The 57,671-nt window shown below is 51.9% G+C and carries 46 protein-coding genes and 1 tRNA gene (1 of these 47 running past the window's edge); 34 read left to right on the top strand and 13 right to left on the bottom strand.

The genetic code is table 11. The annotated features are described in order from the left end of the window. Positions 1 to 12 precede the first annotated feature (12 nt). From RYZ59_RS12245 to rlmC, 7 genes are all read left to right on the top strand, one after another. A complete protein-coding gene (locus RYZ59_RS12245; RefSeq protein WP_202039038.1) occupies positions 13 to 489 on the top strand; it encodes a YbjN domain-containing protein in 477 nt (158 codons plus the stop codon). Positions 490 to 919: 430 nt separating this feature from the next. Next, positions 920 to 2,032 carry a spermidine/putrescine ABC transporter substrate-binding protein PotF gene (gene potF / locus RYZ59_RS12240; protein WP_137384281.1) on the top strand — a complete coding sequence of 371 codons (1,113 nt, stop codon included), beginning with the start codon at positions 920 to 922 and terminating at the stop codon, positions 2,030 to 2,032. A 139-nt stretch (positions 2,033 to 2,171) separates the two neighbouring features. After that, positions 2,172 to 3,305 carry a putrescine ABC transporter ATP-binding subunit PotG gene (gene potG, locus RYZ59_RS12235; protein WP_318047952.1) on the top strand — a complete coding sequence of 378 codons (1,134 nt, stop codon included), beginning with the start codon at positions 2,172 to 2,174 and terminating at the stop codon, positions 3,303 to 3,305. A 9-nt stretch (positions 3,306 to 3,314) separates the two neighbouring features. After that, positions 3,315 to 4,268 (top strand): putrescine ABC transporter permease PotH, encoded by a 954-nt coding sequence (potH, locus tag RYZ59_RS12230; protein WP_318047953.1) that lies wholly within the window; start codon positions 3,315 to 3,317, stop codon positions 4,266 to 4,268. Continuing rightward, complete coding sequence (gene potI, locus RYZ59_RS12225; protein ID WP_048212155.1) at positions 4,265 to 5,110, top strand: putrescine ABC transporter permease PotI; 846 nt, start codon at positions 4,265 to 4,267, stop codon at positions 5,108 to 5,110. The genes potH and potI overlap by 4 nt, the downstream gene beginning before the upstream one ends. 59 nt (positions 5,111 to 5,169) lie before the next feature. After that, positions 5,170 to 5,658: a YbjO family protein gene (locus tag RYZ59_RS12220; RefSeq protein WP_271440633.1), complete on the top strand. Its 489-nt coding sequence runs from the start codon at positions 5,170 to 5,172 to the stop codon at positions 5,656 to 5,658. Positions 5,659 to 5,824: 166 nt separating this feature from the next. Beyond that, a complete protein-coding gene (gene rlmC, locus RYZ59_RS12215) occupies positions 5,825 to 6,952 on the top strand; it encodes a 23S rRNA (uracil(747)-C(5))-methyltransferase RlmC (RefSeq protein ID WP_318047954.1) in 1,128 nt (375 codons plus the stop codon). A 499-nt stretch (positions 6,953 to 7,451) separates the two neighbouring features. Here the strand turns inward: rlmC and RYZ59_RS12210 are convergent. The 3 genes from RYZ59_RS12210 to RYZ59_RS12200 all read right to left on the bottom strand — a co-directional run bounded on the left by RYZ59_RS12210 (position 7,452) and on the right by RYZ59_RS12200 (position 9,243). Further along, positions 7,452 to 7,539 (bottom strand) — tRNA-Ser (locus tag RYZ59_RS12210). A 149-nt stretch (positions 7,540 to 7,688) separates the two neighbouring features. Then, on the bottom strand, positions 7,689 to 8,366 hold the full coding sequence (locus tag RYZ59_RS12205; RefSeq protein ID WP_318047955.1) for an isochorismatase family protein: 678 nt from the start codon (positions 8,364 to 8,366) through the stop codon (positions 7,689 to 7,691). Positions 8,367 to 8,382: 16 nt separating this feature from the next. After that, positions 8,383 to 9,243 (bottom strand): pirin family protein, encoded by an 861-nt coding sequence (locus RYZ59_RS12200; protein WP_318047956.1) that lies wholly within the window; start codon positions 9,241 to 9,243, stop codon positions 8,383 to 8,385. A 108-nt stretch (positions 9,244 to 9,351) separates the two neighbouring features. Here RYZ59_RS12200 and RYZ59_RS12195 point away from each other — a divergent pair, with 108 nt between their 5' ends. After that, on the top strand, positions 9,352 to 10,263 hold the full coding sequence (locus RYZ59_RS12195) for a LysR family transcriptional regulator (protein WP_318047957.1): 912 nt from the start codon (positions 9,352 to 9,354) through the stop codon (positions 10,261 to 10,263). Positions 10,264 to 10,341: 78 nt separating this feature from the next. Here RYZ59_RS12195 and infA read toward each other — a convergent pair whose 3' ends face one another. The 5 genes from infA to trxB all read right to left on the bottom strand — a co-directional run bounded on the left by infA (position 10,342) and on the right by trxB (position 16,167). Continuing rightward, a complete protein-coding gene (gene infA / locus RYZ59_RS12190) occupies positions 10,342 to 10,560 on the bottom strand; it encodes a translation initiation factor IF-1 (RefSeq protein WP_002211347.1) in 219 nt (72 codons plus the stop codon). A 286-nt stretch (positions 10,561 to 10,846) separates the two neighbouring features. After that, positions 10,847 to 11,551 carry a leucyl/phenylalanyl-tRNA--protein transferase gene (aat, locus tag RYZ59_RS12175; protein ID WP_318047958.1) on the bottom strand — a complete coding sequence of 235 codons (705 nt, stop codon included), beginning with the start codon at positions 11,549 to 11,551 and terminating at the stop codon, positions 10,847 to 10,849. A 44-nt stretch (positions 11,552 to 11,595) separates the two neighbouring features. Further along, a complete protein-coding gene (gene cydC / locus RYZ59_RS12170; protein WP_318047959.1) occupies positions 11,596 to 13,317 on the bottom strand; it encodes a heme ABC transporter ATP-binding protein/permease CydC in 1,722 nt (573 codons plus the stop codon). Then, positions 13,318 to 15,084, bottom strand: coding sequence for a heme ABC transporter permease/ATP-binding protein CydD (cydD, locus tag RYZ59_RS12165; RefSeq protein WP_318047960.1), 1,767 nt, complete (start codon positions 15,082 to 15,084; stop codon positions 13,318 to 13,320). 114 nt (positions 15,085 to 15,198) lie between these two features. Beyond that, positions 15,199 to 16,167 carry a thioredoxin-disulfide reductase gene (gene trxB / locus RYZ59_RS12160; RefSeq protein WP_005123580.1) on the bottom strand — a complete coding sequence of 323 codons (969 nt, stop codon included), beginning with the start codon at positions 16,165 to 16,167 and terminating at the stop codon, positions 15,199 to 15,201. 617 nt (positions 16,168 to 16,784) lie between these two features. Here trxB and lrp point away from each other — a divergent pair. From lrp to RYZ59_RS12110, 10 genes are all read left to right on the top strand, one after another. Further along, the gene (gene lrp, locus RYZ59_RS12155; RefSeq protein WP_000228473.1) at positions 16,785 to 17,279 is read left to right on the top strand and encodes a leucine-responsive transcriptional regulator Lrp; all 495 of its coding nucleotides are present in this window, start codon (positions 16,785 to 16,787) and stop codon (positions 17,277 to 17,279) included. Positions 17,280 to 17,413: 134 nt separating this feature from the next. After that, on the top strand, positions 17,414 to 21,445 hold the full coding sequence (gene ftsK, locus RYZ59_RS12150) for a DNA translocase FtsK (RefSeq protein WP_318047961.1): 4,032 nt from the start codon (positions 17,414 to 17,416) through the stop codon (positions 21,443 to 21,445). 111 nt (positions 21,446 to 21,556) lie between these two features. Beyond that, positions 21,557 to 22,168 carry an outer membrane lipoprotein chaperone LolA gene (gene lolA / locus RYZ59_RS12145; RefSeq protein WP_040233939.1) on the top strand — a complete coding sequence of 204 codons (612 nt, stop codon included), beginning with the start codon at positions 21,557 to 21,559 and terminating at the stop codon, positions 22,166 to 22,168. A gap of 10 nt (positions 22,169 to 22,178) precedes the next feature. Beyond that, positions 22,179 to 23,522, top strand: coding sequence for a replication-associated recombination protein RarA (gene rarA, locus RYZ59_RS12140; protein ID WP_003836910.1), 1,344 nt, complete (start codon positions 22,179 to 22,181; stop codon positions 23,520 to 23,522). Positions 23,523 to 23,614: 92 nt separating this feature from the next. Next, positions 23,615 to 24,907 (top strand): serine--tRNA ligase, encoded by a 1,293-nt coding sequence (gene serS / locus RYZ59_RS12135; RefSeq protein WP_137383501.1) that lies wholly within the window; start codon positions 23,615 to 23,617, stop codon positions 24,905 to 24,907. A 236-nt stretch (positions 24,908 to 25,143) separates the two neighbouring features. Beyond that, on the top strand, positions 25,144 to 27,588 hold the full coding sequence (gene dmsA / locus RYZ59_RS12130) for a dimethylsulfoxide reductase subunit A (RefSeq protein ID WP_202039029.1): 2,445 nt from the start codon (positions 25,144 to 25,146) through the stop codon (positions 27,586 to 27,588). A gap of 10 nt (positions 27,589 to 27,598) precedes the next feature. Continuing rightward, the gene (locus RYZ59_RS12125) at positions 27,599 to 28,216 is read left to right on the top strand and encodes a DMSO/selenate family reductase complex B subunit (protein ID WP_318047962.1); all 618 of its coding nucleotides are present in this window, start codon (positions 27,599 to 27,601) and stop codon (positions 28,214 to 28,216) included. Position 28,217: 1 nt separating this feature from the next. After that, positions 28,218 to 29,081 (top strand): dimethyl sulfoxide reductase anchor subunit family protein, encoded by an 864-nt coding sequence (locus tag RYZ59_RS12120; RefSeq protein ID WP_318047963.1) that lies wholly within the window; start codon positions 28,218 to 28,220, stop codon positions 29,079 to 29,081. A 331-nt stretch (positions 29,082 to 29,412) separates the two neighbouring features. Then, a complete protein-coding gene (locus RYZ59_RS12115; protein WP_318047964.1) occupies positions 29,413 to 30,561 on the top strand; it encodes an MFS transporter in 1,149 nt (382 codons plus the stop codon). 211 nt (positions 30,562 to 30,772) lie between these two features. Continuing rightward, complete coding sequence (locus RYZ59_RS12110) at positions 30,773 to 32,194, top strand: amino acid permease (protein WP_318047965.1); 1,422 nt, start codon at positions 30,773 to 30,775, stop codon at positions 32,192 to 32,194. A 43-nt stretch (positions 32,195 to 32,237) separates the two neighbouring features. Here RYZ59_RS12110 and pflA read toward each other — a convergent pair whose 3' ends face one another. From pflA to ycaO, 4 genes are all read right to left on the bottom strand, one after another. Continuing rightward, positions 32,238 to 32,978, bottom strand: a complete 741-nt coding sequence (gene pflA, locus RYZ59_RS12105) for a pyruvate formate lyase 1-activating protein (RefSeq protein WP_003035751.1) — start codon at positions 32,976 to 32,978, stop codon at positions 32,238 to 32,240. Positions 32,979 to 33,288: 310 nt separating this feature from the next. Next, the gene (gene pflB, locus RYZ59_RS12100) at positions 33,289 to 35,571 is read right to left on the bottom strand and encodes a formate C-acetyltransferase (protein ID WP_045441256.1); all 2,283 of its coding nucleotides are present in this window, start codon (positions 35,569 to 35,571) and stop codon (positions 33,289 to 33,291) included. A gap of 59 nt (positions 35,572 to 35,630) precedes the next feature. Further along, a complete protein-coding gene (gene focA, locus RYZ59_RS12095) occupies positions 35,631 to 36,488 on the bottom strand; it encodes a formate transporter FocA (RefSeq protein ID WP_003831909.1) in 858 nt (285 codons plus the stop codon). Positions 36,489 to 36,891: 403 nt separating this feature from the next. Then, on the bottom strand, positions 36,892 to 38,652 hold the full coding sequence (gene ycaO, locus RYZ59_RS12090) for a 30S ribosomal protein S12 methylthiotransferase accessory factor YcaO (protein ID WP_202039025.1): 1,761 nt from the start codon (positions 38,650 to 38,652) through the stop codon (positions 36,892 to 36,894). A 445-nt stretch (positions 38,653 to 39,097) separates the two neighbouring features. Between ycaO and serC the strand changes: the two genes are divergently transcribed. From serC to RYZ59_RS12030, 12 genes are all read left to right on the top strand, one after another. Next, entirely contained in the window at positions 39,098 to 40,186 is a 1,089-nt protein-coding gene (gene serC, locus RYZ59_RS12085) for a 3-phosphoserine/phosphohydroxythreonine transaminase (RefSeq protein ID WP_318047966.1), read from the top strand. Between the two features lie 69 nt (positions 40,187 to 40,255). Next, entirely contained in the window at positions 40,256 to 41,539 is a 1,284-nt protein-coding gene (gene aroA / locus RYZ59_RS12080) for a 3-phosphoshikimate 1-carboxyvinyltransferase (protein WP_202039024.1), read from the top strand. 171 nt (positions 41,540 to 41,710) lie between these two features. Continuing rightward, positions 41,711 to 42,394 carry a (d)CMP kinase gene (gene cmk / locus RYZ59_RS12075; protein WP_137382818.1) on the top strand — a complete coding sequence of 228 codons (684 nt, stop codon included), beginning with the start codon at positions 41,711 to 41,713 and terminating at the stop codon, positions 42,392 to 42,394. Between the two features lie 113 nt (positions 42,395 to 42,507). Further along, positions 42,508 to 44,181, top strand: a complete 1,674-nt coding sequence (rpsA, locus tag RYZ59_RS12070) for a 30S ribosomal protein S1 (protein WP_003035776.1) — start codon at positions 42,508 to 42,510, stop codon at positions 44,179 to 44,181. A gap of 283 nt (positions 44,182 to 44,464) precedes the next feature. Beyond that, positions 44,465 to 44,749 carry an integration host factor subunit beta gene (gene ihfB / locus RYZ59_RS12065; RefSeq protein WP_003035780.1) on the top strand — a complete coding sequence of 95 codons (285 nt, stop codon included), beginning with the start codon at positions 44,465 to 44,467 and terminating at the stop codon, positions 44,747 to 44,749. Between the two features lie 206 nt (positions 44,750 to 44,955). Beyond that, positions 44,956 to 47,220, top strand: a complete 2,265-nt coding sequence (locus RYZ59_RS12060) for a ComEC family protein (protein ID WP_318047967.1) — start codon at positions 44,956 to 44,958, stop codon at positions 47,218 to 47,220. Positions 47,221 to 47,256: 36 nt separating this feature from the next. After that, positions 47,257 to 49,005, top strand: a complete 1,749-nt coding sequence (gene msbA, locus RYZ59_RS12055) for a lipid A ABC transporter ATP-binding protein/permease MsbA (RefSeq protein WP_048212139.1) — start codon at positions 47,257 to 47,259, stop codon at positions 49,003 to 49,005. After that, on the top strand, positions 49,002 to 49,979 hold the full coding sequence (gene lpxK / locus RYZ59_RS12050; RefSeq protein ID WP_202039022.1) for a tetraacyldisaccharide 4'-kinase: 978 nt from the start codon (positions 49,002 to 49,004) through the stop codon (positions 49,977 to 49,979). The genes msbA and lpxK overlap by 4 nt, the downstream gene beginning before the upstream one ends. A 41-nt stretch (positions 49,980 to 50,020) precedes the next feature. Next, positions 50,021 to 51,253 carry a winged helix-turn-helix domain-containing protein gene (locus RYZ59_RS12045; protein ID WP_318047968.1) on the top strand — a complete coding sequence of 411 codons (1,233 nt, stop codon included), beginning with the start codon at positions 50,021 to 50,023 and terminating at the stop codon, positions 51,251 to 51,253. A 51-nt stretch (positions 51,254 to 51,304) separates the two neighbouring features. Further along, positions 51,305 to 51,487 carry a protein YcaR gene (ycaR, locus tag RYZ59_RS12040; protein ID WP_003035793.1) on the top strand — a complete coding sequence of 61 codons (183 nt, stop codon included), beginning with the start codon at positions 51,305 to 51,307 and terminating at the stop codon, positions 51,485 to 51,487. Then, the gene (gene kdsB, locus RYZ59_RS12035; protein ID WP_016152452.1) at positions 51,484 to 52,230 is read left to right on the top strand and encodes a 3-deoxy-manno-octulosonate cytidylyltransferase; all 747 of its coding nucleotides are present in this window, start codon (positions 51,484 to 51,486) and stop codon (positions 52,228 to 52,230) included. The genes ycaR and kdsB overlap by 4 nt, the downstream gene beginning before the upstream one ends. Before the next feature lie 217 nt (positions 52,231 to 52,447). Next, entirely contained in the window at positions 52,448 to 53,341 is an 894-nt protein-coding gene (locus RYZ59_RS12030; RefSeq protein ID WP_137382824.1) for a YcbJ family phosphotransferase, read from the top strand. A 117-nt stretch (positions 53,342 to 53,458) separates the two neighbouring features. Here RYZ59_RS12030 and elyC read toward each other — a convergent pair whose 3' ends face one another. Then, positions 53,459 to 54,223 carry an envelope biogenesis factor ElyC gene (elyC, locus tag RYZ59_RS12025; RefSeq protein WP_318047969.1) on the bottom strand — a complete coding sequence of 255 codons (765 nt, stop codon included), beginning with the start codon at positions 54,221 to 54,223 and terminating at the stop codon, positions 53,459 to 53,461. Positions 54,224 to 54,358: 135 nt separating this feature from the next. Here elyC and cmoM point away from each other — a divergent pair, with 135 nt between their 5' ends. The 4 genes in view from cmoM to mukB are tightly spaced (at most 3 nt apart) and all read left to right on the top strand, a layout consistent with a single transcriptional unit that may run on beyond the window. Further along, the gene (cmoM, locus tag RYZ59_RS12020) at positions 54,359 to 55,138 is read left to right on the top strand and encodes a tRNA uridine 5-oxyacetic acid(34) methyltransferase CmoM (RefSeq protein ID WP_318047970.1); all 780 of its coding nucleotides are present in this window, start codon (positions 54,359 to 54,361) and stop codon (positions 55,136 to 55,138) included. Between the two features lie 3 nt (positions 55,139 to 55,141). Next, positions 55,142 to 56,464 carry a chromosome partition protein MukF gene (gene mukF, locus RYZ59_RS12015; protein ID WP_048212134.1) on the top strand — a complete coding sequence of 441 codons (1,323 nt, stop codon included), beginning with the start codon at positions 55,142 to 55,144 and terminating at the stop codon, positions 56,462 to 56,464. Continuing rightward, positions 56,445 to 57,149: a chromosome partition protein MukE gene (mukE, locus tag RYZ59_RS12010; RefSeq protein WP_137382828.1), complete on the top strand. Its 705-nt coding sequence runs from the start codon at positions 56,445 to 56,447 to the stop codon at positions 57,147 to 57,149. The genes mukF and mukE overlap by 20 nt, the downstream gene beginning before the upstream one ends. Beyond that, on the top strand, positions 57,149 to 57,671 hold the 5' end (the start) of the coding sequence (mukB, locus tag RYZ59_RS12005) for a chromosome partition protein MukB (RefSeq protein WP_318047971.1). The gene runs 3,938 nt beyond the window's last position; only the first 523 of its 4,461 coding nucleotides appear in the window; it begins with the start codon at positions 57,149 to 57,151; its stop codon lies off the right edge, out of view. The genes mukE and mukB overlap by 1 nt, the downstream gene beginning before the upstream one ends.

Here is a 57,671-nt window from a genome sequence, read left to right as displayed (position 1 = left end):
TCGCACATTATTATGACATCACTGGTCGTTCCCACTCTGGATACGTTGCGTCAATGGCTCGACGACCTGGGCATGAGTTTTTTTGAATGTGATACCTGTCAGGCGCTGCATTTACCGCACATGCAGAACTTCGACGGCATTTTTGATGCAAAAATTGATCTGGTGGATAACGTCATTCTGTTTTCCGCGATGGCGGAAGTCAGACCTTCAGCACTGCTGCCGCTGGCCGCCGATCTGTCCGCTATCAATGCCAGCTCGCTGACGGTAAAAGCCTTTCTGGATATGCAGGATGATAATCTGCCAAAGCTGGTGGTTTGCCAGTCTTTATCCGTTATGCCGGGTGTGACGTTTGAACAGTTTGAATGTTTTGTGCGTCAGAGCGAAGAACAGATATCGATGGTGATCCTTGAAGCCGGGGCACATCAGTTGTTGTTTAATGCCGAAGAAGACGGGCAAAACAGCAATGCAGAGGTTCATTTCCTCCACTAATCGTTCCTGATTTTGGGTATCTATAGCGCAGCCGCTGCCAGAGCGGTTGCGTATTTCATGTTTTTATTCTGCATTTAACCTTTTCTTAAAGAATTATTCACTTCGATTTAGTCTCTATCGCTTTACGTCATAGACAAAACCTGCATAAAAAATTGATAAAAGACGTTTTTTTATCTGGGCTATATCCTCGAATCCTGGCTAAAGTTATTCTTGCAAGGCTTGTAAACGTCACCGTTCAATTTGCCCATTATGAGCTATCTGTAGCTGTATGCATGTTGAATGAGTCAGCGGATATCAGCGAGCAATAGCGGCGGGGAGAGAGACCTCTCTTTCATTGATGCCGCATGAAATAATATGCACATTTCTTGCATATCATTAGAGTGTGACTTTTTTGTTCGTTTGTTAACGGACTTTCAGAAGGAAAGAGATTATGACCGCCTTAAATAAAAAATGGTTATCAGGCCTGGTTGCAGGTGCTCTGATGGCCGTCTCTGCCGGCACGCTCGCTGCTGAACAAAAAACACTGCATATTTATAACTGGTCTGACTATATTGCTCCGGACACGGTGGCTAATTTTGAGAAAGAGACCGGCATTAAAGTCATTTATGATGTATTTGACTCCAATGAGGTGCTGGAAGGTAAGCTCATGGCTGGCAGCACCGGTTTTGACCTCGTTGTTCCGTCAGCCAGTTTCCTCGAACGGCAACTGACCGCGGGCGTTTTCCAGCCCCTGGATAAGAGCAAACTGCCTGGCTGGAAAAATCTCGACCCTGAACTGCTGAAACTGGTGGGTAAACACGATCCAGACAATAAGTTTGCTATGCCGTATATGTGGGCAACCACCGGTATTGGCTACAACGTGGATAAAGTTAAAGCGGTGCTGGGTGCGGATGCCCCGGTTAACAGCTGGGATTTGATCCTGAAACCGGAGAATCTGGAAAAACTCAAAAGCTGTGGTGTCTCTTTCCTCGATGCGCCTGAAGAAGTGTTTGCTACTGTGCTGAACTATTTGGGTAAAGATCCAAACAGTACCAAAGCGGATGATTACACCGGGCCGGCAACCGATTTGCTGTTGAAACTGCGTCCGAATATCCGTTATTTCCACTCTTCGCAATACATTAACGATCTGGCAAATGGTGATACCTGTGTCGCGATTGGCTGGGCAGGGGATGTATGGCAGGCCGCAAACCGTGCGAAAGAAGCGAAAAATGGCGTCAATATCTCCTTCTCGATTCCCAAAGAGGGGGCGATGGCGTTCTTTGATGTGTTCGCGATGCCTGCAGATGCGAAAAACAAAGACGAAGCCTACCAGTTCCTCAACTACCTGCTGCGCCCTGATGTGATTGCGCATATTTCCGACCACGTGTTCTACGCCAATGCTAACAAAGAAGCGACGGCTCTGGTCAGCCCGGAAGTGCGTGATAACCCTGGTATCTATCCACCAGCGGACGTGCGCGCCAAACTGTTCACACTGAAAGTGCAGGATCCGAAGATCGATCGTGTACGTACCCGCGCCTGGACGAAGGTGAAAAGCGGAAAATAACCCGATGATCGGGACACGACCCGGCGGTGCTTGTGCCTGCCGGGGATGTCGTGATCCCGAACACACAAAACCCGGCAATACGCACCAGTAAGGTGCGTTATTTGCACCGTTTCTTTGTTTTATGCCGGAGAGCACTTGAGTGAATGATGCAACCCCACGCCCACAAGCGAAAATCCGCAAGGCGCTGACCCCGCTGCTTGAAATTCGCAACCTGACGAAATCATTTGACGGTCAGCACGCCGTCGATGACGTCAATCTCACTATCTACAAAGGCGAAATATTTGCCCTGCTTGGTGCGTCCGGTTGTGGTAAATCAACCCTGTTGCGCATGCTGGCGGGGTTTGAGTTGCCGACTACCGGGCAAATCATGCTGGACGGTGTCGATCTGGCGCATGTTCCACCTTATCTGCGCCCAATAAATATGATGTTTCAGTCCTACGCTCTGTTTCCACACATGACGGTGGAACAGAATATTGCCTTTGGACTCAAGCAGGACAAGCTACCGAAAGCGGAAATCGCTAGCCGGGTGAATGAGATGCTCGGGCTGGTGCACATGCAGGAGTTCGCCAAACGGAAGCCGCATCAGCTTTCAGGCGGTCAGCGTCAACGTGTGGCACTGGCCCGGAGCCTGGCCAAACGCCCCAAGTTGCTGTTACTGGATGAACCGATGGGCGCGCTGGATAAAAAACTGCGTGACCGCATGCAGCTGGAAGTGGTTGATATTCTTGAGCGCGTAGGGGTGACCTGCGTGATGGTGACGCACGACCAGGAAGAAGCCATGACCATGGCGGGCCGTATAGCCATCATGAACCGCGGAAAATTTGTGCAGATTGGCGAGCCGGAAGAGATCTACGAGCACCCGACCACCCGCTACAGCGCTGAATTTATCGGTTCAGTAAACGTTTTTGAGGGACTGCTAAAAGAACGTCAGGAAGATGGTCTGGTGATTGAGTCTCCAGGACTGGTGCATCCGCTGAAGGTGGACGCCGATGCATCTGTTGTCGATAACGTCCCGGTGTATGTTGCGCTGCGCCCGGAAAAAATCATGCTCTGCGAAGCCCCTCCGCCAGAGGGTTATAACTTTGCGGTGGGCGAGGTGGTGCATATTGCCTACCTGGGTGATTTGTCTGTGTATCACGTGCGTTTAAAAAGCGGCCAGATGTTGAGTGCCCAGCTGCAAAACGAACATCGCTATCGCAAGGGGCTACCGACCTGGGGTGAAGAGGTACGTTTGTGTTGGGATGCGGACAGCTGTGTGGTGTTGACGGTTTAAGGAGTAAAGATGAGTACACTTGAACCTCCGGCACGTGCCGAAAAAGCGAGCCGTTTCACGCTGTATATGTCGCAGTTGCAAATGAAACATGGTCGCAAGCTGGTGATCGCGCTGCCGTATGTGTGGCTGCTGCTCCTGTTTTTGCTGCCTTTTCTGATTGTCTTCAAAATCAGTTTGGCTGAAATGGCGCGCGCTATTCCACCCTATACCGACCTTGTTTCATGGGCTGATGATCAGTTATCCATCACGCTCAACTTAGGCAACTTCCTGCAACTGACGGACGATCCGCTCTATTTCGATGCCTATCTGCAATCGTTACAGGTGGCGGGGATTTCGACAATCTGTTGCCTGCTGCTGGGATACCCGCTGGCATGGGCCGTCGCGCACAGTAAACCCTCAACGCGTAATATTCTGCTGTTGCTGGTGATCTTACCGTCCTGGACCTCTTTCTTGATTCGCGTCTATGCCTGGATGGGTATCCTGAAAAATAACGGGGTGCTGAACAACTTCCTGATGTGGCTGGGCGTTATCGATCAGCCATTGACGATCCTGCATACCAACCTGGCGGTTTATATCGGCATTGTTTATGCCTATTTGCCCTTTATGGTACTGCCGATTTATACCGCACTGACGCGCATTGACTATTCGCTGGTGGAAGCTGCGCTGGATCTGGGGGCACGGCCGTTGAAAACCTTTTTTAGCGTGATTGTGCCGTTGACCAAAGGCGGGATTATCGCCGGTTCAATGCTGGTGTTTATCCCGGCGGTAGGGGAATTTGTTATTCCGGAACTGCTTGGGGGGCCTGACAGCATAATGATCGGCCGCGTGCTATGGCAGGAGTTTTTCAATAACCGCGACTGGCCGGTGGCGTCTGCGGTTGCCATCATCATGTTGCTGTTACTGATTGTGCCAATCATGTGGTTTCATAAGTATCAGCAAAAAAGCGTGGGGGAACACGGATGAATAACTTGCCGGTCGTTCGCTCGCCGTGGCGGATCTTTATCCTGGTCGTGGGGTTTACGTTCCTGTACGCCCCCATGCTGATGTTAGTTATCTATTCGTTTAACAGCTCCAAGCTGGTGACGGTGTGGGCGGGGTGGTCAACACGCTGGTACGGTGAACTTTTCCACGATACTGCAATGATGAGTGCTGTCGGCATGAGTTTAACGATTGCTGCCTGTGCTGCGACGATGGCAGCTATTCTTGGTACGATTGCTGCCGTAGTGATGGTGCGCTTTGGTCGTTTTCGTGGTTCGAATGGTTTCGCCTTTATGATCACCGCGCCGCTGGTCATGCCGGATGTTATTACCGGTTTGTCGCTGCTGCTGCTATTTGTGGCGTTGGCTCACGCCATCGGCTGGCCGGCAGATCGCGGTATGTTGACCATCTGGCTGGCGCACGTCACCTTCTGTACGGCGTACGTCGCGGTGGTGATTTCATCGCGTTTGCGCGAGCTGGATCACTCCATTGAGGAAGCGGCGATGGATCTTGGCGCGACGCCGCTGAAGGTCTTTTTCGTCATTACGCTGCCGATGATTATGCCGGCGGTCATTTCCGGTTGGTTACTGGCCTTTACGCTATCGCTGGATGATTTGGTTATCGCCAGCTTTGTCTCTGGTCCTGGGGCGACAACCTTGCCAATGCTGGTGTTCTCCAGCGTACGTATGGGGGTTAACCCGGAGATCAACGCGCTGGCGACGCTGATCCTTGGCGTGGTAGGAATTATCGGATTTATCGCGTGGTATCTGATGGCACGAACAGAAAAACAACGGATACGCGATATCCAACGTGCAAGACGCGGCTGAAAAAACTAAAATCTGCCAATCTGTCTATACGGCGCAGCTGTGGTGGTTGCGCCGTTTTCATGGAAGACGACGCGTTGGGATTTTTTAAGAAATCATCCACATCACATGCTCGCTTAAACGTCCCTGCTTTAGTGCAGGTGGCGGCGCTGGCTATCATCATGATCCGCTGTCTCGATCTGTTGATGATTTTTAATACGCTTGGTTTTCGTGGAACCAGTGAGTTTATTCATCGCAGTGTGCAGACCTGGAATTTGACGCTGGTGTTTCTGGGTAGCCTGGTGCTGCTGTTTGTCGAAATTTACTGCGCATTTTCGCTGGTCAAAGGACGAAACTGGGCGCGCTGGATCTACCTGCTGACCCAGGTTATCGCTAGCATTTATCTGTGGGCGGCTTCGCTGGGCTACGGATATCCGGAACTGTTCAGTATTGCGGGGGAGTCCAGACGTGAAATCCTGCATACGCTGGTGATGCAAAAATTGCCGGATATGCTGGTGTTGCTGCTGCTGTTTATTCCTGCGTCCAGCAGGCGGTTTTTCCGTTTGCAATAACGCGCATACCCTAAATAATTCGAGTTACAGGAAGGCGGCAAGTGAATGAATCCCCAGGAGCTTACATAAGTAAGTGACTGGGGTGAGTGAGCACAGCCAACACACCTGTAACTTGAAGTATGACGGGTATATAATCTTCGCCCCCTGTTAATTTGTAGGTTTTTGTATGCAGTGCGCACTTTATGACGCCGAACGCTGCCGCTCTTGTCAGTGGATAACGCAGCCCATCGCCGAACAACTCTCTGCAAAAACAGCCGATCTCCAGCATCTGCTGGCCGATTTTTCGGTCGGGGAATGGTGTGCACCGATCGGTGGTGCGGAAAACGCGTTTCGAAATAAAGCCAAAATGGTGGTCAGCGGCAGCGTGGAAAAACCATTGCTGGGCATGCTGCATCGCGACGGTACACCTGAAGATTTGTGCGATTGTCCGCTGTATCCCGCTTCTTTTTCGCCCGTGTTTACCGCGCTAAAGCCGTTTATTGCCCGCGCGGGGCTTACGCCTTACAACGTGGCCCGCAAACGGGGTGAGCTTAAATATCTGCTGTTAACGGAAAGCCAGTTTGACGGTGGCATGATGCTGCGTTTTGTTTTACGTTCTGACGCGAAACTGGCACAACTGCGTACGGCGCTGCTGTGGCTGCAGGCACAGCTACCGCAGCTAAAAGTCATTAGCGTCAATATCCAGCCTGTGCATATGGCGATTATGGAAGGGGAGACAGAAATCTTCCTGACCGAACAGCAGGCGCTGGCCGAACGTTTTAATGATGTGCCGTTGTGGATCCGCCCGCAGAGCTTCTTCCAGACTAACCCAGTGGTGGCGGGACAGTTATATGCCACGGCGCGCGACTGGGTGCGTCAGCTTCCGGTTAATCACATGTGGGATCTGTTTTGCGGCGTCGGGGGTTTTGGTCTGCATTGCGCTACGCCGCAGATGAAACTGACGGGGATTGAAATCGCGCCAGAGGCGATTACCTGCGCGAAGCAGTCAGCGCAGGAGCTTGGGTTGCAGAATCTGCATTTTCAGGCGCTGGACTCAACTCAGTTTGCTACCGCTCAGGGGGAAGTGCCGGACCTGGTGCTGGTGAATCCGCCGCGTCGCGGGATTGGCAAACCGCTGTGCGATTTTCTTTCCCAAATGGCGCCACGTTTTATTGTTTATTCCAGCTGTAATGCGCAAACCATGGCGAAGGATATTCGCGAGTTGCCAGGGTATCGCATTGAACGCGTCCAGCTTTTCGATATGTTCCCACACACCGCGCATTATGAAGTGTTAACGCTGCTCAGCCGACAATAACTGCCATGCCTGATGGTGCTTTGCTTATCAGGCTGTGGGTTATTCGTAGGCAGGATAAGGTGCTTGCACCGCATCCGGCAAATGCAACATGCGAAAAAAAAGCCCGTACTTGCGTACGAGCTCTTTCTCGAATATGGCGGTGAGGCGGGGATTGACTCGCTTTGCTCGCCCCTACGGGGCAGCCCGTTCGCTGTGCTCCCGGTCTGTCCAACTGGCTGCGCCAGTAGTCGAACCCCGGTCGGGGAGTCTCATCCCCCGGAGATGTGCAACAGGCGAAAAAAAAGCCCGTACTTTCGTACGAGCTCTTTCTCGAATATGGCGGTGAGGGGGGGATTGACTCGCTTTGCTCGCCCCTACGGGGCAGCCCGTTCGCTGCGCTCCCGGTCTGTCCAACTGGCTGCGCCAGTAGTCGAACCCCAGTCGGGGCTTCTCATCCCCACCTGGCTATGCAACATGCGAAAAAAAAGCCCGTACTTTCGTACGAGCTCTTCTTAAAATATGGCGGTGAGGCGGGGATTCGAACCCCGGATACGTTGCCGTATACACACTTTCCAGGCGTGCTCCTTCAGCCACTCGGACACCTCACCATATTGTATTGCTGCCTGACCACATGGGGGGCAACGGGGCGCTACTATAGGGAGTTGCGCTAAAACGGTCAAGCAGAATTTACATGTTCATATTCGTTTGGTTACGCAATGTACATATTCCCCCACCCGGACAGGCGTGGGGGAGAGGATTAGCGCTGAGAGTCCAGTTTTTCACCGTTGGTGACGACTTCCTGAGCTTTGCTGTAGCTCTCAATCAGCAGCTGATATGCCGGGAATACTTTCGTGTACACTTCTGCCCACTCTGCGGCATCTTCACGGTTCCATGTACCCTGCAGTTCTGAAGCAACGGCGGCGGTATCCATCGGTACTACGCCTGCCTGAACGACACGTGCCAGGGTAATTTCCTGCGCCATTTTACTGTAGGTACCGGAAGCATCGATAACGGCGAACACTTTGTAACCTTCCGCAACCGCACTAATGGCCGGGAAAGCTATGCAAACACTGGTGATGGTACCGGCGATAATCAGCGTCTTACGACCGGTCGCTTTCACGGCTTTTACAAAATCTTCGTTATCCCAGGCGTTGATTTCACCTTTACGCGCCACGTATTGAGCATGAGGCGCATTGGCGTGGATCTCAGGGATCAACGGGCCGTTCGGTCCCTGCGGTACTGATGCGGTGGTAATCACCGGCATCTTCGCCAAAGAGGCCATTTTAGCCAGCGCGGCAGCGCGTGCGCGCAGTTCTGGCATTGGCATATCACCTACGGTCTGGAAAAGTCCGCTCTGGTGATCGATAAGCAGCATAACGGAATCATTTACATCGATGACCGGGCGTGAACCATTAAAGTTTGCAGGGCTGGACATAGTATTCTCCTTTGATTCAGATTTGGCCAAAGCGGCCGGAGTTAAAATCGCGTACGGCTTCTGCGATTTCTTGTTTCGTGTTCATGACAAACGGACCGTAACCCACAATCGGCTCATTCAACGGCTCGCCTGACAACAGCAAGACGCTGGCATCGCTACTGGCTTCAATATGCAATGTTTTACCCTGCTGGCTTAACACCACCAGCTGTGCCTCGCTAACGGGGGTGGTGCCGTTTACGGTGATGTTGCCTTTCAGTACGACCAGTGCGGTGCTCCATCCTTCCGGCTGAGACAGCGTGAACTGATGATTACGCTGCAGACGCATATCCCAGACATTTAGCGGTGAGAAGGTATGAGCCGGACCTTTTGTCTCCTGATAACTGCCCGCAATGACACGGAGAGTGCCGGCGTCATCTGGCAGCGCGACAGTAGGGATAACATCACGACTAATGCCCTGATATCCGGGGACGGTCATTTTGTCTTTCGCTGGTAGGTTGACCCAAAGTTGCACCATTTCCAGCTCGCCACCCTTCTGGGTAAATTCCGGCGAATGGAATTCTTCGTGTAAAATGCCTGCACCTGCAGTCATCCACTGCACGTCGCCTGGGCCGATAATCCCACCGCGGCCGGTTGAGTCACGATGTTCAACTTCACCGCTGTAAACGATGGTCACCGTTTCGAAACCACGGTGAGGGTGTTCACCCACGCCACGTTTTTCATTACCTGGGGTAAAGGTATGTGGCCCGGCGTAATCCAGCAGCAGGAACGGACTTAACTGTTCAGCATGAGACTGGTAAGAGAACATCGAGCGAACCGGGAATCCATCGCCAACCCAGTGTGGGCGAGGTGCGGTGTAGACGCCTGTTACTTGTTTCATATGTGTCTCCTCAGTGGCGTTATCTTGATGTGAATAAGCTTATATTCATGACAGAGAACTGAGTAGTAGCTAAAATAGCCTTCACAGTCTCATAAATAGGACAATAAGATGACTAAGCCGGATCTCAATGATTTCGCGTGGTTTGTTCACGTCGTTGAAGAAGGAGGATTCGCTGCGGCCGGTCGGGCGCTCGATGAACCGAAATCAAAACTGAGCCGTCGAATTGCACAACTGGAGGAGAAGCTGGGGGTGCGATTGATTCAGCGAACCACCCGGCAGTTTAATGTTACTGAAGTTGGACAAACGTTCTACGAACACTGTAAGGCTATGCTGGTGGAAGCACAGGCAGCGCAGGATGCCATTGCGGCGTTGCAGGTAGAGCCGCGAGGTATTGTGAAGCTGACCTGTCCGGTCACTTTACTGCACGTGCATGTCGGCGCCATGCTTGCCCGTTTTATGGCGCGTTATCCTGACGTATCCGTACAACTGGAGGCCACTAACCGCCGTGTGGACGTCGTTGGTGAAGGCCTTGATGTCGCGATTCGCGTCAGACCCCGTCCTTTTGAGGATAGCGATCTGGTAATGCGTGTACTTGCTGACAGGGGGCATCGCCTGTATGCCAGCCCGCGATTGATCGAGCAGATGGGCACTTTACATGCGCCAGCGGAGCTGACCCGATGGCCGGGTCTGAGCCTGGCCACGGGTAAGCATGTGCATCGCTGGGAATTATTTGGCCCACAGGGCGCGCGTGCGGAGGTGCATTTCACACCGCGTATGATCACCACCGACATGCTGGCTTTACGCGAAGCGGCAGTGGCAGGTGTAGGGGTCGTTCAGCTCCCGCAATTGATGGTAAAAGAGCAAATAGCGGCGGGCGAGCTGGTGGCATTACTCGACGGTTGGGAACCAAAGCGAGAGATCATTCACGCGGTCTTTCCATCGCGCAGGGGGTTATTGCCGTCGGTTCGTGCATTGGTGGATTTCCTCACGGAAGAATATGCACGAATGAACGAGGATTAAATACGTAATATCAGCCAACAAAAAAGGCCGGTTAAACCGACCTTTTATTATCTGGACGCCATTCGGGCGTTAAAACAATCAGCGACTACGGAAGACAATGCGGCCTTTGCTCAGGTCGTACGGGGTTAGTTCAACAGTCACTTTGTCGCCCGTCAGGATGCGGATATAGTTTTTACGCATTTTACCGGAGATGTGTGCAGTAACCACGTGACCGTTTTCTAACTCTACGCGGAACATGGTATTAGGTAACGTATCGAGAACGGTACCCTGCATTTCAATATTGTCTTCTTTGGCCATCTAATCCTCTGGGGTATCACTACCGTAATTTGAACCGGCAAGATAATGCCGAAGTTCTTTTAATAAGTAAAGATTTGTGCGTTTAAAACGCAGCAAATCGGGTTTGGCGCATTACTCTAACCGCACACAACAAAGCCGCACTAAAAGCGCAACGTGTAAGGGAACGATGAGATAAACGATAGGCGTTGCCTGACGCGAACTGTTCCTTAACGGCGGCGGGGTAATGGGCTAAACCGACTCTGCGGCACCAATTATAACACCCCGACAAAAAATGTGCCGAAAACATTCACTCCTGAGGCGAAAATAACGTCCTGGGCACCCAGAAGTGGCTCGGTAGGCGCTGCTGGCGTAGCCTGCTTAAATGTTCAAGGTAGTCCCTGCGCGGAGTCTCAACGGCTCCCAGTGACGCGGTATGGGTATTTAACACCTGGCAATCGATTAATTTTCCGCCCTGACGGATAAATTCGGCGCAAAAAACAAGCAGTGCGGTTTTGGAGGCATTTTCCTGGCGACTGAACATCGATTCACCGCAAAAAAGGGTACCTTGCGCAACGCCGTACATCCCGCCGACTAATTCATTTTGCCGCCATACTTCAATAGAGTGCGCGTGTCCAAGTTCATGCAGCCGATGATAGGCATCCACGACATCATGCGTTATCCAGGTGCCTTCTTCCCGGTCGTTTGCACATCCTTCAATGACCTGACCAAACGCGTAATTGAGCGTCACGCGATACGGTGAGTGTTTATGAAAGCGCTTCATGCTGCGACTTACGTGAAATTTGTCAGGCCAAAGAATGGCGCGTGGGTCGGGCGACCACCAGAGGATAGGGTCGCCAGGGGAAAACCACGGGAAAATACCGCGTTGGTAGGCCATTAGCAGGCGCGCAGGGCTGAGATCGCCCCCCAGCGCCAACAAACCGTTAGGCTCGCGTAAAGCGCCTTCCGGTGAGGGGAAGGCGATAGAATGGCGGGACAGTTGCACCAGGCGCATGACAGCGAAACTCCACTACGCGAGTTGGATCGTTCAATAATAGCTTACAGACGTTGCTTAAACTGGTAATAACGCCCCTGCCTGGCTAACAGATCTGCGTGATTACCTTGCTCAATTATGCGTCCGTTGTCCATCACTATTATTTGATTAAATCGCGACAGTCCGCGCAGGCGATGTGTGACCATGAGTACGGTTTTATTGCACATCACATCGTTAATCAATTCAAGCATTTGGCTTTCCGTTGTCGCATCCAGACCTTCAGTCGGTTCATCCAGAAGCATCAGCGGCGCATCGTGCAGCAAGGCTCGCGCGATAGCCAGACGACGGAGTTCGCCGCCAGAAAGCTGTCGACCACCTTCACCTAACCAGGCGTTGAGTCCATCACCCTCAAGCAGTTTGTCCAGACCGACGCGGCACAGCATCGCGGATAGCGCTTCATCGCTGGCGTGTGGCGCAGCCAGCAGCAGGTTATCGCGCAATGTCGCACTGAACAGATGCACTCGTTGTGGTACGACGCTGATGCATTGACGCAATGCGGCTTCGTTCAGCGTTGAAATCGGACGATCGTTAATCAGAATTTCGCCGCTTTGTGGATCCCATGCACGGGTCAATAACTGCAGTAACGTTGATTTCCCACAGCCTGTCCGACCCAGAATCGCAATGTGTTCACCGGGTTTAGCGAGCAAAGAAAGGGTGTCCAGCGCTTTTTGCGTTTGCCCAGGATAGCTGAAAGACACCTCACGCAATGTCAGAGTAATCTGTTCTGAAACAGTAGATTCCGTATCCGGGAAGGTGACTTCCGGCTGCTGTTCGGTCAGTTCGGTAATACGTAGCGCTGAAGCAATCACCTGGCCGAGATGCTGAAATGCGCCGGTGACGGGTGCTAATGCTTCGAAAGCGGCCAGCGCGCAGAACACAAACAACGCTATCAGTGCGCCAGGTTGTGTGTTTCCGCCTACACCACCTGAAGCCATCCATAACATCATCACTACAGCCAGAGCGCCAATCAGTAGCATGACAGCCTGAGACAAGGCCGTTAATTCGGACTGACGACGCTGCGCTTCGTGCCACTGTAATTCGGTGGCTTCCATTTGTGTGCGATAGCGTTCACTGGCGCCAAAAATGGTCAGCTCAGCCTGACCCTGTAACCAGGAGGTCAACTGCTGACGATATTGCCCGCGCAGATGCGTCAGGTTCTGCCCGGTGCTTTTACCCGCCTGATAAAACAACGGGGGCAAGATGAACAGAGTAAGCAGCATAATGCCGCCAAGAGTGATGGCGAGCGTGAGATCGAGAACGCTCAATCCTAGCGTGACCACCACAATAACGACAAACGCACCCACCAGCGGGGAGAGCACGCGCAAATAGAGATGATCGAGCGTGTCGACATCCGCCACCACGCGGTTAAGCAATTCACCTTGTCCATAACGGGACAGGCCAGCAGGGGAGAGCGGCAGCAATTTGCTGAAGGTGTAAATACGCAAATGCTGCAATACACGAAACGTCGCATCGTGGCTGACCAGTCGTTCAAAATAACGACCTGCGGTTCGGGTAATTGCCGCCCCGCGAACGCCAGCTGCCGGGAGCATGTAGTTAAAACTGTAAATCCCGGTGACACCGACAACGGCGGAAGCAGACAGGAACCAGCCTGAAAGCGTCAGCAAACCAATGCTTGCCAATAATGTGACGATCGCCAGAACGATCCCCAGTGTTAACATCCATTTATGACGTTTATACAGCGTCAGATAGGGTAGCAAAGCGCGCATTTAGATGTCCTCCTGACGGTGAGCCAGTAATGTCGCAAAAGCCCCGTTGGCTGTACTAAGTTGCGCATAGGTACCTTGTTCGACAATCTGACCGTCTTGCATGACCCAGATAGCGTCCCAGTCGGCAAGATCTTCCAGCTGGTGCGTAACCATCAGTGTGCTCTGGCGGCACGATGCCGCATTCAACGCCTGCATCACACGTTGTTCGCTGTGTGCATCCAGACTGGCTGCGGGTTCGTCGAGCAGCAGTAGCTGACACGGGTTGAGTAAGGCGCGGGCAACGGCAACACGCTGCGCTTGCCCGACAGAAAGTCGACCAGCCTGGTCGCCCACAGGGGTATCCACACCCTGAGGAAGCAGCGGTAAAAATTCACTGACCCAGGCGCTATCGAGCGCGGCCTGTAGCTGTTCTTCGCTGGCATCAGGGCATGCCAGCAGCACATTTTCGCGCAATGTCGCTGCCGGAAGCTGCGGGTTTTGCCCAACCCATGAGAGTTGTTTACGCCAGGCGTCAGGCGACAAGTCACGAAGTTCAAAGCCATTAATACGCAATGAGCCCTGATATGAGAGAAAACCAGACAGGACATTCAGCAACGAGCTCTTACCGGAACCACTGCGCCCAACCAGCACCGCGCGCTGGCCTGCGGGTAGGGAGAAGTTAAGCGGACCCGCCAGGATTTTGCCTTCGGGTGAGGTGATGATCAGATCTTCGGCTTCAATTGCAACCGCGTCTTTGGTCGCCAGCTCAATATCGCCACGCTCAGGATGCGCGAGCGGGGTTTCCATGAACGTTTTCAGACTGTCGGCAGCGCCTACCGCTTGCGCCTTGGCATGGTAAAACGTCCCCAGATCGCGCAGCGGCTGGAAAAATTCCGGTGCCAGAATCAGCGCCAGGAAACCTGCCGCCAGCGTGACGCCGGTTCCGTAGTGGCCGAAATCAAGCTCGCCAAGATAAGAAAAACCGAAGTACACGGCTACCAGAGCAATGGAGAGCGAAGTGAAAAACTCCAGCACGCCCGAAGAGAGGAATGCCAGGCGAAGCACTTCCATCGTGCGCTGACGGAAATCCTGCGATGCAGCCCGAATGCTTTCCGTCTCCGCTTCACCGCGACCAAAAATTCTCAGTGTTTCCATGCCGCGCAAGCGATCGAGGAAGTGACCGCTGAGTCGGGCAAGTGCCTGAAAGTTACGCCGGTTGGCATCGGCAGCGCCCATACCGACCATCGCCATAAACAAAGGGATTAGGGGGGCGGTTCCCAGCAGGATAAGGGCTGCAACCCAGTTTGACGGGAAAACGGCAGCCACAATCAATAACGGGACGCATACCGCAAGCGCCATTTGCGGCAAATAACGCGCATAGTAGTCATGCATATCGTCAATCTGTTCCAGAATCAGCGTGGCCCAGCTTCCGGCTGGCTTCCCCTGTATCCATGCTGGCCCCGCCTGTTGCAGACGGTCCAGAACCTGACGACGAATCTCAAAACGAATATGTTGGCCCGCATGAAACCCTATTCGCTCACGTAACCAGACAACCCACGCCCGCAGGATAAAAATCAAGACCAGCACGACGAAAGGGAACAGCAGCGCTTCACGGGGAATATTTTCCATGATCATGTGCTGCAGAATCCGAGCCATGAGCCAGGCCTGAGCGACAATTAACAGGCCACTCACGAACCCCAACAGGCGTGAAATATTCAGCCAGCGTTGAGAAATGACACTTTGCTGTTTTAACCAGCGGGTAAGCTCTTTTTGACGGGTTTTATTCATTGCACGCTTAGCAGGTGAGTTATTGGAATTTTTGGGCAGGACAATGTTACAACGGGGCAAAAATAAAGGCGACTTATAGTCGCCTTTTTTACTTTTGTTACTGATTTGTAAAAACTATTTGCAGGCGTCCGCCAGACCGTCGAGATAACGTTCAGCGTCCAGGGCGGCCATACAACCTGTGCCAGCTGAGGTAATCGCCTGACGATAAATATGGTCCATCACGTCACCGGCAGCGAACACACCAGGAATGCTGGTTTGTGTCGCATTGCCGTGAATACCGGACTGAACTTTGATATAGCCGTTTTCCAGTTCAAGTTGACCATCAAAAATAGCCGTGTTCGGGCTGTGGCCGATGGCGACAAACAATCCGGCGACGTCGAGAGATTCAACGTTGTCAGTATTTTGCGTATCGCGCAGGCGCAATCCGGTGACACCCATTTGATCGCCAGTCACTTCTTCCAGTGTGCGATGCGTGTGCAGCACGATGTTGCCGTTTTCAACTTTGTCCATCAAACGTTTGATGAGGATTTTCTCAGCACGGAAACTGTCGCGGCGGTGAATCAAGTGAACTTCGGAGGCGATATTCGCCAGGTACAACGCTTCTTCCACCGCGGTGTTGCCGCCGCCGATCACCGCAACTTTTTGGTTACGATAGAAGAAACCGTCGCAGGTTGCGCAGGCGGAGACGCCGCGGCCTTTAAAGGCTTCTTCTGAAGGTAAGCCCAGATAACGTGCTGAAGCGCCAGTGGCGATAATCAGTGCGTCACAGGTGTACTCGCCGCTGTCTCCGGTGAGGCGGAAAGGGCGGTTTTGCAGATCAACCTTGCTGATGTGATCGAAGATGATCTCCGTTTCAAATTTCGTTGCGTGCTCGTGCATGCGCTCCATCAGCAGCGGGCCAGTGAGATCGTTTGGATCGCCAGGCCAGTTCTCCACTTCTGTTGTCGTGGTCAGCTGACCGCCTTTTTCCATACCGGTAATCAGCACCGGCTGCAGGTTTGCGCGCGCAGCGTAGACGGCGGCGGTATAGCCCGCAGGGCCTGAACCCAGAATAAGAAGTTTACTGTGTTTGGTCGTGCCCATGAGATCCCCATAGTTGTTGGTAGGCAATGGGCAGGATTGTAGGGAATTTGCAGACGTAAAAAAAGAGTATGGCGATTTTGTTAACAATATGTGTAATAGCGGAAACCGATGATGGGCAAAATTGAGGGTAACGCGCTTCCCTAATTTATTCGAGTGGGTGGCCGCGTGAAGCCAACGCACAGGCGACGTGAACTATGACAGGGATATAATGATTTCTACTTAAAATCGGTCAGTTATAAGGTGATAAAATGACGATTTTCCATCACTCCCAATGAATAACTGGCATGTTGTACTAAAAATCGATGTTTTGCTTTGACAATCACCTGCTGTTTTGCGAAAACATTCAAGGAAGAAAAAAACTGTGTCATGTATATGCTGCATAATCATGCATGTAGATACCATGTTTACCGGGTTAGTGAAATCTACGCATGGTGTGGACAGATGCCATTCGTGATGTCGATAGCCGCCGACAGGCAACGGTCTTCTCACCATAAACCCAGGCATTGCGCACCGTAAATCCCTCTGGGTTGCGGTTTATTGTGATGGGTAGCGACTCTGAACAGTGATGTTAGTAGAGTCAGGCAGGAGTAGGGAAGGAATACAGAGAGACAATAATAATGGTAGATAGTAAGAAGCGCCCTGGCAAAGATCTCGACCGTATCGATCGTAACATTCTTAATGAGCTGCAAAAGGATGGGCGTATTTCTAACGTCGAGCTTTCAAAACGAGTGGGACTTTCTCCAACGCCCTGCCTTGAGCGTGTGCGTCGGTTGGAAAGACAGGGTTTTATTCAGGGCTATACAGCGCTGTTGAACCCGCATTATCTGGATGCATCACTTCTGGTTTTTGTTGAGATTACTCTGAATCGTGGCGCCCCGGATGTGTTTGAGCAATTTAACACTGCAGTACAAAAACTTGAAGAAATTCAAGAGTGTCATTTGGTTTCCGGTGATTTCGACTATCTGCTGAAAACACGCGTACCGGATATGTCGGCATACCGTAAGCTGCTGGGGGAAACCCTGCTGCGTCTGCCTGGCGTGAATGACACACGTACTTACGTGGTAATGGAAGAAGTCAAACAGAGCAATCGTCTGGTAATTAAGACGCGCTAACACGGAACAGGTGCAAAATCGACGCAGTTTGATTACACTCCTGTTAATCCATACAGCAACAGTGCCGGGGTAACCCGGTGCTGTTGTCCGTTTTAGCATCGGGCAGGAAAAGCCTGAAACCTGGAGAGCCGTTTTTGAGCCAGGAATACACTGAAGACAAAGACGTCACATTGACGAAGTTAAGCAGCGGGCGCCGACTTCTGGAAGCGTTGCTGATTCTTATTGCCCTTTTTGCCGTCTGGTTGATGGCAGCCTTACTCAGTTTTAACCCTTCGGACCCCAGTTGGTCGCAAACCGCATGGCACGAGCCTATCCATAATCTGGGTGGAATACCCGGCGCATGGCTGGCGGACACGCTGTTCTTCATTTTTGGTGTCATGGCCTACACCATTCCCGTCATCATTGTCGGTGGCTGCTGGTTTGCCTGGCGACATCAGGCCAGCGACGAATACGTCGATTACTTCGCCGTATCGCTGCGTATTATTGGCGTTCTGGCGCTGATCCTCACCTCTTGCGGGCTTGCCGCAATCAATGCCGATGACATCTGGTATTTTGCCTCTGGCGGCGTTATTGGCAGCCTGCTCAGTACTACGCTGCAACCCCTGCTGCACAGCAGTGGCGGTACGCTTGCGCTGTTATGTATCTGGGCCGCGGGTTTAACGCTGTTTACTGGCTGGTCATGGGTGAGCATTGCCGAGAAACTGGGTGGCTGGTTACTGAATATCCTGACATTTGCCAGCAATCGTACTCGTCGCGATGATACCTGGGTCGATGACGAAGAATATGAAGATGATGAAGAGTCTGTCGATGCCGGTGATGGCCCCCCGCATGAATCTCGACGGGCACGTATTCTGCGCGGAGCGTTAGCGCGTCGTAAACGGCTGGCAGAGAAGTTTACCAATCCACTTGGGCGTCACACTGATGCCGCGCTGTTCTCCGGCAAGCGCATGGATGATGAGGACGAAATTGAATACAGCGCACGTAGCGTTGTAGCCGATCCTGACGATGTGTTGTTCTCTGGCAACCGTGCCACAGTGCCTGAATACGATGAATTCGACCCGCTATTAAACGGCCATTCAGTGACTGAGCCGGTCACCGCGGCGGCAGCCGCCACTGCCACTGCGGCAACTCAGGCCTGGAGTGCGCCAGTCGACCCGCTGCTGCAACCTGCGCCAGTACCGGGAACCGTTTTAGAGCAACCCACTCCCGCTGTGGCATGGCAGTCCGCACCGGCTCCGCAAACTGGTGAAGCGGTTATCGCGCCAGCGCCGGAAGGTTACCCACAGCCCGTTCAGTACGCGCAGCCTCCGGTTCAGCCTTATGAACCCTGGCAGCAACCTGCACCGGTTGAACCGCAGATGCCATATTCTGTACCGCCAGTTGCCGAAGCTGGCTATGAACAGCCGGCGATGCCGCAACCGGCAATGCCGTGGCAAGCACCTGAGCCGGTGGTGGAACACGCCTGGCAACCAGAGCCGGTTTACCAGCAGAGTGCGCCGCTTGAACCGCAGCCTGTCTATCAGCAAGACATCGTGCAGCAACAACCCGTGGTTCATCAGCAACCCGTGGTGGAACAGCCGCCGGTTGCCGAGCCTGAACCTGTCGTTGAAGAGGTGAAACCAGCACGTCCACCGCTCTACTATTTTGAAGAAGTGGAAGAAAAACGCGCGCGTGAACGTGAGCAGCTAGCTGCCTGGTATCAACCGATTCCAGAACCCGTACAAGAGCCTGAGCGGGTGAAACCCGTTGCGCCGTCTATGCCAACAGCATCCATACCTCCCGTTGAGTCTGTGGCTGCCGCAGCACCGCTGGCTGCTGGGGTGAAAAACGCTGCATTGGGTGCCGGTGCAGCCGTTGCCGCACCGGTATTTAGTCTTGCAGGGAGCGGTGCGCCGCGTCCGCAGGTGAAAGAGGGAATTGGCCCGCAACTGCCGCGCCCTAATCGTGTGCGTGTCCCGACACGCCGAGAGTTGGCTTCATATGGCATTAAGTTGCCGTCACAACGTATGGCGGAAGAGAAAGCGCGCGAAGAGCAGCTTGATACGGATGTGCAATACAGTGACGATGAAATTGATGCCATGCAGCAGGATGAACTGGCGCGTCAGTTTGCCCAGTCGCAGCAGCATCGCTATGGTGAAGAGTATCAGGATGATACAGCGCATGCTGATGACGAAGATTCAGCTGCAGAAGCTGAACTGGCGCGTCAGTTCGCTTCTTCCCAACAGCAACGTTATTCCGGCGCACAGCCTGCCGGGGCGAATCCATTCTCACTTGATGATTTTGAATTCTCACCAATGAAAGCGTTAGTGGATGAAGGTCCGCATGAGCCGCTGTTTACCCCCAGCGTGATGCCGGAACCTGCGCCACAGTATCAACAGCCTGTCGCACCGCAGCAGCATTACCAGCAGCCGCCACAGCCTGTTGCACCGCAGCAGCATTACCAGCAGCCGCCACAGCCTGTTGCACCGCAGCAGCATTACCAGCAGCCGCCGCAGCCTGTCGCGCCGCAGCAGCATTACCAGCAGCCACCGCAGCCTGTCGCGCCGCAGCAGCATTATCAGCAGCCGCCGCAGCCTGTCGTGCCGCAGCAGCATTATCAGCAGCCTGTCACACCGCCGCCGCAGGAAAGCCTGATCCATCCGTTGTTGATGCGTAATGGCGACAGCCGCCCTGTACAGCGTCCGACGACGCTGCTGCCATCGCTGGATCTGCTCACCCCACCACCGGCGGAAGTTGAGCCAATAGATACATTCGCGCTGGAACAAATGGCGCGTCTGGTGGAAGCGCGTCTGGCCGATTTCCGTATTAAAGCCGATGTGGTGAACTACTCGCCCGGACCGGTCATTACCCGTTTTGAGCTAAATCTGGCGCCGGGTGTTAAAGCTGCGCGTATTTCTAACCTTTCCCGAGATCTGGCGCGCTCGCTATCAACCGCGGCAGTTCGTGTGGTGGAGGTTATTCCGGGTAAACCGTATGTCGGACTGGAGTTGCCGAACAAAAAACGCCAGACAGTCTATCTGCGTGAAGTACTGGATAACGCGAAATTCCGTGATAATCCGTCACCGCTTACTGTCGTTCTCGGCAAGGACATTGCTGGTGAACCTGTGACTGCCGATTTGGCGAAGATGCCACATCTGTTGGTGGCAGGTACTACGGGGTCAGGTAAATCTGTTGGGGTCAACGCCATGATCCTCAGCATGCTCTACAAGGCGCAGCCGGAAGATGTTCGCTTTATCATGATCGACCCGAAAATGCTCGAGCTGTCGGTTTATGAAGGTATCCCGCATCTGTTGACTGAAGTTGTTACGGATATGAAAGACGCAGCCAATGCCTTGCGCTGGAGCGTTAATGAAATGGAACGCCGCTATAAGCTGATGTCTGCGCTGGGCGTGCGTAACCTTGCGGGCTACAACGAGAAGATTGCGGAAGCAGATCGTATGGGACGTCCAATCCCGGATCCGTACTGGAAACCAGGCGATAGCATGGATGTCACTCATCCGGTACTGAAAAAAGAGCCGTATATTGTGGTTCTGGTCGATGAATTTGCTGATCTGATGATGACTGTCGGTAAAAAAGTGGAAGAACTGATTGCCCGTCTGGCGCAAAAAGCGCGTGCGGCAGGTATCCACCTGGTGCTGGCAACCCAGCGTCCGTCAGTTGACGTTATCACTGGGCTTATCAAAGCAAATATCCCGACGCGTATAGCGTTTACTGTCTCGAGCAAAATTGACTCTCGTACCATTCTTGATCAGGGTGGTGCTGAATCCCTGTTGGGCATGGGCGATATGCTCTATTCTGCGCCAAACTCAACGATTCCGGTGCGTGTACATGGTGCTTTTGTGCGCGATGAGGAGGTTCACGCGGTCGTCCAGGACTGGAAAGCGCGTGGCCGTCCACAGTACGTGGAAGGCATCACCTCGGACACCGAAAGTGAAGGTGGCGGCGGTGGTTTTGACGGTGGGGAAGAGCTGGATCCGTTGTTCGATCAGGCGGTGAATTTTGTTACCCAGAAACGCAAAGCTTCCATCTCCGGCGTCCAGCGCCAGTTCCGCATTGGTTATAACCGTGCGGCGCGCATCATCGAACAGATGGAAGCGCAGGGAATTGTCAGCGAGCAGGGACATAATGGCAATCGTGAAGTGCTGGCTCCACCGCCCTTTGATTGATTGCAAAGTTAAGTAATTCAGTATTTTCTACTTTCCTCATGCTGATTTTTGGCCTGAAATGGATAGCAGAAGGAGCTCCCCGTTGGGAGTGACGTATTTTGAGGAATAACGATGAAAAGAATCGCAATCACCTGTGCATTATTGTCGAGCTTTGTGGTGAGCAGCGTTTGGGCTGACGCCGCCAGCGACCTGAAAAGCCGTCTGGATAAAGTCAGCAGCTTCCACGCCAGTTTTACCCAGAAGGTAACGGATGGTAGCGGCGCAGCGGTGCAGGAAGGCCAGGGTGATTTATGGGTTAAACGTCCGAATCTGTTTAACTGGCATATGACACAGCCTGACGAAAGCATTCTGGTCTCTGATGGTAAAACACTGTGGTTCTTCAACCCGTTTGTTGAGCAGGCGACGGCGACCTGGCTGAAAGATGCCACGGGTAACACGCCGTTTATGCTGATTGCGCGGAACCAGTCCAGCGACTGGCAGCAGTACAATATTAAGCAAAACGGCGATGATTTTGTGCTGACGCCCAAAACCAGCAGCGGAAATCTGAAGCAGTTCACCATCAATGTTGGCCGCGACGGAACAATTCATCAGTTTAGCGCTGTTGAACAGGACGATCAGCGTAGTAGCTACCAGTTGAAATCGCAGCAGAACGGCGCGATCGAACCATCAAAATTCACCTTTACCCCGCCACAAGGCGTAACGGTAGACGATCAACGTAAGTAGAGGCGTGTGAGTGAGCAATCTGTCGCTCGACTTTTCTGATAATACCTTTCAGCCACTGGCCGCACGTATGCGGCCAGAAAATTTAGCACAGTACATCGGCCAGCAGCATCTGCTGGCTGCAGGTAAACCCTTGCCGCGCGCCATCGAGGCCGGGCACCTGCACTCTATGATTTTATGGGGGCCGCCGGGGACGGGGAAAACCACGCTAGCCGAAGTTATTGCCCGTTACGCCAACGCCGATGTTGAACGAATTTCGGCGGTTACCTCTGGCGTAAAAGAAATTCGTGAAGCGATTGAGCGGGCGCGTCAGAATCGTAACGCGGGTCGACGTACGATCCTGTTCGTGGACGAAGTTCACCGTTTTAATAAAAGCCAGCAGGATGCGTTTTTACCGCATATTGAAGACGGTACCATCACGTTTATTGGCGCCACCACAGAAAACCCCTCGTTTGAGCTTAACTCGGCACTGTTGTCGCGGGCGCGTGTTTATTTACTGAAGTCGTTAACCACCGACGATATTGAACAGGTGCTGGACCAGGCGATGTCAGATAAAGCCCGTGGTTACGGCGGCCAGGATATCGTACTGCCGCCAGAGACGCGTCGGGCGATTGCCGAACTGGTTAATGGGGACGCGCGGCGAGCGCTGAATACGCTGGAAATGATGGCCGATATGGCCGAAGTTGATGATTCTGGCAAGCGCGTATTGAAACCAGAATTGCTCACTGAAATTGCCGGTGAGCGCAGCGCACGTTTCGATAATAAAGGCGATCGTTTTTACGACCTGATCTCAGCATTGCATAAGTCGGTTCGCGGTAGTGCACCGGATGCGGCGCTTTACTGGTATGCGCGCATCATTAGCGCAGGCGGTGACCCGCTCTACGTTGCCCGTCGCTGTTTGGCAATTGCCTCTGAAGATGTGGGAAATGCCGACCCTCGCGCTATGCAAGTGGCAATTTCTGCATGGGATTGCTTTACCCGCGTAGGCCCCGCGGAAGGTGAACGCGCTATTGCTCAGGCGATTGTTTATTTGGCCTGCGCGCCGAAAAGTAATGCGGTATACACCGCCTTTAAAGCCGCCCTGGCTGATGCCCGTGAACGCCCCGATTACGACGTACCGGTGCACTTGCGTAACGCGCCGACGAAGCTCATGAAAGAGATGGGTTATGGCCAGGAATATCGCTACGCCCATGATGAGCCAAATGCCTACGCTGCCGGAGAAGAATACTTCCCGCAGGAAATGGCACAAACGCGCTATTATCACCCGACAAACAGAGGTCTTGAAGGCAAGATTGGCGAAAAGCTCGCCTGGCTCGCCGGACAGGATCAAAATAGCCCTATAAAACGCTACCGTTAGTGTTATCGTTGCGGTAATGTTGTCAATGTATCCCTGTGACCGCAGGCTGTGGTCACTTTCTCCTATTTTAATTCGATAAGCACAGGATAAGCATGCTCGATCCCAATCTGCTGCGTAATGAGCCAGACGCAGTCGCAGAAAAACTGGCAAGCCGGGGCTTTAAGCTGGATGTAGATAAGCTGCGCGCTCTTGAAGAGCGTCGTAAAGTTCTGCAGGTACAAACTGAAAACCTGCAGGCAGAGCGTAACTCTCGATCGAAATCCATCGGCCAGGCAAAAGCGCGCGGGGAAGATATCGAGTCTTTACGTCTGGAAGTGAACAAACTGGGCGAAGAGCTGGATGCCGCGAAAGCTGAACTTGATACCTTACAGGCAGAGATCCGCGACATTGCGCTGACCATTCCTAACCTGCCGGCGGACGACGTTCCGGTAGGTAAAGACGAGAATGACAACGTTGAAGTGAGTCGCTGGGGTACCCCACGTGAGTTCGATTTCGATGTGCGCGATCACGTGACGCTGGGTGAAATGCACTCAGGTCTTGATTTCGCCGCTGCGGTTAAACTGACCGGCTCTCGTTTTGTTGTCATGAAAGGGCAGATTGCGCGTATGCACCGTGCGCTGTCTCAGTTCATGCTGGATCTGCATACTGAACAACATGGCTACAGTGAAAACTACGTTCCGTATCTGGTCAACCATGACACGCTGTACGGTACCGGTCAGTTGCCGAAATTTGCTGGCGATCTGTTCCATACGCGTCCGCTGGATGAAGAAGCCGACAGCAGCAACTATGCGCTGATCCCAACGGCAGAAGTTCCGCTGACCAACCTGGTACGCGATGAAATCATTGACGAAGACGCGTTGCCAATCAAAATGACTGCGCATACGCCATGCTTCCGTTCTGAGGCCGGTTCTTACGGTCGTGATACCCGCGGTCTGATCCGTATGCACCAGTTCGACAAAGTTGAGATGGTGCAGATTGTTCGTCCTGAAGATTCTATGGACGCGCTGGAAGAGATGACCGGTCATGCTGAAAAAGTACTTCAGCTGCTGGGCCTGCCGTACCGTAAGATCGTTCTGTGTACTGGTGACATGGGCTTCGGCGCATGCAAAACCTACGATCTGGAAGTGTGGATCCCGGCACAGAATACCTATCGTGAAATTTCCTCCTGCTCCAACGTGTGGGATTTCCAGGCTCGCCGCATGCAGGCGCGTTGCCGTAGCAAATCTGACAAGAAAACACGTTTAGTGCATACGCTGAACGGTTCTGGTCTGGCAGTGGGACGTACGCTGGTTGCCGTTATGGAAAACTACCAGCAAGCTGATGGCCGTATTCAGGTACCGGAAGTATTACGTCCGTACATGAATGGCCTGGAATTCATCGGCTAAGTCATTTTTCCTTGCTAAAAAAGCGCCTCAGGGCGCTTTTTTTACGCCCGTTTGATGCCGGACAATAACCCTTACTCCATTAGTGGTAATACTGCCTTCGAATGAAAGTCAGTATTTATCTCTGTCTTTGCATAAATTCGCTATATAACGGTCTGTATAACGATAGTATCGATATATAAACGACTATACAACGAACATTCCCTTTTTGTTTATTGTGAGCAGCAGAGTGAGCCACTATGAAAACTAAGATCCCCGATGCCGTGCTGGCAGCTGAGGTGAGTCGTCGCAGTTTGGTAAAAACGACGGCGATAGGCGGACTGGCAGTAGCCAGTAGCGCGTTTACCCTGCCATTTACCCGTATTGCAAACGCTGCAGATGCCATCAACCCGTCACCCGTCAATGAGAAAGTGATCTGGAGTGCGTGTACGGTAAACTGCGGTAGCCGTTGTCCGCTGCGTATGCATGTCGTAGACGGTGAAATCAAATATGTCGAGACCGACAACACGGGCGATGATAACTATGACGGCTTGCATCAGGTTCGTGCCTGCCTGCGTGGTCGGTCCATGCGTCGTCGAGTTTATAATCCCGATCGTCTGAAATACCCAATGAAGCGTGTCGGCAAACGCGGTGAGGGTAAATTTGAACGCATCAGTTGGGATGAAGCCTACGATATCATCGCCAGCAATATGCAGCGTCTGATTAAAGACTACGGTAACGAGTCTATCTATCTTAACTATGGGACCGGTACGCTGGGCGGCACGATGACGCGCTCATGGCCGCCGGGTAAAACGCTGGTAGCACGTTTAATGAACTGTTGCGGCGGTTACCTGAACCACTATGGGGATTATTCTTCTGCGCAAATCGCGGCTGGGCTGAACTATACCTATGGCGGATGGGCAGACGGTAACAGTCCGTCTGACATTGAAAACAGTAAGCTCGTTGTCTTGTTTGGTAATAACCCTGGCGAAACGCGTATGAGCGGTGGTGGGGTAACCTATTACCTTGAACAGGCGCGGCAGAAATCGAATGCCCGCATGATCATCATCGATCCCCGCTACACGGATACCGGTGCGGGACGCGAAGATGAATGGATCCCCATTCGACCGGGTACAGATGCAGCGCTGGTTAACGGTATTGCCTATGTGCTGATCAGCGAGAATATGGTTGATCAACCGTTCCTCGATAAGTACTGCGTGGGCTATGACGAAAAAACCCTCCCGGCAGGAGCGCCGAAGAATGGTCACTATAAGGCGTATATTCTCGGTCAGGGTAAAGACGGTATCGCGAAGACCCCGGAATGGGCTGCGCAGATAACCGGTATTCCTGCTGAACGAATTGTTAAGTTGGCGCGTGAAATTGGTAGCGCGAAACCCGCCTACATTAGCCAGGGCTGGGGACCGCAGCGCCACGCCAACGGCGAGATTGCGACCCGTGCCATTTCGATGTTGGCCATTCTGACCGGCAACGTCGGTATTAACGGCGGCAACAGCGGTGCACGTGAGGGATCATACGATTTACCGTTTGAGCGTATGCCAACGCTGGAAAACCCCGTCGAAACCAGTATCTCAATGTTTATGTGGACGGATGCGATTGAGCGTGGTCCGGAAATGACGGCGCTGCGCGACGGTGTTCGTGGTAAGGATAAGCTCGACGTTCCGATTAAGATGATCTGGAACTATGCCGGTAACTGCCTGATTAACCAGCACTCTGATATCAACCGTACGCATGAAATCCTGCAGGATGATAAGAAGTGCGAAATGATCGTCGTTATCGACTGCCATATGACCTCCTCGGCGAAATATGCCGATATTCTGCTGCCGGACTGCACGGCCTCTGAGCAGATGGACTTTGCGCTGGATGCATCTTGCGGGAATATGTCCTACGTGATTTTCACCGATCAGGCGATCAAACCGCGCTTTGAATGCAAGACTATCTACCAAATGACCAGCGAGCTGGCGAAACGCCTTGGCGTCGAGCAACAGTTTACGGAAGGCCGTACTCAGGAAGAGTGGATGCGTCATCTGTATGAACAGTCGCGCAAGGCTATACCGGAACTGCCAACATTTGAAGAGTTCCGTAAGCAGGGCATCTTTAAGCAGCGTGATCCTGAAGGACATCACGTGGCGTATAAAGCGTTTCGTGAAGACCCCAAAGCCAATCCGCTTACCACGCCGTCAGGCAAGATTGAAATTTATTCTCAAGCGCTGGCAGAAATCGCCGCAACCTGGGAATTGCCGGAAGGTGATGTGATCGATCCATTACCGATTTATACACCGGGCTTTGAAAGCTTAAACGATCCACTGGTGGAAAAATTCCCTCTGCAATTAACGGGCTTCCATTATAAATCTCGCGTCCACTCGACCTATGGCAACGTTGACGTTCTGAAAGCGTCCTGTCGCCAGGAAATGTGGATTAACCCGATGGATGCACAACGACGCGGTATTAACAACGGCGACAAGGTACGTATCTTTAACGACCGTGGCGAAGTGCATATTGAGGCTAAAGTTACCCCGCGTATGATGCCTGGCGTTGTCGCGCTGGGTGAGGGCGCCTGGTATGACCCGGATGTGAAACGTGTGGATCAGGGCGGTTGTATTAACGTGCTGACGACCCAGCGGCCTTCTCCTCTCGCTAAGGGGAACCCATCACATACGAACCTTGTTCAGGTTGAAAAGGTGTAAGGAGTAACCGATGACAACCCAGTATGGATTTTTTATTGATTCCAGCCGTTGCACCGGTTGCAAAACTTGCGAACTGGCCTGCAAAGACTTCAAAAATTTAACGCCGGACGTCAGTTTCCGCCGTATTTACGAATACGCCGGCGGTGACTGGCAGGAAGATAACGGTGTCTGGAACCAGAGCGTTTTCGCCTACTACCTCTCCATTGCGTGTAACCACTGTGAAGACCCGGCCTGTACCAAGGTGTGTCCAAGCGGCGCGATGCACAAACGTGAAGATGGTTTTGTGGTCGTGGATGAAGACGTGTGCATTGGCTGCCGCTATTGCCACATGGCCTGCCCGTATGGCGCACCGCAATACAATGCTGCCAAAGGGCACATGACCAAGTGCGATGGTTGTCATGAACGCGTTGCTGAAGGTAAGAAGCCCATCTGTGTCGAATCCTGTCCGCTGAGGGCGCTGGACTTCGGCCCGATAGAGGAACTGCGTAAAAAACATGGCACCCTGGCCGCTGTTGCGCCGCTCCCTGGCGCGCACTTTACCAAACCGAGCATCGTCATCAAACCAAATGCCAATAGCCGCCCGACCGGGGATACCACGGGTTATCTGGCTAATCCGAAGGAGGTGTAAGATGGGAAGTGGATGGCATGAATGGCCGCTGATGATCTTCACTGTTTTCGGACAGTGTGTTGTGGGTGGTTTTATCGTTCTGGCGCTGGCGCTGATGAAAGGGGACTTACGCCCTGATTCACAACAGCGTGTGATTGCCTGCATGTTTGGCCTGTGGGTATTGATGGGCATCGGTTTTATTGCTTCCATGCTTCACCTGGGCTCACCGATGCGGGCGTTTAACTCCCTCAACCGTGTCGGTTCTTCCGCGCTAAGTAACGAAATTGCCAGCGGCTCGATCTTCTTTGCCGTTGGTGGTCTTGGCTGGTTATTGGCGGTGTTGAAAAAAATGTCGCCAGCATTACGCAATCTGTGGTTAGTTCTCACCATGGTGCTGGGCGTCGTTTTTGTCTGGATGATGGTGCGCGTATATAACACTATTGATACGGTGCCTACCTGGTATAGTGTCTGGACGCCGATTGGATTCTTCCTGACATTGTTCATGGGAGGGCCGCTGCTGGGATATCTGCTACTACGCGTTGCCGGAATTGACGGCTGGGCGATGCGACTGCTGCCTGCTATTTCAGTGCTTGCGCTGGTCGTAAGCGGCATCATGTCCGTGATGCAGGGGGCCGAGCTGGCGGCAATCCACAGCTCAATTCAGCAGGCATCTGCGCTGGTGCCCGATTACGGTTCGCTGATGGCATGGCGGATTGTGGCACTGGCTTTAGCGTTGTGCTGCTGGATTGTTCCGCAGGTGAAAGGCTACCAGCCGGCAATACCGCTGCTTTCCGTCGCGTTTATTCTGCTGTTAGTCGGTGAGCTGATTGGCCGCGGCGTGTTCTATGGTCTGCATATGACCGTCGGCATGGCGGTCGCCAGCTGACCTGAAAATGCCGAATGGCATCGCACTTGTCCGGCCTGCACATTACAGTACTGAACGTGTAGGTCGGATAAGGCGTTAATACGGTCATCCTACAAATAAAAGATGCCGATTATCCATGAATTTTTTCGACTGAACGTAGCGGGTCAATTTTGTTTTAGATCAATTAAAACAAATAGATGTATTTTCCCATTTTTTATCAATCCGCATTAAGAATCAGTAATACGAATCGATCCTCCTGAAAGCGCCTCAGGCCCCTGATTGCGCCGATTGACAATGTTTTTTGCAGTGGCATGATGCGCATGAAATTTGAACTTCCTCACGGTTTTTATTCATGTCCACCTATACCCGTCCCGTCATGCTATTGCTGTGCGGGCTGCTTCTGTTGACCCTGGCGATCGCCGTGTTAAACACGCTCGTCCCGCTTTGGCTCGCCCATGAAAATCTGCCAACCTGGCAGGTAGGAGTGGTCAGTTCGTCTTATTTCACCGGAAATCTGGTTGGAACGTTACTGACCGGGTACTTAATTAAACACCTCGGTTTTAACCGCAGCTATTACATCGCGTCGCTTATTTTTGCCGCGGGCTGTGTCGGGCTGGGCCTCATGGTCGGTTTTTGGAGCTGGATGACCTGGCGTTTTATCGCGGGAATCGGTTGTGCCATGATCTGGGTGGTGGTGGAGAGTGCGTTGATGTGCAGCGGGACGTCGCGTAACCGTGGACGCTTACTTGCCGCCTATATGATGGTCTATTACGTGGGGACGTTTTTAGGACAATTATTGGTCAGCAAAGTCTCGACAGAATTAATGAATGTTCTGCCGTGGGTGACCGGCACTATCCTTGCCGGAGTATTACCGCTGCTCTTTACCCGCATTGTGAATCAGCAGGGTGATGAACAACAGTCAACCCCCATTGTTTCTATGCTGAAGCTTCGCCAGGCCCGTCTGGGGGTAAATGGCTGCATTATCTCCGGGATTGTGCTGGGGTCACTGTATGGCCTGATGCCGCTGTACCTCAACCATCAGGGTGTCAGCAATGCCAGCATTGGTTTCTGGATGGCGGTACTGGTCAGTGCAGGTATTCTGGGACAATGGCCAATTGGTCGTCTGGCCGATAAATTAGGTCGTCTGCTGGTTTTGCGCGTCCAGGTCTTTGTGGTGATCGTCGGGAGTATCGCCATGCTAAATCAGGCGGCGATGGCACCTGCATTGTTTATGCTGGGCGCGGCAGGTTTCACTCTTTATCCGGTTGCGATGGCCTGGGCCTGCGAGAAAGTAGAACATCATCAGTTGGTCGCTATGAACCAGGCATTGTTATTAAGCTATACCGTGGGTAGCCTGCTTGGGCCATCATTTACCGCAATGCTGATGCAAAATTACTCTGACAGTTTACTGTTTATCATGATTGCCAGCGTATCGTTTATTTATTTACTGATGCTGCTGCGTAAGACAGGACATACACCGAATTCTGTGGCGCATATCTGATCTAACAGGATAAAAACAGGTTCCCATACATGCTGTTTATGTATACTTTATGGGAGCCTGTTTTATTTAAGTATCGCTATTCTTTCCTGAAAATAAAATGTGCAGAAGATTATAGTTTTACATTCTGCCGTTTCCGCTTGGCCATTTTACCGCGCATAATCCCTCGCTTCATTTATTGATTATCAAAAATAGCGTCTACGAAGGATCGCCAATGGCAAGTGCGCAGGAAAAACAATTGCGGTGGTACAACATCGCATTGATGTCTTTTATTACCGTATGGGGATTCGGTAATGTTGTAAATAACTATGCTAATCAGGGATTAGTGGTTGTCTCTTCATGGATATTTATTTTCGCCCTCTATTTTATCCCTTATGCACTGATTGTCGGACAACTTGGCTCCACGTTTAAAGACGGTAAAGGTGGGGTTAGTACCTGGATTAAACACACAATGGGACCGGGACTGGCTTATCTCGCCGCGTGGACCTATTGGGTGGTGCATATCCCTTATCTGGCGCAAAAGCCACAGGCTATTCTGATTGCTCTGGGATGGGCGCTGAAAGGCGATGGCTCGCTGATTAAAGAGTACACCGTGGTGGCGTTGCAGGGGCTGACGTTAGCGCTGTTTATCTTTTTCATGTGGGTTGCATCCCGTGGCATGAAATCGCTTAAAATCGTTGGATCGGTTGCGGGGATCGCGATGTTTGTGATGTCCATTCTGTATGTCGTAATGGCCGTTACCGCTCCGGCGATTACTGATGTGCAGATCGCCACAACCAATATCACCTGGGAATCTTTTATCCCGCATATCGATTTTACCTATATCACAACGATCTCTATGCTGGTCTTTGCGGTCGGTGGCGCGGAGAAAATCTCTCCATACGTTAACCAGACGCGTAACCCGGGCAAAGAATTTCCGAAAGGGATGTTAGTTCTGGCGGTGATGGTGGCGGTGTGTGCGATCTTGGGTTCTCTGGCAATGGGGATGATGTTTGACTCTCAGCATATTCCTGATGACTTAATGACTAATGGCCAGTATTACGCTTTCCAGAAGCTCGGGGAGTATTACGGCATGGGTAACACATTGATGGTTATTTATGCAGTTGCCAACACGTTAGGTCAAATTGCGGCTTTGGTGTTTTCTATTGATGCGCCGCTTAAAGTTTTACTGGGCGATGCCGATCGCAAATATATTCCTGAAAGCCTGTGTAAAACCAATGCCTCTGGGACACCGGTGAATGGCTATATTCTGACACTGGTGCTGGTGGCCATTTTGATTATGTTGCCAACGCTGGGTATCGGTGACATGAACAACTTGTATAAATGGCTACTGAATCTGAATTCAGTGGTGATGCCTCTGCGCTATCTGTGGGTGTTTGTGGCATTTATTGCCGTTATTCGTCTGGCGCAGAAATATAAACCGGAATATGTCTTCATTCGTAACCGAACGCTTGCGATGACCGTGGGAATTTGGTGTTTTGCGTTTACTGCGTTTGCCTGCCTCACGGGAATCTTTCCGAAAATGGAAGCCTTTACTCCAGAGTGGACATTCCAGCTCACGCTGAACATCGTGACGCCGTTTGTGCTGGTTGGACTGGGATTGATTTTCCCGCTGCTGGCAAGAAGAGGGCGTTAAGGGGAAATAGGGTGGGTAACAGGTCCGTTACCCACCACAAGACTTAGTACATCACTTTGTGACCATACTGCTCAAGGATGCCCTTGACGCGCTCCATGGTCTCTTTTTTCGGCGGCTTCACGCCATCCAGTTTGTATTCTTCACCCATCGCCACCCATTTGTGTTTACCCAACTCGTGGTATGGCAGCAGTTCGATTTTTTCGACATTGCCCATATCACGGGTAAATTCGCCCAAACGGTGCGCTGAATCATCATCATCGGACCAGCCTGGTACGACAACATAGCGGATCCACACCTTGATATCTTTGTTGGACAGGTAACGGGCAAACTCCAGTGTGCGATGGTTAGACACGCCGACCAGGTTCTGGTGGATCTCGTCGTTCATCTGTTTCAGATCGAGCATCACCAGATCGGTCACTTCCAGCAACTCATCAATCACCGGGTCGTAGCGGCGGACAAAACCGTTAGTATCAAGACAGGTATGAATACCTTCTTTCTTACAGGCACGGAACCAGTCACGGACGAATTCAGCTTGCAGAATAGCCTCTCCGCCGGATGCTGTTACGCCACCACCGGATGCGTTCATAAAGTGACGATAGGTCACGACTTCTTTCATTAGTTCATCGACGGTGACTTCTTTACCGCCGTGCGTATCCCATGTGTCACGGTTGTGGCAATACAGGCAGCGCATCAGGCAGCCCTGAAAGAAGGTAATAAAGCGGATGCCCGGGCCATCAACAGTGCCACAGGATTCAAAGGAGTGAATGCGACCAATAACTGACATTGCGGTGTTTCTCCAGGTGTGGCCCATCCGGGGCCAGTGTTAGTGCACAGTTATTAACTGTGTCGAGTCTGTTTTGGCTGCTATCCATACTTTTCGTATTTCAAGCTGCATCTTTGTTAGCTTCCTTCGCTCACCCCAGTCACGTACTCCTGTACGCTCCAGGGGATTCACTCCGTTGCTGCCTCAATGCAACTCGAAATCCATCGAGTATATAAGTATAGATAGCTGACAAAGCAGGCTATTAAAAAGGCCCCACTTACGTGGAGCCTTTATTGTACGCTTTTTAAAGTACGATTTCAGTCAAAACCAATTACATGGTCTGAGTGAAGGTACGAGTAATAACGTCCTGCTGCTGTTCTTTAGTCAGGGAGTTAAAACGTACTGCGTAGCCAGAAACACGGATGGTCAGCTGCGGATATTTTTCCGGATGTTCCATCGCATCCAGCAGCATTTCACGGTTCATGACGTTCACGTTCAGGTGCTGACCACCTTCGATGGACGCTTCATGGTGGAAGTAACCATCCATCAGACCCGCCAGGTTGGTCTTACGAACTTCGTCGTCTTTACCCAGTGCGTTCGGAACGATAGAGAAGGTGTAAGAGATACCATCTTTCGCGTAAGCAAACGGCAGTTTAGCAACGGAGGTCAGAGAGGCAACAGCACCTTTCTGGTCACGGCCGTGCATTGGGTTAGCACCCGGTCCGAACGGCGCGCCAGCACGACGACCATCTGGGGTGTTACCAGTTTTCTTACCATACACAACGTTAGAAGTGATGGTCAGAACAGACTGAGTCGGGATAGCGTTACGGTAAGTAGTCAGTTTCTGAATTTTCTTCATGAAACGTTCTACCAGGTCAACCGCCATGTCATCCACGCGAGAGTCGTTGTTACCGAACTGCGGATATTCGCCTTCGATTTCGAAGTCAACAGCCAGGCCGTCTTCGTCACGAATCGGTTTAACTTTCGCATATTTGATTGCAGACAGGGAGTCAGCAGCAACGGACAGACCAGCGATACCACACGCCATGGTGCGGATAACGTCACGGTCGTGCAGCGCCATCAGAGAGGCTTCGTAGCTGTACTTGTCATGCATGTAGTGGATAACGTTCAGTGCAGTGACGTACTGTTTAGCCAGCCAGTCCATGAAGTGATCCATGCGCTCCATCACTTCGTCGAAGTTCAGAACGTCGCCTTTGATCGGTTCAGATTTAGGACCAACCTGCATTTTCAGTTTTTCATCAACGCCGCCGTTGATTGCGTACAGCATGGTTTTCGCCAGGTTTGCACGCGCACCGAAGAACTGCATTTGTTTACCAACAACCATTGGGCTTACGCAGCAAGCGATAGCGTAGTCGTCGTTGTTGAAGTCCGGACGCATCAGGTCATCGTTCTCGTACTGCAGAGAAGAGGTGTCGATGGACACTTTAGCGGCGAATTTCTTGAAGTTCAGAGGCAGTTTTTCAGACCACAGAACAGTGATGTTCGGCTCCGGAGAAGGACCCATGGTGTACAGGGTGTTCAGGAAGCGGAAGCTGTTTTTGGTAACCAGAGTACGGCCGTCAACGCCCATACCACCGATAGATTCAGTTGCCCAAATCGGGTCACCGGAGAACAGTTCATCATATTCAGGCGTACGCAGGAAACGAACCATACGCAGTTTCATGACCAGGTGGTCAATCATTTCCTGAGCGTCTTGCTCGGTGATTTTGCCAGCTTTGATATCACGTTCGATGTAAGCATCCAGGAAGGTGGATACGCGACCGAAGGACATTGCTGCACCGTTCTGAGATTTAACAGCGGCCAGGTAGCCGAAGTAAGTCCACTGGATAGCTTCCTGAGCGTTGGTAGCCGGACCAGAGATATCGCAGCCATATTTAGCCGCCATTTCTTTGATCTGACCCAGAGCGCGGTGCTGTTCAGCGATTTCTTCACGCAGACGGATAGTCGCTTCCAGGTTTACGCCATTTTCCAGGTCTGATTGCAGAGAGACGAACTGAGCGTATTTGTCTTTCATCAGGTAGTCGATACCGTACAGCGCAACGCGACGGTAGTCACCGATGATACGGCCACGGCCATACGCATCTGGCAGACCAGTCAGAACACCGGATTTACGGCAGTTCAGAATGTCTTTGGTATAAACATCGAATACACCCTGGTTGTGGGTTTTACGGTATTCGGTGAAGATTTTTTTCAGCATCGGGTCCAGTTCGCGATTGTACGCTTTGCAGGAACCTTCAACCATTTTGATACCGCCAAACGGGATAATCGCACGTTTCAGCGGAGCTTCAGTCTGCAGACCAACAATTTTCTCGAGCGCTTTGTTGATGTAGCCAGCGTCGTGAGAAGTGATGGTAGAAGCAACGGAGGTGTCAAAGTCAACAGGCGCGTGAGTGCGGTTTTCCTGTTTAACGCCTTCCATTACGCTGTCCCACAGTGCAGTGGTCGCTTCAGTTGCGCCAGCCAGGAAGGACTCGTCACCCTCATACGGAGTGTAGTTTTTCTGAATGAAGTCACGGACGTTTACTTCATTCTGCCAATCACCTTTGGTAAAACCTTCCCAGGCTGTGGCTAACTTTTCATTAAGCTCGGACATGTAACACCTACCTTCTTAAGTGGATTTTTTATTTACTGCGTGTAATGAGCATCAACAGATTAATGATGATCGTTACCACGCAGGTAAATGACCCAGTATGTCAACCCGACCAACAAACCGCCGCCGATAATGTTACCGATCGTAACCGGAATCAGGTTATCGGTGATGAAATTCATCACGGTCAGGTGAGAAAAATTCTCCGGAGAAGAACCGACAGCGGTCCAGAATTCCGGGGTGGCGAAATCGCGTATTACGATACCCATAGGGATCATAAACATGTTTGCGATACTGTGCTCAAAACCGCTGGCAACAAACATTGCGACCGGTAATACCATGATAAACGCTTTGTCCATCAGGCTGCGACCAGAGTAGCTCATCCAGACGGCCAGACACACCATTAGGTTAGCCAGAATACCCAGGCTTACAGCTTCAACAAAAGTATGGTGCACTTTGTGGTCGGCAGTTTGCAGGACGTTGAGTCCCCACGCGCCGTTGGCGGTCATATACTCGCCAGAAAGCCACATGAGTAACACAAAGATCAGCGCACCAATCAGGTTACCGACATAAACGTTAAGCCAGTTCTTCGCTAACTGACCCCAGGTAATACGACCACTGGCTTTAGCGACGACAATCAGTACGGTTGAAGTGAAGAGGTCAGCGCCGCAGACAACGCAAAGGATCAGCCCCAGGGAAAAGCAGATACCACCCACCAACTTTGCCATGCCGAAAGGCATTGTGCCGGTACCGGTTGTGGCAGTGATATAGAAAACAAAGGCAATTGAAATGAACACACCGGCAGTAATTGCCAGATAGAACGTCTTAAGCGGATGTTTCGTTGCTTTATAGACGCCTGCTTCTTCGGCAACTTTGGCCATAGCAGCAGGAAGTATAAGATCAAAAGGGTTGTCAGCTTTCACACTAACTCTCTCTTTATTAAGTCGGCGACGAGATACTAACAAAGCATTATAGATGAGAATTTGATATAGATCATATCTCGCCTGGCTTATAGGCCCGTAAGACGCATGGTTTTTATGCAATTACGGTGTAACTTGTTGATTATCCATATAAAAATAAATTTTAAAAATTATAAAGTGAGTTGAATTTTTTCTTTATGCCTCCAGGTGGACGGTTAATTAAAATGGAGTAATTGAGATAAATATCGATATTAATAAACCAAAATTTTTAATATCAACTACTAATATTTAACCTTGCTTTTACATTTATTTTTGAGTAGACAAAAATAAAAAACAGGGCGCTTAAAGCGCCCCGTAATATAGCCCAGACAATACGTTTAGCCTACTCAACGCGGGCTGTTTGCCACTATTTTGACCAGTGTGCTGCTTTCGCGCGTTGCAGCTTCTCATAGGCTTTCAGCAGAGACTGATGTGCCGGGAAAGCCTGCAGATCGCTATCAACCGTTTGTAATCCGTAGAATGGCGCTTCTCCGCTCATTGCTGCGCTTGCTGCTTCAACTGCCTCTGCACCGTACATACGAACAAATGCGTTAAGGTACTGCAGCGGCTGGCGGTCCTCTTCCTGTGACAACAGCAGCAGCGTTTGCAGGCAACGGTAATAGTTTGCGCGTTCAGCACTAAAGACGGATGCGTTAAATTCCATTGTCCATTCCGTCCAGATCAGTGCCTGCTCAAGGTCACCCCCCGCCAGAGCCAGCATTACTTTGAGCTCGCCAATGCGCAGGGTATACCAGCCATTATCCGCACCGGTCGCCAAACCCAGCAGCTCACGTACGCGAGTGAAGTCGTCAAATCCTTCTTCATCCAGCTGTGCGAGCAGGTTGAGGTAGTCTTCTTTTTCCCATTCGCTGCCTGGCAGAGAGAGAATGGTCTCACGCAGGTGCGCTCCCATGCTGTTGTTGGCTAACCACAAATCTTCTGCTGGGTAGATGTCGGACATGCCCGGGACGATAATGCGGCAAGCGTAAACGCTCAGATGCTCATAGTCGGCTATGTAGACTTCTTTATCTTCCGCTTTGAAGATCGCCATCAGGGTGGCGAACTCTTCTTCCGTTGTACCGGAGAAATTCCAGTCAACGAACGGGTAATCGGCATCCTGCTTGAACAGATCCCAGGAGATCAGACCGCTGGAATCGATGAAGTGCGTTTCGAGGTTAGTGTGCTCAGCCACTTCTTCATCGTCGAAGGTTGGAGGAGTGAAGACGTCAAGATCTTTCAGACCACGGCCCTGCAACAGTTCAGTGACGGTACGCTCCAGTGCAACACCGAAATCCGGGTGAGCGCCGAAAGAGGCAAAACAGGTGCCGTTAGCCGGGTTGAACAAGACAACGCAGATAACCGGGTATTTGCCGCCCAGCGAACCGTCATACGCGAAGATTGGGAATCCTTCGGCTTCCAGCTTTGCAATGGATTCAACGACTGCCGGGTAACGCGCCATCACTTCAGCCGGAATTTCCGGCAGGCTGATGCTTTCCGCGATAATGCGGTTCTTCACATAGCGCTCAAAAACTTCAGACAGCCCCTGAACGCGGGCTTCATTCGGTGTGTTACCCGCAGACATACCGTTAGATACATACAGGTTACCGATGATGTTCATCGGAATGTAAACGGTCTGATTATCTGACTGACGGGTAAACGGCAGGCCGCAAACGCCGCGTTCTTCATTGCCGGATTGCAGATCGATAAGCATGCTACCGGTCAGTTCATTGTCTGGATCGTAGAATGCACGCAGACGCGCATCCAGCAAACCTTCAGGTACGTCATCATCTTCAGTCAGTGGGAACCATTTTTCGTTCGGGTAATGTACGAACGGGCCGTTAGCGATGGTTTCGCCCAGCCAGAAATCCGCAAAGAAGTAATTCGTGGACAGACGCTCAAAATATTCGCCCAGTGCGGAGGCCAGCGCCGCTTTTTTCGTCGCACCTTTACCGTTGGTAAAGCACAGCGCGCATTCTTTGTCGCGAATATGTACAGACCAGACGTTAGGAACGGGGTTCAACCATGAGGCTTCTTCAATTTGAAAACCGAGGTCGAGTAATTTTTGCTGGAAGCGAGCGATGGAATCTTCCAGTGCGGCATCTTTGCCGGGGATAAATGTTTGCGTCATGAAAATCACTTTTGTCGTACGGAAAGCGCGCAATGATACGGGTTTTCAATGAATGGCGCCATCGCCGCCGGAGCCTCGGCGTAAATAAAGCCTTTGATTCACACCGTAGCGTGTTCAGTCGAATGTCTGCGGACTATCTGCTGAAGGGAAGGGGGGCTTCTTTCTTTATATATCTCTGCGCTATGCAAAACCAGAATGGTCGCAGGTCGGTTGGGCAAAATGCGCCTCCTGATAGCGAAAATCTCGGTTTTTATCCGTCAATCCGATAGATTCTGTTGTGTGACGCATCGCTCATTTTTGCCCTGGCCAGTTTTACCCATTGCGGCGCGTGTCACTGAATGATAAAACCGATATCCACAGGAATAACTTATACCAATGTCTGTCACAGGAATTATCGTAAACGACAGGATGTTGATTGGATAACAACACAACGTGGTGAGGGGAAATGGCTCAGGTCTTCAATTTTAGTTCAGGTCCGGCAATGCTTCCGGCGGAAGTACTTAAACTGGCTCAACAGGATCTTTGTGACTGGAACGGTCTTGGCACGTCGGTGATGGAAATTAGCCACCGAGGCAAAGAGTTTATCCAGGTTGCAGAGGAAGCGGAGCAGGATTTTCGCGATCTTCTCAGCATCCCCTCCAACTATAAAGTGTTGTTCTGCCATGGCGGTGGTCGCGGGCAGTTCGCGGGTATCCCGTTAAATATTCTGGGTGATAAAACCACCGCGGATTACGTCGATGCCGGTTATTGGGCCGCCAGTGCAATTAAAGAAGCGAAAAAATACTGCACGCCAAACGTTATTGATGCCAAAGTCACCGTTGACGGCCTGCGCGCTGTGAAGTCGATGAGCGAATGGCAGCTTTCTGACAACGCGGCGTATCTGCACTATTGCCCGAACGAAACCATCGACGGTATCGCGATTGATGAAACGCCGAATTTTGCCAGCAATGTGGTGGTGACGGCGGATCTGTCTTCTACCATTCTTTCCGCGCCGCTTGATGTTAGCCGCTATGGCGTTATCTATGCCGGGGCGCAGAAAAATATTGGTCCTGCGGGGCTGACCATTGTCATCGTACGCGAAGATTTACTGGGCAAAGCCCACGTGTCTTGCCCGTCGATTCTTGACTATACCGTACTAAATGACAACGACTCCATGTTTAACACGCCACCGACCTTTGCCTGGTATCTGTCTGGCCTGGTCTTTAAATGGCTGAAGAAACAGGGCGGCGTCAGCGCAATGGATAAAATTAACCAGCAAAAAGCAGAACTGCTGTACGGCGTGATTGATAACAGCGATTTCTACCGCAACGATGTGGCGAAGTCGAACCGTTCACGTATGAACGTCCCGTTCCAGTTGGCTGACAGCGCGCTCGATAAACTCTTCCTGGAAGAGTCTTTTGCTGCGGGCCTGCACGCGCTGAAAGGGCATCGTGTGGTCGGCGGTATGCGTGCGTCCATCTACAATGCTATGCCGCTGGAAGGCGTAAAAGCACTGACAGATTTCATGGTCGATTTCGAGCGTCGCCGCGGCTAATCTGCTGTACTTTTCATCCCCACAGCCAGCCTGTGGGGTTTTTATGTCTGTTTTTGAGAGTTGAGTTTCATGGAATCCCTGACGTTACAACCCATTGCGCGGGTGGATGGCACCATCAATCTACCTGGTTCCAAAAGTGTTTCTAACCGCGCTTTGCTGCTGGCTGCATTAGCAAATGGCACCACTGTCCTGACAAACCTGCTGGACAGTGATGATGTCCGCCATATGCTGAATGCGCTTAATGCGTTGGGGATTAGCTATACCCTTTCGGCCGATCGTACCCGCTGTGAAATTACGGGGAATGGTGGTCCGCTGCATGCCGAAGGCGCTGTAGAGCTGTTCCTTGGCAACGCCGGAACCGCAATGCGCCCGCTGGCCGCCGCTCTGTGCCTGGGCAGCAATGATATCGTGTTGACGGGTGAACCGCGCATGAAGGAGCGCCCGATTGGCCACCTGGTTGACGCACTGCGCCAGGGCGGAGCGAATATTGAATACCTGGAGCAGGAAAACTATCCGCCTTTACGTTTACGCGGTGGCTTCACCGGGGGACAGGTTGAGGTAGACGGCAGCGTTTCCAGCCAGTTCCTGACCGCGCTGCTGATGACAGCACCGCTGGCGCCGCAGGATACGACAATCGCGATTAAAGGCGATCTGGTGTCAAAACCGTACATCGACATCACGCTGAACCTGATGAAAACGTTTGGTGTTGACATTGAAAACCAGAACTACCAGCGTTTTGTCGTACAGGGCAACCAACAGTACCAGTCTCCGGGCGCTTATCTGGTAGAAGGCGATGCTTCATCGGCTTCGTATTTTCTCGCGGCCGGCGCGATCAAAGGCGGTACGGTGAAGGTTACCGGAATTGGGCGTCATAGCATGCAGGGTGATATTCGCTTTGCCGATGTGCTGGAAAAAATGGGCGCGACCGTGACATGGGGTGATGATTTTATTGCCTGTACGCACGGTGAGTTGAACGCTGTTGATATGGATATGAATCATATTCCTGATGCGGCAATGACCATTGCGACCGCCGCGCTGTTTGCAAAGGGCACAACGACTTTACGGAACATTTACAACTGGCGTGTCAAAGAGACTGACCGTCTGTTTGCTATGGCAACAGAGCTACGGAAAGTGGGCGCGGAAGTTGAAGAGGGGCATGATTTTATTCGTATCACTCCGCCGGTTAAGCTGCAGTTTGCGGATATTGCGACCTATAACGATCACCGTATGGCGATGTGTTTCTCGCTGGTGGCGCTGTCTGACACACCCGTTACCATCCTTGACCCGAAATGTACCGCGAAAACCTTCCCGGATTACTTCGAACAACTGGCCCGTATCAGCACACCTGCCTGACTTTATTGCCGCATCTTCGGGTGCGGCACATTCCGTCATCTCCGATTGCCCATTTATTCTACACTCAGCTTCAATGAGTCTGTATTTTTCACACAAAGATAACGTTCGTAGACGTTGGCGCGTATAATGCGCGGCGTTCACGTTAACGTATGCCTGTTTAAGGAGAAAAAGATGACGGCAATTGCCCCGGTTATTACCATTGATGGCCCAAGTGGTGCAGGTAAAGGCACCTTGTGCAAGGCAATGGCGGAAGCATTGCAGTGGCATCTGTTAGATTCAGGTGCGATCTACCGTGTACTGGCTCTTGCGGCGTTGCATCATCATGTTGATGTGACTTCTGAAGATGCTCTGGTACCGCTTGCGTCGCATCTGGATGTGCGTTTTATCTCAACAGACGGCAATCTGGAAGTAATCCTGGAAGGCGAAGATGTCAGTGGTGAAATCCGCACTCAGGAAGTGGCAAATGCCGCATCCCAGGTGGCTGCATTTCCCCGTGTGCGCGAAGCGCTTTTACGCCGCCAGCGAGCCTTCCGCGAAGCGCCAGGCCTGATCGCCGACGGACGTGATATGGGCACGGTGGTGTTCCCTGATGCGCCAGTAAAAATTTTTCTGGACGCCTCCTCGCAAGAACGTGCGCATCGACGTATGCTACAGTTGCAGGAGAAGGGCTTTAGTGTTAACTTTGAACGCCTTTTGGCCGAGATCGAAGAACGCGATGATCGTGATCGCAACCGTGCTGTAGCGCCGCTGGTTCCCGCTGCTGATGCTTTAGTTTTGGATTCAACCCGATTAAGCATTGAGCAAGTGATTGAAAAAGCGTTACAATACGCGCGCCAAAAACTGGCTCTCGCATAAGTGCGACCGAATTTGCAGTACCCCCGTTGCAATGGATTGACAGCGGGTATGTTAAACAACCCCATCCGGCATGGAGCCAGGTGGACGTTAAATATGAAACCTGAAGATTAAACATGACTGAATCTTTTGCTCAACTGTTTGAAGAATCCTTAAAAGAAATCGAAACCCGCCCGGGTTCCATCGTTCGTGGTGTTGTTGTTGCTATCGACAAAGACGTAGTACTGGTTGACGCCGGTCTGAAATCTGAGTCCGCCATTCCGGCAGAGCAGTTCAAAAACGCCCAGGGCGAGCTGGAAATCCAGGTTGGTGACGAAGTTGACGTTGCTCTGGATGCAGTAGAAGACGGCTTCGGTGAAACCCTGCTGTCCCGTGAAAAAGCTAAACGTCACGAAGCTTGGATCACGCTGGAAAAAGCTTACGAAGAAGCTGCAACCGTTACTGGTGTTATCAATGGCAAAGTCAAGGGTGGCTTCACTGTTGAGCTGAATGGTATTCGCGCGTTCCTGCCGGGTTCCCTGGTAGACGTTCGTCCGGTCCGCGACACGCTGCACCTGGAAGGCAAAGAGCTTGAATTCAAAGTAATCAAGCTGGATCAGAAGCGTAACAACGTTGTTGTTTCCCGTCGTGCCGTTATCGAATCCGAAAACAGCGCAGAACGCGATCAGCTGCTGGAAAACCTGCAGGAAGGCATGGAAGTTAAAGGTATCGTTAAGAACCTCACTGACTACGGTGCATTCGTTGATCTGGGTGGCGTTGACGGCCTGCTGCACATCACCGACATGGCATGGAAACGCGTTAAGCATCCGAGCGAAATCGTAAACGTTGGCGACGAAATCACTGTTAAAGTGCTGAAGTTCGACCGCGAGCGTACTCGTGTATCTCTGGGCCTGAAACAGCTGGGCGAAGATCCATGGGTAGCTATCGCTAAGCGTTATCCGGAAGGTACCAAACTGACTGGTCGCGTGACCAACCTGACCGACTACGGCTGCTTCGTTGAAATCGAAGAAGGCGTTGAAGGCCTGGTACACGTTTCCGAAATGGATTGGACCAACAAAAACATCCACCCGTCCAAAGTTGTTAACGTTGGCGATGTAGTGGAAGTTATGGTTCTGGATATCGACGAAGAACGTCGTCGTATCTCCCTGGGTCTGAAGCAGTGCAAAAACAACCCATGGCAGCAGTTCGCGGAAACCCACAACAAGGGCGACCGTGTTGAAGGTAAAATCAAGTCTATCACTGACTTCGGTATCTTCATCGGCCTGGACGGCGGCATCGACGGCCTGGTTCACCTGTCTGACATCTCCTGGAACGTTGCAGGCGAAGAAGCAGTACGTGAATACAAAAAAGGCGACGAAATCGCAGCAGTTGTTCTGCAGGTTGATGCAGAACGTGAGCGTATCTCTCTGGGCGTTAAACAGCTCGCAGAAGATCCGTTCAACAACTGGGTTGCACTGAACAAGAAAGGCGCAATCGTAAACGGTAAAGTCACTGCAGTTGACGCTAAAGGCGCAACCGTAGAACTGGCTGACGGCGTTGAAGGTTACCTGCGCGCTTCTGAAGCTTCACGTGACCGCGTTGAAGATGCAACTCTGGTTCTGAGCGTAGGCGACGACGTTGAAGCTAAATTCACCGGCGTTGATCGTAAGAACCGTGCAATCAGCCTGTCTGTTCGTGCTAAAGACGAAGCTGATGAGAAAGATGCAATCGCGACTGTTAACAAACAGGAAGATGCAAACTTCTCTAACAACGCAATGGCTGAAGCTTTCAAAGCAGCTAAAGGCGAGTAATATCGAGTACTCTATACCCTAAATAATTCGAGTTGCAGGAAGGCGGCAAGGGAGCGAATCCCCAGGAGCTTACTTCAGTAAGTGATTGGGGTGAACGAGCGTAGCCAACGCACATGCAGCTTGAAGTATGACGGGTATAATCCTTTGTGCTATTAACAGCACAAAGGGTGACGAGTAGCTTGACAGATTACAGGATTCGTCCTGTAATCAATGACAAAGGGCGGCTACGGCCGCCCTTAATCAATGCAGCAGCTAATTTTGCCTTTAAGGAACCGGAGGAATCATGACCAAGTCAGAATTGATTGAAAGACTTGCAACCCAGCAACCTCATATTCCCGCGAAAGCGGTTGAAGATGCAGTAAAAGAGATGCTGGAACATATGGCCTCGACTCTTGCGCAGGGCGAGCGTATTGAAATCCGCGGTTTCGGTAGTTTTTCTTTGCATTACCGCGCACCACGCACCGGACGTAATCCGAAGACTGGCGATAAAGTGGATCTGGAAGGAAAATATGTTCCGCACTTTAAACCGGGTAAAGAATTGCGCGATCGCGCCAATATTTACGGTTAAGTCCTCAGCAAGACTTAGCTCCGAGAAAAGCACCTGTATGGGTGCTTTTTTCATTTTTACCTCTCTGTACTGGAATCGCTCTCCCAACCTGGTTGTATGTTACATCTGCAGTTAAATAACAGCGGAATGCACCTCGTTTACCCGTAAATAGTTGCCAGACATCTGCTGAGTTGTCCTGCACACTCTCTGTCACAGGGAGGTGTCATATGAAAATAACAACAATCAGTACGTGTGCGTTATGCGGCATTCTCCCGCTGACGGTATTACCCGTATTACCTGACATGCTGTGCGTCAGCTTTGTATTTGGTCTGGCGTGTCTGCTTTGTCTCATTCCTCATCGATATATGCATTACGCCGGATTAGTCCTGCTGTTTTTCCTGTGGGGAATACTGGCAGCGAAAGAGGTTATCTGGGCTGGGGATACGCTCCCGGCCAAAACACAGCAGGCTATCGTTCAAATAACCGGGACCGACAATATAACCACGCACTACGGTCAGATTACACACCTTCAGGGGAGACGGATATTTCCTGCCGTTGGCGTCGTCCTGTATGGGCAGTACTTACCCGGCGATGTTTGCGCAGGTCAGACATGGGCGATGACGCTGAAAGTTCGCGCTGTGCATGGACAACTGAATGAAGGTGGATTTGATAGCCAGCGCTATGCATTGGCACAGCATCAGCCGCTGACGGGGCGTTTTCTGCAGGCCTCAGTGATTACGCCGCAATGCAGTCTGCGTGCACGTTATCTCTCCTCGCTAAAAACCACGCTTGCCGCCTATCCCTGGCAGCAAGTCATACTGGGACTGGGGATGGGGGAACGTTTGTCCATATCGCAGACGGTAAAAAATATAATGCGTGATACCGGAACCGCACATTTGATGGCCATTTCCGGGCTGCATATTGCTTTTGCCGCACTCCTCGCTGGCGGACTGATACGCGGTGGACAATTTTTTATGCCGGCACGCTGGATCTGCTGGCAGGCTCCGTTAGTCGGGGGTGTGCTCTGCGCTGCATTGTATGCCTGGCTGACGGGGCTGCAGCCACCGGCATTACGCACGGTCACCGCGCTAATGGTATGGGGGATACTAAAACTAAGCGGCAGGCAGTGGAGTGGCTGGGCTGTCTGGATTACCTGCCTGGCAGCAATTGTGGTAGTGGATCCGGTCGCGGTGCTTTCACAAAGCCTGTGGTTGTCTGCTTTCGCCGTAGCGGCGCTGATATTCTGGTATCAGTGGATGCCGATGCCGTACTGGCCGCTCTCGCCTATCGGACGTGCAGTGCTGGCGCTTGCTCATCTTCAACTGGGAATTACGGTACTGCTTCTGCCTGTCCAAATCGCATTATTTCACGGTGTTAGCCTGAGCGCATTCCTGGCCAATTTATTTGCGGTACCGCTGGTCACATTTGTTTCAGTTCCTCTGATATTAGCGGGTATGGTCGTGCATTTAACCGGTCAGGTGATGATTGAGGCAGGGCTGTGGTATCTTGCCGACCGTTCTCTGGCGCTGTTATTTTGGGGACTCAATAGCTTACCGGAAGGATGGCTCAACATTGATGCGCGTTGGCAATGGCTTGCACTGTCCCCATGGCTGATGCTTATTGCATGGCGATTAAATGCCTGGAAAACGCTGCCGGTTGCCTGTTTTACCGGGCTTTTGTTATTGAGTGGACCGTTCTGGAGAACACCCCGCGCTGATTTGTGGCAGGTACATATGCTGGATGTAGGGCAGGGGCTGGCAATAGTGATTGCCCGTAATGGCAAAGCGATTCTCTATGATACCGGGTTGGCCTGGCCCGAGGGCGATAGTGCGCAGCAGTTGATCATTCCCTGGCTACGTTGGCACAATCTGGAACCGCAAGGGGTAATTCTAAGCCACGAACATTTGGATCACCGGGGAGGGTTGCAATCGCTACAGCAAGCCTGGCCGTCGCTGTGGATCAGAAGTCCGTTGGGTTGGAAAGGGCATCTCCCTTGTTTTCGCGGGGAACGCTGGCAATGGCAGGGATTAACATTTAGCGCACATTGGCCAGTCAGTGGAAATAAAGAGCAGGGGAATAACCATTCCTGTGTGGTAAAGGTGGATGACGGACATCAGAGTATTCTTCTGACCGGAGATATTGAATCCCCCGCTGAACAAAAAATGCTAAGTCACTACTGGCAGCATCTGCAGGCTACGTTTGTGCAGGTTCCACACCATGGGAGTAACACGTCATCCTCACTGGCGCTGATACAACGCGTTGGCGGGCAGGCCGCAATAGCCTCAGCATCCCGCTACAATGCCTGGCGTCTACCGTCATGGAAAGTCCGACAGCGTTACCGGCAACAAAATTATCAGTGGCTGGACACACCCCACCAGGGGCAAATCACGCTGGATATTTATCAAAAAAGTTGGCGAATACGCAGCTTACGGGATCAGATTTTACCCCGTTGGTATCATCAGTGGTTTGGCGTGGTGGAGGATAACGGGTAGAATATGCGGCTATTCTAACAAATGCTGGTTTTTTGAATGCATAACGATAAAGATCTCTCTACGTGGCAGACGTTTCGCCGACTATGGCCAACCATAGCGCCTTTTAAATCGGGTCTGATCGTGGCGGGTATAGCGTTAGTCCTTAACGCGGCCAGCGATACCTTCATGTTATCGCTCCTCAAGCCATTACTGGATGATGGTTTTGGTAAAACCGATCGCTCTGTGCTGCTGTGGATGCCGCTGGTGGTCATTGGGCTGATGATAGTTCGTGGTATTACGAGCTATGTCTCCAGCTACTGTATTTCATGGGTGTCAGGCAAAGTGGTCATGACCATGCGTCGCCGCCTGTTTGGTCATATGATGGGCATGCCTGTCGCCTTTTTTGATAAACAGTCTACTGGTACGCTGCTGTCTCGTATTACCTATGATTCAGAGCAGGTCGCGTCTTCGTCTTCCGGTGCATTGATCACTGTGGTACGTGAAGGGGCCTCAATTATTGGCCTGTTTATCATGATGTTCTACTACAGTTGGCAGCTGTCATTGATCCTGATTGTGCTGGCGCCTATCGTGTCGGTGGCCATTCGTGTGGTTTCCAAGCGTTTTCGTAGCATCAGTAAAAACATGCAAAACACCATGGGGCAGGTTACCACCAGCGCAGAGCAGATGCTGAAAGGCCACAAAGAAGTATTGATTTTTGGTGGTCAGGAAGTTGAAACCAAGCGTTTTGACAAAGTCAGCAACAAGATGCGTTTGCAGGGTATGAAGATGGTTTCTGCCTCTTCTATCTCCGATCCTATCATCCAGTTGATCGCTTCTCTGGCTCTGGCCTTCGTGCTATATGCGGCCAGCTTCCCAAGCGTGATGGAAAACCTGACGGCAGGGACAATCACCGTTGTCTTCTCTTCAATGATCGCCCTGATGCGTCCGCTGAAGTCACTGACTAACGTCAATGCCCAGTTCCAGCGCGGTATGGCGGCATGCCAGACCTTATTTACGATTCTGGATAGCGAACAAGAGAAAGATGAAGGTAAACGCGTCATTGAGCGCGCTTCCGGCGATCTGGAGTTCCGTAATGTGACCTTTACCTACCCGGGCCGCGACATTCCTGCGTTACGTAACATCAACCTGAATATTCCGGCGGGCAAAACCGTTGCCCTGGTTGGACGTTCCGGTTCTGGTAAATCTACTATCGCCAGCCTGATCACGCGCTTCTACGATATCGATGAAGGGCAGATTCTGATGGATGGGCACGACCTGCGTGAATACACCCTGTCATCTCTGCGCGATCAGGTGGCGCTGGTATCGCAGAACGTTCACCTGTTCAATGATACGGTTGCCAACAATATCGCCTACGCACGTACCGATATGTATAGCCGTGAGCAGATCGAAAAAGCCGCACAGATGGCCTACGCCATGGATTTCATCAACAAGATGGATGATGGTCTGGATACGGTGATTGGCGAAAACGGCGTGCTGCTTTCAGGTGGTCAGCGCCAGCGTATCGCCATTGCTCGCGCTTTGCTGCGCGACAGTCCGATCCTTATCCTCGATGAAGCTACGTCGGCGCTGGATACTGAATCCGAACGCGCGATTCAGTCTGCACTTGACGAGCTACAGAAAAACCGTACCTCTCTGGTTATTGCTCACCGCCTTTCTACCATTGAACAGGCAGACGAGATAATCGTGGTGGAAGACGGGCTGATTGTTGAGCGCGGAACCCACAGCGAACTGCTTGAGCAGCGTGGGGTTTATGCACAATTACATAAAATGCAATTTGGTCAATGATCGCACGTATCTGGTCCGGTGAATCGCCGTTATGGCGATTATTACTGCCACTTTCCTGGCTATATGGTCTGGTGAGTGGCGGGATTCGTCTATGCTACAAGCTTGGGCTTAAACGTGCATGGCGTGCGCCAGTACCGGTGGTGGTAGTCGGTAATCTGACCGCAGGCGGCAATGGTAAAACACCAGTAGTCATCTGGCTGGTTGAACAGCTGCAGCAACGCGGTATTCGTGTGGGCGTAGTGTCTCGCGGCTATGGCGGGAAAGCAGCGGCCTATCCGCTATTGCTAACGGCAGACACCACTACTGCAGAAGCGGGTGATGAGCCTGTGCTTATCTTTCAACGTACCGGCGTACCCGTAGCGGTATCTCCGGTAAGATCGGATGCGGTAAAAGCGATCCTTGCTCACCATGACGTGCAGATTATTGTGACAGACGATGGGTTACAGCACTATCGTCTGGCACGTGATGTGGAAATCGTGGTGATTGACGGTGTGCGTCGGTTTGGTAACGGCTGGTGGCTCCCTGCGGGTCCAATGCGTGAGCGTGCTGGTCGGCTGAAATCGGTGGATGCCACGATCGTTAATGGCGGCGTTGCGCGACCGGGTGAAATTCCCATGCATCTTGAGCCGGGGCTGGCCGTTAATTTACGTACCGGTGAACGCCGCGATGTCGCGCAACTGTCTGATATTGTTGCCATGGCGGGTATCGGCCATCCACCCCGTTTTTTTGCCACGCTTGAGGCATGTGGTGCCAGGCCACAAAAATGTGTCGCGCTGGCGGACCATCAGTCTCTGACCTACAGTGACGTCAGTGCGTTGTTAGCCGAAGGACAAACGCTGGTGATGACGGAAAAAGATGCCGTCAAATGCCGCGCATTTGCTGATGATAACTGGTGGTATTTACCCGTTGACGCACATCTGTCAGGCGAACGGCCTGATGCGTTGCTGAATAGCTTAATCTCGCTGACTCGCTAACCGATTCAAGCTGCGGCAGCGGATCATTTATGAGGCCATAAATGTCGTTGCCGCACCTTTCTTTGACGGATGCCCGTCATCTTCACCTTGCTGCACAAGGTCTGCTGAAAAAAACACGTCGTCGGGCAACGCCGGCGGATATTCTGGCGACCATTTCTCGCATGTCCCTATTGCAAATCGATACCATCAATATTGTCGCGCGCAGTCCTTACCTGGTGCTGTTTAGTCGTTTAGGCGATTATTCACCCCAGTGGCTGGACGACTCGCTACAGCAGGGCGAACTGATGGAATACTGGGCGCACGAGGCCTGCTTTTTGCCGCGCAGCGACTTTATGCTGATACGCCATCGGATGTTGGCGCCGGAAAAAATGGGCTGGAAATACAAAGCGGCATGGATGAAAGAACATGCGCATGAAATTGAGCAGCTGTTACAGCATATCCAACATAACGGGCCGGTACGTTCAGCCGATTTCGAGCATCCGCGCAAGGGCGCCAGCGGCTGGTGGGAATGGAAACCACAAAAGCGGCATCTGGAAGGGCTTTTTACTTCCGGGAAAGTGATGGTGGTGGAGCGACGTAATTTTCAGCGAGTGTATGATTTAACGCATCGCGTCATGCCTCATTGGGATGACGAGCGTGACCGGCTGTCGCAGGATGAAGCCGAAATTGTGATGCTGGATAATAGCGCTCGTAGTTTGGGTATTTTCCGTGAGCAGTGGTTGGCGGACTACTATCGACTGAAGCGTCCGGCGTTAAAGAACTGGTGTGATATGCGAAGGGAACAGCGACATATAATTCCTGTTGATGTAGAAGGGCTGGGCACCCTGTGGCTGCATAGCAACCTTCGGCCGCAACTGGAACTTGCTCTGGCAGGAAAGTTGACCGCCACTCACAGCGCTGTTTTATCCCCGTTTGATCCGGTGGTCTGGGATCGTAAACGGGCTGAACAGCTGTTTGATTTTAGCTACCGACTGGAATGCTACACGCCAGCGGCCAAACGTCAGTACGGCTATTTTGTCTTACCTCTGTTACATCGCGGCCAGTTGGTTGGACGTATAGATGCCAAGATGCACCGTAAAACCGGTGTACTGGAAGTCATTTCACTGTGGTTACAGGATGGCGTTAGGCCCGGGGTGACGCTGCAAAAAGGCTTGCTCCAGGCCATCAGTGATTTTGCTCGCTGGCAGCAGGCGACGCGAGTGACATTGGGGAATTGCCCGGACGGTTTATTTGCTGACTCTCGGCACGGTTGGGAAATAGACCCAGCCTCTTAATTGATTATGTTAATATTTACGGATTCACAATCCGGTCCATCTGGAGGAACTATGGATCATCGTCTGCTTGAAATCATTGCCTGCCCGGTATGCAATGGAAAACTCTGGTTTAACCAGGAAAAACAGGAACTGATTTGTAAACTGGATAACCTTGCTTTCCCACTGCGCGATGGCATTCCTGTTTTGCTGGAAACCGAAGCCCGTGTTCTGACTGCTGATGAGAGTAAATCATGAGTTTTGTGGTCATTATTCCTGCGCGTTATGCATCCACGCGTTTGCCGGGTAAGCCGCTGCTGGATATCAACGGCAAGCCCATGATTGTGCATGTGCTGGAGCGAGCGCGTGAATCTGGCGCTGAGCGTATTATTGTTGCCACCGATCATGAAGATGTCGCCCGTGCGGTAGAAGCGGTGGGGGGCGAAGTGTGCATGACACGTGCCGATCACCAGTCTGGCACGGAGCGCCTAGCGGAAGTTGTCGAAAAATGTGGTTTTAGCGATGATACCGTTATCGTGAACGTACAGGGTGATGAGCCGATGATCCCGGCGGTCATTATTCGTCAGGTGGCAGAAAATCTGGCGCAACGTCAGGTTGGAATGGCGACGCTGGCAGCCCCCATTCATAGTGCGGAAGAAGCGTTTAATCCGAATGCGGTAAAAGTTGTGCTGGATGCTGAAGGCTATGCCCTCTATTTTTCCCGTGCGACGATCCCATGGGATCGCGACCGTTTTGCCAAAAGCCTCGAAACGGTGGGCGATACCTTCCTGCGTCACCTGGGCATTTACGGTTATCGCGCCGGATTCATTCGCCGCTATGTAAACTGGCAGCCGAGTCCGCTTGAGCATATTGAAATGCTGGAGCAACTGCGTGTGCTGTGGTACGGCGAAAAAATTCACGTCGCCGTGGCTAAGGAAGTTCCTGGCACAGGGGTTGATACCGCTGAAGATCTTGAGCGTGTTCGCGCTGAGATGCGTTAGTTTTTCTCACGATTCTCCATCAAGATACGCTGAATAATGTAAGTTGCAGGAGGCTTTACCCACCTGCAGCTTGAAGTATGACGCGTATTTTTGGGAGGAGTGTCGTATCGTTGCGCTTTCCCTCCACTTTTCTTTTCATCAATTGATCTCATCCGGGTGACATCTGTCTGCACGACGCTCATTATGAAAGCAGTAGCATTTATGAGGGCAATCTGAAATGGAACAGTTGCGTGCCGAACTCAGCCATCTGCTGGGTGAAAAACTCAGTCGTATTGAATGCGTAAATGAAAAAGTGGATACGGCCCTGTGGTCACTGTATGACAGCCAGGGAAATCCGATGCCACTGATGGCGAGAAGTTTCACCACACCGGGGATGGCGCAGCAGTTAGCATGGAAAACCACCATGCTGGCACGCAGCGGGACGGTGCGTATGCCAGTCATTTATGGGGTCTTAACGCACGAAGAGCACCCCGGCCCTGATGTCCTGTTGCTTGAACGTTTACGCGGTGTGCCGGTAGAAGCGCCTGCCCGAACCCCGGAACGCTGGGAGCATTTAAAAGATCAGATCGTGGAAGGCTTATTGTCGTGGCACCGTCAGGACAGTCGTGGCTGTGTGGGGGCGGTGGACAATACGCAAGAGAACCTCTGGCCATCCTGGTATCGGCAGCGTGTTGAAGTGCTATGGAGCACGTTAAACCAGTTCAACAACACCGGACTGACGATGCAGGACAAGCGGATTTTGTTTCGTACCCGAGAATGCTTACCCGCCTTGTTTGAAGGCTTTAATGATAATTGCGTACTGATCCACGGTAATTTCAGTTTACGCAGTATGCTCAAAGATGCCCGTAGCGATCAGCTTCTGGCGATGGTGGGGCCAGGCTTAATGCTGTGGGCGCCGAGAGAGTATGAATTGTTCCGCTTAATGGACAATGCGCTGGCGGAAAGCCTGTTGTGGCAGTATTTACAACGTGCGCCGGTGGCGGAATCATTTATCTGGCGGCGCTGGCTATATGTGTTGTGGGATGAGGTTGCGCAACTGGTCAATACCGGGCGTTTTAGCCGCTCTAACTTTGATCTGGCGACTAAGTCTCTGCTGCCCTGGCTTGCCTGAATATCCGGTTGCGGCCTTGCCGGATGGCGGCGTGAGCGCCTTATCCGGCCTATAATTGAGCACTGAACACGCCGGCCTGATAAGACGCGTGAGTGTCGCCATCAGGCAGCATTTCTGTCAATGTTCTGCTCCCTTCAGCCACTGCCAGATGCGCCCCAACGTTTCGTAACCAACCCGATCGCTATGCATCAGCCAGACAGGCGAAGGAATTACTCGCTCCCACGGATTGAGCGGTGAATCGATGGCCAGTTGATTAGCGGGTGCAGGCAAAGGATGCAGTCCGACCTGCTGAAAGAAAATCATCGCACGCGGTAAGTGCGATGCGGATGTCACCAGCAGGAACGGCGCATCGCCAATAGCCTGTTTTACTGCGGTCGCTTCTTCTTCGGTATCTTTAGGTTTATCCAGCGTAATGATCTCGCTGCGGGGGACGCCCAGCGACTGCGCCACGCGAGCGCCAGCTTCAGCCGTGCTGACGTTATTGGTTTTCGCGGCAGCGCCGGTAAAAATCAGTTTCGATCCGGGGTTCGCTCGCCACAAACGAATACCTTCATTCAGGCGCGGAAGACTATTATTGATGAGGTTAGAACTTGGCGCCCACTGCGGATTCCAGGTATACCCGCCGCCCAGCACCACAATGTATTCCACTTTTTGCGTATCCTGCCAGGTAGGATAACTATCCTCAAGCGGTTTCAGCAGACGATCGGCGACAGGTTGCAGGCTAAGCAGCAAAAGTGCGAGCCAACTCAGGCTGATACACACTTTCCCCGTTTTCTGAAAGCGGCTAAACCAGATCAACCCCAGGCCGATGCCCATCACAAGCAGCATCAACGGAAGCGGCAGCATCATACCGCCAATCACTTTCTTCAGCGTAAAAAGCATCCTTTTTGGTTCCTTTTTTAACCATATAGCAGGGGATCTGCACCGATATTACACCAGGAAGGTTCATTCTCGGCGTGGGTGTGACAAAATAGCGGTTTTACTTAGTCGCCCTAAAGCCAGCCTGTGGAGAGCCCGATGCGGGATCGCAATTTTGATGACATTGCAGAGAAGTTTTCCCGTAACATTTACGGCACCACCAAAGGTCAATTAAGACAGGCTATTCTTTGGCAGGATTTGGATCGCATACTGCCCACGCTCGGTGAACAGAAGTTACATATTCTGGATGCGGGGGGTGGCGAAGGGCAAACGGCCATCAAAATGGCGGAGCGCGGTCACTTCGTGACATTATGCGATCTGTCCGGTGAGATGATCGCCCGTGCGCAACAGGCAGCAGAGGCAAAAGGTGTGAGCGGAAACATGCATTTCATACAATGCGCCGCTCAGGATGTTGCTGCGCATTTGGAAAGCCCGGTTGATCTGATATTGTTTCATGCTGTGCTGGAATGGGTGGCTGAACCAGTTTGCGTGCTGCAAACCCTGTGGTCGGTATTACGCCCCGGCGGCGCGTTATCGCTAATGTTCTACAATGCTAACGGTCTGCTGATGCACAACATGGTCGCAGGGAATTTTGACTATGTGCAGGTTGGGATGCCAAAACGTAAAAAACGTACGCTTTCACCAGACTATCCGCGTGAACCAGGACAGGTTTATCAGTGGCTGGAAGAAATCGGTTGGCAGATAACCGGTAAGACAGGCGTACGCGTGTTTCATGATTATCTGCGAGATAAGCATCAACAGCGTGACGGTTATGAAATGTTACTTGAGCTAGAAACGCGCTATTGCCGCCAGGAGCCGTATATCAGCCTTGGCCGCTATATTCATGTCACCGCGCGCAAACCGCAGATGCAAGGATAACCTATGAGTGAATTTTCCCAGACAGTCCCCGAACTGGTTGCCTGGGCCAGAAAAAATGACTTCTCCATCTCTCTGCCGGTAGACAGACTTTCGTTCCTGCTGGCGGTAGCCACGCTGAACGGTGAGCGACTTGACGGTGAGATGAGCGAAGGCGAGCTGGTGGATGCGTTCCGCCATGTGAGTGATGCGTTTGAGCAAACCAGCGAAACCATCGGTGTTCGCGCCAATAACGCGATTAACGACATGGTTCGTCAACGTCTGCTGAACCGCTTTACCAGCGAGCAGGCGGAAGGTAACGCTATTTATCGTTTAACGCCGCTGGGGATTGGCATCACGGATTACTATATTCGCCAGCGCGAATTCTCGACATTGCGTTTGTCGATGCAGTTGTCGATTGTTGCTGGTGAGCTGAAGCGTGCGGCAGATGCCGCCGCGGAAGGTGGTGATGAATTCCACTGGCACCGCAACGTCTATGCGCCATTGAAGTATTCGGTAGCGGAAATTTTCGACAGTATCGATTTGACTCAGCGCATTATGGATGAGCAGCAGCAGCAGGTAAAAGACGATATCGCACAGTTGCTGAACAAAGACTGGCGGGCGGCAATTTCCAGCTGTGAAATGCTGCTGTCTGAAACGTCTGGTACGCTGCGTGAGCTGCAGGATACGCTGGAAGCCGCAGGCGATAAGCTGCAGGCGAACCTGTTACGCATTCAGGACGCAACGATGGCGCATGACGATTTGCATTTCGTCGACAGGCTGGTGTTCGACCTGCAAAGCAAGCTCGACCGTATTATCAGTTGGGGTCAGCAATCCATCGATTTGTGGATCGGCTACGATCGACACGTGCACAAGTTTATCCGTACCGCTATTGATATGGACAAAAATCGCGTCTTTGCCCAGCGTTTACGTCAGTCTGTCCAGAGCTATTTTGACGATCCGTGGGCGTTGACCTATGCCAATGCCGATCGCCTGCTGGATATGCGTGACGAAGAGATGGTGCTGCGTGATGAAGAGGTCACTGGCGAGTTGCCCGCCGATCTGGAATATGAAGAATTTAACGAGATCCGCGAACAGCTGGCGGCAATTATCGAGGAGCAGTTGGCTATCTATAAATCCAGACAAACGCCACTGGATCTCGGATTGGTCGTGCGCGAGTATCTGGCGCAATACCCACGTGCGCGTCACTTCGACGTTGCGCGTATTGTTATCGATCAGGCGGTACGTCTCGGCGTAGCGCAAGCAGACTTCACCGGACTGCCAGCCAAATGGCAGCCGATTAATGATTACGGAGCCAAGGTACAGGCGCATGTCATTGACAAATATTGAACAAGTGATGCCGGTCAAGCTGGCGCAGGCGCTGGCGAATCCGTTATTTCCGGCGCTGGATAGCGCCTTACGTTCGGGCCGCCATATCGGCCTGGATGAACTGGATAATCATGCCTTCCTGATGGATTTTCAGGAATATTTTGAAGAGTTTTACAGCCGCTATAACGTGGAATTGATTCGTGCACCGGAGGGGTTCTTCTATCTACGCCCACGTTCAACCACGCTTATTCCGCGCTCGGTCTTGTCTGAACTGGACATGATGGTCGGTAAAATTCTTTGCTATCTCTATCTCAGCCCGGAACGTCTGGCGAATGAAGGGATCTTTACCCAGCAAGAACTGTACGACGAGCTGCTAACGCTGGCTGATGAAGCCAAATTGCTGAAGCTCGTGAATAACCGTTCAACCGGTTCAGACGTTGACCGCCAGAAGCTACAGGAAAAGGTACGCTCTTCACTTAACCGCCTGCGCCGTTTAGGCATGGTGTGGTTTATGGGCCACGACAGCAGCAAATTCCGTATTACGGAGTCTGTGTTCCGCTTTGGCGCGGATGTGCGCAGCGGCGACGATCCACGCGAAGCGCAGCGTCGCTTAATTCGTGATGGTGAGGCGATGTCGGTCGAGAACCACCTGCAGCTCAATGATGAGCCAGAAGATAATCAGCCGGACAGTGGAGAGGAAGAATAATGATTGAACGCGGTAAATTTCGCTCACTTACGCTGATTAACTGGAATGGTTTTTTTGCTCGTACGTTTGACCTTGATGAGCTGGTTACCACGCTGTCGGGTGGGAACGGGGCGGGTAAATCCACCACCATGGCGGCATTCGTTACAGCGCTTATCCCGGATTTAACCCTGCTGCATTTTCGTAATACCACCGAAGCCGGTGCAACCAGCGGCTCACGCGATAAAGGTCTGCACGGAAAGCTGAAAGCAGGTGTCTGTTACTCGATGCTTGACGTGCTCAACTCGCGCCATCAGCGTGTGGTCGTTGGCGTGCGTCTGCAGCAGGTTGCCGGGCGCGATCGTAAAGTGGACATCAAGCCGTTTGCGATTCAGGGGTTGCCGATGTCGGTGCAACCAACCCAACTGGTTACGGAAACCCTGAACGAACGCCAGGCTCGCGTTCTGTCTCTCGCCGAGCTGAAAGAGAAGCTTGATGAGATGGAAGGCGTGCAGTTTAAGCAGTTTAACTCAATCACCGATTATC

Origin of the sequence: Citrobacter sp. HN-141 (assembly GCF_033341895.1) — a bacterium.
Lineage (GTDB): Bacteria > Pseudomonadota > Gammaproteobacteria > Enterobacterales > Enterobacteriaceae > Citrobacter.
Note: the sequence above shows the minus strand (reverse complement) of the source record. Positions and strands in the feature narration are given on the sequence as shown.

Excerpts from the sequence above, each read along its gene's own strand:
- RYZ59_RS12245 (WP_202039038.1), top strand. The coding sequence starts at position 13 with ATGACATCACTGGTCGTTCCCACTCTGGATACGTTGCGTCAATGGCTC.
- potF (WP_137384281.1), top strand. The coding sequence starts at position 920 with ATGACCGCCTTAAATAAAAAATGGTTATCAGGCCTGGTTGCAGGTGCT.
- potH (WP_318047953.1), top strand. The coding sequence starts at position 3,315 with ATGAGTACACTTGAACCTCCGGCACGTGCCGAAAAAGCGAGCCGTTTC.
- potI (WP_048212155.1), top strand. The coding sequence starts at position 4,265 with ATGAATAACTTGCCGGTCGTTCGCTCGCCGTGGCGGATCTTTATCCTG.
- RYZ59_RS12220 (WP_271440633.1), top strand. The coding sequence starts at position 5,170 with ATGGAAGACGACGCGTTGGGATTTTTTAAGAAATCATCCACATCACAT.
- rlmC (WP_318047954.1), top strand. The coding sequence starts at position 5,825 with ATGCAGTGCGCACTTTATGACGCCGAACGCTGCCGCTCTTGTCAGTGG.
- RYZ59_RS12205 (WP_318047955.1), bottom strand. The coding sequence starts at position 8,366 with ATGTCCAGCCCTGCAAACTTTAATGGTTCACGCCCGGTCATCGATGTA.
- RYZ59_RS12200 (WP_318047956.1), bottom strand. The coding sequence starts at position 9,243 with ATGAAACAAGTAACAGGCGTCTACACCGCACCTCGCCCACACTGGGTT.
- RYZ59_RS12195 (WP_318047957.1), top strand. The coding sequence starts at position 9,352 with ATGACTAAGCCGGATCTCAATGATTTCGCGTGGTTTGTTCACGTCGTT.
- infA (WP_002211347.1), bottom strand. The coding sequence starts at position 10,560 with ATGGCCAAAGAAGACAATATTGAAATGCAGGGTACCGTTCTCGATACG.
- aat (WP_318047958.1), bottom strand. The coding sequence starts at position 11,551 with ATGCGCCTGGTGCAACTGTCCCGCCATTCTATCGCCTTCCCCTCACCG.
- cydC (WP_318047959.1), bottom strand. The coding sequence starts at position 13,317 with ATGCGCGCTTTGCTACCCTATCTGACGCTGTATAAACGTCATAAATGG.
- cydD (WP_318047960.1), bottom strand. The coding sequence starts at position 15,084 with ATGAATAAAACCCGTCAAAAAGAGCTTACCCGCTGGTTAAAACAGCAA.
- trxB (WP_005123580.1), bottom strand. The coding sequence starts at position 16,167 with ATGGGCACGACCAAACACAGTAAACTTCTTATTCTGGGTTCAGGCCCT.
- lrp (WP_000228473.1), top strand. The coding sequence starts at position 16,785 with ATGGTAGATAGTAAGAAGCGCCCTGGCAAAGATCTCGACCGTATCGAT.
- lolA (WP_040233939.1), top strand. The coding sequence starts at position 21,557 with ATGAAAAGAATCGCAATCACCTGTGCATTATTGTCGAGCTTTGTGGTG.
- serS (WP_137383501.1), top strand. The coding sequence starts at position 23,615 with ATGCTCGATCCCAATCTGCTGCGTAATGAGCCAGACGCAGTCGCAGAA.
- dmsA (WP_202039029.1), top strand. The coding sequence starts at position 25,144 with ATGAAAACTAAGATCCCCGATGCCGTGCTGGCAGCTGAGGTGAGTCGT.
- RYZ59_RS12125 (WP_318047962.1), top strand. The coding sequence starts at position 27,599 with ATGACAACCCAGTATGGATTTTTTATTGATTCCAGCCGTTGCACCGGT.
- RYZ59_RS12120 (WP_318047963.1), top strand. The coding sequence starts at position 28,218 with ATGGGAAGTGGATGGCATGAATGGCCGCTGATGATCTTCACTGTTTTC.
- RYZ59_RS12115 (WP_318047964.1), top strand. The coding sequence starts at position 29,413 with ATGTCCACCTATACCCGTCCCGTCATGCTATTGCTGTGCGGGCTGCTT.
- RYZ59_RS12110 (WP_318047965.1), top strand. The coding sequence starts at position 30,773 with ATGGCAAGTGCGCAGGAAAAACAATTGCGGTGGTACAACATCGCATTG.
- pflA (WP_003035751.1), bottom strand. The coding sequence starts at position 32,978 with ATGTCAGTTATTGGTCGCATTCACTCCTTTGAATCCTGTGGCACTGTT.
- pflB (WP_045441256.1), bottom strand. The coding sequence starts at position 35,571 with ATGTCCGAGCTTAATGAAAAGTTAGCCACAGCCTGGGAAGGTTTTACC.
- ycaO (WP_202039025.1), bottom strand. The coding sequence starts at position 38,652 with ATGACGCAAACATTTATCCCCGGCAAAGATGCCGCACTGGAAGATTCC.
- serC (WP_318047966.1), top strand. The coding sequence starts at position 39,098 with ATGGCTCAGGTCTTCAATTTTAGTTCAGGTCCGGCAATGCTTCCGGCG.
- aroA (WP_202039024.1), top strand. The coding sequence starts at position 40,256 with ATGGAATCCCTGACGTTACAACCCATTGCGCGGGTGGATGGCACCATC.
- cmk (WP_137382818.1), top strand. The coding sequence starts at position 41,711 with ATGACGGCAATTGCCCCGGTTATTACCATTGATGGCCCAAGTGGTGCA.
- rpsA (WP_003035776.1), top strand. The coding sequence starts at position 42,508 with ATGACTGAATCTTTTGCTCAACTGTTTGAAGAATCCTTAAAAGAAATC.
- ihfB (WP_003035780.1), top strand. The coding sequence starts at position 44,465 with ATGACCAAGTCAGAATTGATTGAAAGACTTGCAACCCAGCAACCTCAT.
- RYZ59_RS12060 (WP_318047967.1), top strand. The coding sequence starts at position 44,956 with ATGAAAATAACAACAATCAGTACGTGTGCGTTATGCGGCATTCTCCCG.
- msbA (WP_048212139.1), top strand. The coding sequence starts at position 47,257 with ATGCATAACGATAAAGATCTCTCTACGTGGCAGACGTTTCGCCGACTA.
- lpxK (WP_202039022.1), top strand. The coding sequence starts at position 49,002 with ATGATCGCACGTATCTGGTCCGGTGAATCGCCGTTATGGCGATTATTA.
- RYZ59_RS12045 (WP_318047968.1), top strand. The coding sequence starts at position 50,021 with ATGTCGTTGCCGCACCTTTCTTTGACGGATGCCCGTCATCTTCACCTT.
- ycaR (WP_003035793.1), top strand. The coding sequence starts at position 51,305 with ATGGATCATCGTCTGCTTGAAATCATTGCCTGCCCGGTATGCAATGGA.
- kdsB (WP_016152452.1), top strand. The coding sequence starts at position 51,484 with ATGAGTTTTGTGGTCATTATTCCTGCGCGTTATGCATCCACGCGTTTG.
- RYZ59_RS12030 (WP_137382824.1), top strand. The coding sequence starts at position 52,448 with ATGGAACAGTTGCGTGCCGAACTCAGCCATCTGCTGGGTGAAAAACTC.
- elyC (WP_318047969.1), bottom strand. The coding sequence starts at position 54,223 with ATGCTTTTTACGCTGAAGAAAGTGATTGGCGGTATGATGCTGCCGCTT.
- cmoM (WP_318047970.1), top strand. The coding sequence starts at position 54,359 with ATGCGGGATCGCAATTTTGATGACATTGCAGAGAAGTTTTCCCGTAAC.
- mukF (WP_048212134.1), top strand. The coding sequence starts at position 55,142 with ATGAGTGAATTTTCCCAGACAGTCCCCGAACTGGTTGCCTGGGCCAGA.
- mukE (WP_137382828.1), top strand. The coding sequence starts at position 56,445 with ATGTCATTGACAAATATTGAACAAGTGATGCCGGTCAAGCTGGCGCAG.